Origin of the sequence: Cryobacterium lyxosi (genome assembly GCF_004403345.1) — a bacterium.
Lineage (GTDB): Bacteria > Actinomycetota > Actinomycetes > Actinomycetales > Microbacteriaceae > Cryobacterium > Cryobacterium lyxosi.
Map to the genome: position 1 here is coordinate 229,545 of NZ_SOGT01000015.1, position 56,504 is coordinate 286,048.

The 56,504-nt window shown below is 61.1% G+C and carries 57 protein-coding genes, 5 pseudogenes and 2 riboswitches (2 of these 64 cut by a window edge); of the genes and pseudogenes, 39 read left to right on the plus strand and 23 right to left on the minus strand.

The window, feature by feature from the left end; translation table 11 throughout:
* Positions 1-998, plus strand: the 3' portion of a protein-coding gene (locus tag E3T27_RS14555; protein WP_134573590.1) for a hypothetical protein. 43 nt of this gene lie to the left of the window's left edge; only the last 998 of its 1,041 coding nucleotides appear in the window; the start codon falls outside the window, past its left edge; it ends in the stop codon at positions 996-998.
* A 291-nt stretch (positions 999-1,289) separates the two neighbouring features.
* Here E3T27_RS14555 and E3T27_RS14560 read toward each other — a convergent pair whose 3' ends face one another.
* On the minus strand, positions 1,290-1,781 hold the full coding sequence (locus tag E3T27_RS14560; protein ID WP_104196292.1) for a MarR family winged helix-turn-helix transcriptional regulator: 492 nt from the start codon (positions 1,779-1,781) through the stop codon (positions 1,290-1,292).
* A 65-nt stretch (positions 1,782-1,846) separates the two neighbouring features.
* Between E3T27_RS14560 and E3T27_RS14565 the strand changes: the two genes are divergently transcribed.
* On the plus strand, positions 1,847-2,728 hold the full coding sequence (locus E3T27_RS14565) for an EamA family transporter (protein WP_104196291.1): 882 nt from the start codon (positions 1,847-1,849) through the stop codon (positions 2,726-2,728).
* Between the two features lie 572 nt (positions 2,729-3,300).
* Complete coding sequence (locus E3T27_RS14570; RefSeq protein WP_104196290.1) at positions 3,301-4,302, plus strand: alcohol dehydrogenase catalytic domain-containing protein; 1,002 nt, start codon at positions 3,301-3,303, stop codon at positions 4,300-4,302.
* Between the two features lie 791 nt (positions 4,303-5,093).
* On the opposite strand, the gene E3T27_RS14575 is transcribed toward E3T27_RS14570, so the two are convergent.
* Positions 5,094-5,507 carry a hypothetical protein gene (locus tag E3T27_RS14575; protein ID WP_166786220.1) on the minus strand — a complete coding sequence of 138 codons (414 nt, stop codon included), beginning with the start codon at positions 5,505-5,507 and terminating at the stop codon, positions 5,094-5,096.
* A gap of 128 nt (positions 5,508-5,635) precedes the next feature.
* Entirely contained in the window at positions 5,636-6,337 is a 702-nt protein-coding gene (locus tag E3T27_RS14580; protein WP_338144904.1) for an RNA polymerase sigma factor, read from the minus strand.
* Between the two features lie 314 nt (positions 6,338-6,651).
* Between E3T27_RS14580 and E3T27_RS14585 the strand changes: the two genes are divergently transcribed.
* Positions 6,652-8,076 carry a GntP family permease gene (locus E3T27_RS14585; protein ID WP_134573596.1) on the plus strand — a complete coding sequence of 475 codons (1,425 nt, stop codon included), beginning with the start codon at positions 6,652-6,654 and terminating at the stop codon, positions 8,074-8,076.
* Here the strand turns inward: E3T27_RS14585 and E3T27_RS14590 are convergent.
* The gene (locus E3T27_RS14590; protein ID WP_134573598.1) at positions 8,060-8,839 is read right to left on the minus strand and encodes an IclR family transcriptional regulator; all 780 of its coding nucleotides are present in this window, start codon (positions 8,837-8,839) and stop codon (positions 8,060-8,062) included. The genes E3T27_RS14585 and E3T27_RS14590 overlap by 17 nt on opposite strands.
* Positions 8,840-8,885: 46 nt before the next feature.
* Here E3T27_RS14590 and E3T27_RS14595 point away from each other — a divergent pair, with 46 nt between their 5' ends.
* On the plus strand, positions 8,886-9,995 hold the full coding sequence (locus E3T27_RS14595) for a tartrate dehydrogenase (protein ID WP_134573600.1): 1,110 nt from the start codon (positions 8,886-8,888) through the stop codon (positions 9,993-9,995).
* Between the two features lie 383 nt (positions 9,996-10,378).
* Here the strand turns inward: E3T27_RS14595 and E3T27_RS16645 are convergent, their stop codons facing one another.
* The 3 genes from E3T27_RS16645 to E3T27_RS16650 form a co-directional block, all read right to left on the minus strand.
* On the minus strand, positions 10,379-10,522 hold the full coding sequence (locus E3T27_RS16645) for a GPGG-motif small membrane protein (protein ID WP_166786221.1): 144 nt from the start codon (positions 10,520-10,522) through the stop codon (positions 10,379-10,381).
* Between the two features lie 264 nt (positions 10,523-10,786).
* Positions 10,787-11,263 carry a transposase gene (locus E3T27_RS14605; protein ID WP_158251766.1) on the minus strand — a complete coding sequence of 159 codons (477 nt, stop codon included), beginning with the start codon at positions 11,261-11,263 and terminating at the stop codon, positions 10,787-10,789.
* Positions 11,238-11,579: a hypothetical protein gene (locus tag E3T27_RS16650; protein ID WP_166786222.1), complete on the minus strand. Its 342-nt coding sequence runs from the start codon at positions 11,577-11,579 to the stop codon at positions 11,238-11,240. The genes E3T27_RS14605 and E3T27_RS16650 overlap by 26 nt, the downstream gene beginning before the upstream one ends.
* A 240-nt stretch (positions 11,580-11,819) precedes the next feature.
* Between E3T27_RS16650 and E3T27_RS14610 the strand changes: the two genes are divergently transcribed.
* Entirely contained in the window at positions 11,820-12,893 is a 1,074-nt protein-coding gene (locus tag E3T27_RS14610; RefSeq protein WP_277612409.1) for an FUSC family protein, read from the plus strand.
* Positions 12,894-13,780: 887 nt separating this feature from the next.
* Here the strand turns inward: E3T27_RS14610 and E3T27_RS14620 are convergent.
* Positions 13,781-14,833 carry a TerC family protein gene (locus E3T27_RS14620; RefSeq protein ID WP_104195606.1) on the minus strand — a complete coding sequence of 351 codons (1,053 nt, stop codon included), beginning with the start codon at positions 14,831-14,833 and terminating at the stop codon, positions 13,781-13,783.
* 595 nt (positions 14,834-15,428) lie between these two features.
* Between E3T27_RS14620 and E3T27_RS14625 the strand changes: the two genes are divergently transcribed.
* Positions 15,429-15,749, plus strand: coding sequence for a hypothetical protein (locus E3T27_RS14625; RefSeq protein WP_134573606.1), 321 nt, complete (start codon positions 15,429-15,431; stop codon positions 15,747-15,749).
* Between the two features lie 345 nt (positions 15,750-16,094).
* Positions 16,095-16,625, plus strand: a complete 531-nt coding sequence (locus E3T27_RS14630) for a hypothetical protein (protein WP_134573608.1) — start codon at positions 16,095-16,097, stop codon at positions 16,623-16,625.
* A gap of 639 nt (positions 16,626-17,264) precedes the next feature.
* On the opposite strand, the gene E3T27_RS16725 is transcribed toward E3T27_RS14630, so the two are convergent.
* Together E3T27_RS16725 and E3T27_RS17445 are read right to left on the minus strand one after the other, a co-directional pair.
* Positions 17,265-17,678, minus strand: a complete 414-nt coding sequence (locus E3T27_RS16725) for a YnfA family protein (RefSeq protein ID WP_174722229.1) — start codon at positions 17,676-17,678, stop codon at positions 17,265-17,267.
* A 30-nt stretch (positions 17,679-17,708) separates the two neighbouring features.
* Positions 17,709-17,885 (minus strand): hypothetical protein, encoded by a 177-nt coding sequence (locus E3T27_RS17445; RefSeq protein WP_166786223.1) that lies wholly within the window; start codon positions 17,883-17,885, stop codon positions 17,709-17,711.
* Positions 17,886-18,005: 120 nt separating this feature from the next.
* Between E3T27_RS17445 and E3T27_RS14645 the strand changes: the two genes are divergently transcribed.
* The 6 genes from E3T27_RS14645 (at position 18,006) to fmdA (E3T27_RS14670) (ending at position 23,002) form a co-directional block, all read left to right on the plus strand.
* Complete coding sequence (locus tag E3T27_RS14645; RefSeq protein ID WP_241992267.1) at positions 18,006-18,593, plus strand: carbohydrate ABC transporter permease; 588 nt, start codon at positions 18,006-18,008, stop codon at positions 18,591-18,593.
* 434 nt (positions 18,594-19,027) lie between these two features.
* On the plus strand, positions 19,028-19,660 hold the full coding sequence (locus E3T27_RS14650) for an AmiS/UreI family transporter (protein ID WP_134573612.1): 633 nt from the start codon (positions 19,028-19,030) through the stop codon (positions 19,658-19,660).
* A 66-nt stretch (positions 19,661-19,726) separates the two neighbouring features.
* The gene (locus E3T27_RS14655) at positions 19,727-19,960 is read left to right on the plus strand and encodes a zinc ribbon domain-containing protein (protein WP_241992273.1); all 234 of its coding nucleotides are present in this window, start codon (positions 19,727-19,729) and stop codon (positions 19,958-19,960) included.
* 36 nt (positions 19,961-19,996) lie between these two features.
* The gene (gene fmdA, locus E3T27_RS14660) at positions 19,997-21,253 is read left to right on the plus strand and encodes a formamidase (protein WP_134573616.1); all 1,257 of its coding nucleotides are present in this window, start codon (positions 19,997-19,999) and stop codon (positions 21,251-21,253) included.
* A gap of 166 nt (positions 21,254-21,419) precedes the next feature.
* Complete coding sequence (locus E3T27_RS17400) at positions 21,420-21,704, plus strand: FmdB family zinc ribbon protein (protein ID WP_420898071.1); 285 nt, start codon at positions 21,420-21,422, stop codon at positions 21,702-21,704.
* A gap of 47 nt (positions 21,705-21,751) precedes the next feature.
* Entirely contained in the window at positions 21,752-23,002 is a 1,251-nt protein-coding gene (gene fmdA / locus E3T27_RS14670) for a formamidase (RefSeq protein ID WP_134573618.1), read from the plus strand.
* Positions 23,003-23,082: 80 nt separating this feature from the next.
* On the opposite strand, the gene E3T27_RS14675 is transcribed toward fmdA (E3T27_RS14670), so the two are convergent.
* Positions 23,083-24,171: a substrate-binding domain-containing protein gene (locus E3T27_RS14675; protein WP_241992268.1), complete on the minus strand. Its 1,089-nt coding sequence runs from the start codon at positions 24,169-24,171 to the stop codon at positions 23,083-23,085.
* A gap of 135 nt (positions 24,172-24,306) precedes the next feature.
* Between E3T27_RS14675 and E3T27_RS16660 the strand changes: the two genes are divergently transcribed.
* From E3T27_RS16660 to E3T27_RS14690, 4 genes and pseudogenes are all read left to right on the plus strand, one after another.
* Positions 24,307-24,738 carry a MarR family winged helix-turn-helix transcriptional regulator gene (locus E3T27_RS16660; RefSeq protein WP_277612407.1) on the plus strand — a complete coding sequence of 144 codons (432 nt, stop codon included), beginning with the start codon at positions 24,307-24,309 and terminating at the stop codon, positions 24,736-24,738.
* A gap of 37 nt (positions 24,739-24,775) precedes the next feature.
* Positions 24,776-24,900, plus strand: a pseudogene (locus E3T27_RS17405) (Tn3 family transposase); the annotation flags it as partial.
* A 74-nt stretch (positions 24,901-24,974) separates the two neighbouring features.
* A riboswitch (TPP riboswitch) is annotated at positions 24,975-25,075 on the plus strand.
* 56 nt (positions 25,076-25,131) lie between these two features.
* Entirely contained in the window at positions 25,132-25,896 is a 765-nt protein-coding gene (locus tag E3T27_RS14685) for a 3-oxoacyl-ACP reductase (protein WP_134573622.1), read from the plus strand.
* A gap of 13 nt (positions 25,897-25,909) precedes the next feature.
* The gene (locus E3T27_RS14690; RefSeq protein WP_134573624.1) at positions 25,910-27,226 is read left to right on the plus strand and encodes an LLM class flavin-dependent oxidoreductase; all 1,317 of its coding nucleotides are present in this window, start codon (positions 25,910-25,912) and stop codon (positions 27,224-27,226) included.
* On the opposite strand, the gene E3T27_RS14695 is transcribed toward E3T27_RS14690, so the two are convergent.
* The 8 genes from E3T27_RS14695 to E3T27_RS14730 all read right to left on the minus strand — a co-directional run bounded on the left by E3T27_RS14695 (position 27,223) and on the right by E3T27_RS14730 (position 34,323).
* Positions 27,223-28,017 carry an ABC transporter ATP-binding protein gene (locus E3T27_RS14695; protein WP_134573626.1) on the minus strand — a complete coding sequence of 265 codons (795 nt, stop codon included), beginning with the start codon at positions 28,015-28,017 and terminating at the stop codon, positions 27,223-27,225. The genes E3T27_RS14690 and E3T27_RS14695 overlap by 4 nt on opposite strands.
* Positions 28,010-28,822: an ABC transporter permease gene (locus E3T27_RS14700; RefSeq protein ID WP_134573627.1), complete on the minus strand. Its 813-nt coding sequence runs from the start codon at positions 28,820-28,822 to the stop codon at positions 28,010-28,012. Before E3T27_RS14700 ends, E3T27_RS14695 begins: the two co-directional genes overlap by 8 nt.
* Complete coding sequence (locus E3T27_RS17080) at positions 28,812-29,873, minus strand: ABC transporter substrate-binding protein (RefSeq protein ID WP_134573629.1); 1,062 nt, start codon at positions 29,871-29,873, stop codon at positions 28,812-28,814. The genes E3T27_RS14700 and E3T27_RS17080 overlap by 11 nt, the downstream gene beginning before the upstream one ends.
* Positions 29,874-29,912: 39 nt before the next feature.
* A riboswitch (TPP riboswitch) is annotated at positions 29,913-30,022 on the minus strand.
* An 80-nt stretch (positions 30,023-30,102) separates the two neighbouring features.
* Positions 30,103-30,273, minus strand: a complete 171-nt coding sequence (locus tag E3T27_RS16785) for a hypothetical protein (protein WP_198416541.1) — start codon at positions 30,271-30,273, stop codon at positions 30,103-30,105.
* Between the two features lie 57 nt (positions 30,274-30,330).
* The gene (locus E3T27_RS14715; protein ID WP_134573631.1) at positions 30,331-31,587 is read right to left on the minus strand and encodes a Zn-dependent hydrolase; all 1,257 of its coding nucleotides are present in this window, start codon (positions 31,585-31,587) and stop codon (positions 30,331-30,333) included.
* Entirely contained in the window at positions 31,584-32,822 is a 1,239-nt protein-coding gene (locus E3T27_RS14720) for an amidohydrolase (protein WP_134573633.1), read from the minus strand. Before E3T27_RS14720 ends, E3T27_RS14715 begins: the two co-directional genes overlap by 4 nt.
* Positions 32,819-33,544 carry a hypothetical protein gene (locus tag E3T27_RS14725; protein ID WP_104195595.1) on the minus strand — a complete coding sequence of 242 codons (726 nt, stop codon included), beginning with the start codon at positions 33,542-33,544 and terminating at the stop codon, positions 32,819-32,821. The genes E3T27_RS14720 and E3T27_RS14725 overlap by 4 nt, the downstream gene beginning before the upstream one ends.
* A 23-nt stretch (positions 33,545-33,567) precedes the next feature.
* Complete coding sequence (locus E3T27_RS14730; protein WP_134573635.1) at positions 33,568-34,323, minus strand: DUF5058 family protein; 756 nt, start codon at positions 34,321-34,323, stop codon at positions 33,568-33,570.
* Positions 34,324-34,428: 105 nt separating this feature from the next.
* Between E3T27_RS14730 and E3T27_RS14735 the strand changes: the two genes are divergently transcribed.
* Entirely contained in the window at positions 34,429-35,388 is a 960-nt protein-coding gene (locus E3T27_RS14735) for an Lrp/AsnC family transcriptional regulator (RefSeq protein ID WP_104195593.1), read from the plus strand.
* 16 nt (positions 35,389-35,404) lie between these two features.
* Here E3T27_RS14735 and E3T27_RS14740 read toward each other — a convergent pair whose 3' ends face one another.
* Positions 35,405-36,832: an amidase gene (locus E3T27_RS14740; RefSeq protein WP_134573637.1), complete on the minus strand. Its 1,428-nt coding sequence runs from the start codon at positions 36,830-36,832 to the stop codon at positions 35,405-35,407.
* Between the two features lie 270 nt (positions 36,833-37,102).
* On the opposite strand from E3T27_RS14740, the gene E3T27_RS14745 reads away from it, so the two are divergent.
* The 13 genes from E3T27_RS14745 (at position 37,103) to E3T27_RS14805 (ending at position 49,926) form a co-directional block, all read left to right on the plus strand.
* Positions 37,103-37,816: a phosphatase PAP2 family protein gene (locus tag E3T27_RS14745; protein ID WP_166786225.1), complete on the plus strand. Its 714-nt coding sequence runs from the start codon at positions 37,103-37,105 to the stop codon at positions 37,814-37,816.
* Entirely contained in the window at positions 37,800-38,474 is a 675-nt protein-coding gene (locus E3T27_RS14750) for a response regulator transcription factor (protein WP_134573641.1), read from the plus strand. Before E3T27_RS14745 ends, E3T27_RS14750 begins: the two co-directional genes overlap by 17 nt.
* A complete protein-coding gene (locus E3T27_RS14755; RefSeq protein ID WP_134573642.1) occupies positions 38,471-39,478 on the plus strand; it encodes a sensor histidine kinase in 1,008 nt (335 codons plus the stop codon). The genes E3T27_RS14750 and E3T27_RS14755 overlap by 4 nt, the downstream gene beginning before the upstream one ends.
* 142 nt (positions 39,479-39,620) lie before the next feature.
* The gene (locus tag E3T27_RS14760) at positions 39,621-40,424 is read left to right on the plus strand and encodes a COG4705 family protein (RefSeq protein WP_198416542.1); all 804 of its coding nucleotides are present in this window, start codon (positions 39,621-39,623) and stop codon (positions 40,422-40,424) included.
* A 63-nt stretch (positions 40,425-40,487) separates the two neighbouring features.
* On the plus strand, positions 40,488-41,150 hold the full coding sequence (locus tag E3T27_RS14765) for a DedA family protein (protein ID WP_134573646.1): 663 nt from the start codon (positions 40,488-40,490) through the stop codon (positions 41,148-41,150).
* Between the two features lie 103 nt (positions 41,151-41,253).
* Positions 41,254-41,565, plus strand: a complete 312-nt coding sequence (locus E3T27_RS14770; protein WP_134573648.1) for a hypothetical protein — start codon at positions 41,254-41,256, stop codon at positions 41,563-41,565.
* A 351-nt stretch (positions 41,566-41,916) separates the two neighbouring features.
* The gene (locus tag E3T27_RS14775; protein ID WP_104195585.1) at positions 41,917-42,804 is read left to right on the plus strand and encodes a MurR/RpiR family transcriptional regulator; all 888 of its coding nucleotides are present in this window, start codon (positions 41,917-41,919) and stop codon (positions 42,802-42,804) included.
* A gap of 83 nt (positions 42,805-42,887) precedes the next feature.
* Positions 42,888-45,029, plus strand: a complete 2,142-nt coding sequence (locus tag E3T27_RS14780) for an outer membrane protein assembly factor BamB family protein (RefSeq protein WP_134573650.1) — start codon at positions 42,888-42,890, stop codon at positions 45,027-45,029.
* Positions 45,026-45,955 (plus strand): carbohydrate ABC transporter permease, encoded by a 930-nt coding sequence (locus tag E3T27_RS14785; RefSeq protein ID WP_233200502.1) that lies wholly within the window; start codon positions 45,026-45,028, stop codon positions 45,953-45,955. Before E3T27_RS14780 ends, E3T27_RS14785 begins: the two co-directional genes overlap by 4 nt.
* Positions 45,952-46,773 (plus strand): carbohydrate ABC transporter permease, encoded by an 822-nt coding sequence (locus tag E3T27_RS14790; RefSeq protein ID WP_166786226.1) that lies wholly within the window; start codon positions 45,952-45,954, stop codon positions 46,771-46,773. Before E3T27_RS14785 ends, E3T27_RS14790 begins: the two co-directional genes overlap by 4 nt.
* Positions 46,774-46,860: 87 nt before the next feature.
* A complete protein-coding gene (locus E3T27_RS14795) occupies positions 46,861-48,165 on the plus strand; it encodes an extracellular solute-binding protein (protein WP_134573652.1) in 1,305 nt (434 codons plus the stop codon).
* Between the two features lie 4 nt (positions 48,166-48,169).
* Positions 48,170-49,273 carry an ABC transporter ATP-binding protein gene (locus tag E3T27_RS14800; protein WP_134573654.1) on the plus strand — a complete coding sequence of 368 codons (1,104 nt, stop codon included), beginning with the start codon at positions 48,170-48,172 and terminating at the stop codon, positions 49,271-49,273.
* 20 nt (positions 49,274-49,293) lie between these two features.
* Positions 49,294-49,926 carry an HAD family hydrolase gene (locus E3T27_RS14805; protein WP_166786227.1) on the plus strand — a complete coding sequence of 211 codons (633 nt, stop codon included), beginning with the start codon at positions 49,294-49,296 and terminating at the stop codon, positions 49,924-49,926.
* Positions 49,927-49,959: 33 nt separating this feature from the next.
* Here E3T27_RS14805 and E3T27_RS14810 read toward each other — a convergent pair whose 3' ends face one another.
* From E3T27_RS14810 to E3T27_RS14820, 3 genes are all read right to left on the minus strand, one after another.
* Positions 49,960-51,036 (minus strand): hypothetical protein, encoded by a 1,077-nt coding sequence (locus tag E3T27_RS14810; RefSeq protein WP_134573658.1) that lies wholly within the window; start codon positions 51,034-51,036, stop codon positions 49,960-49,962.
* A gap of 62 nt (positions 51,037-51,098) precedes the next feature.
* Positions 51,099-51,737, minus strand: coding sequence for an MBL fold metallo-hydrolase (locus E3T27_RS14815; protein ID WP_134573660.1), 639 nt, complete (start codon positions 51,735-51,737; stop codon positions 51,099-51,101).
* 108 nt (positions 51,738-51,845) lie between these two features.
* Entirely contained in the window at positions 51,846-52,169 is a 324-nt protein-coding gene (locus E3T27_RS14820) for a putative quinol monooxygenase (protein ID WP_104195578.1), read from the minus strand.
* Between the two features lie 172 nt (positions 52,170-52,341).
* On the opposite strand from E3T27_RS14820, the gene E3T27_RS14825 reads away from it, so the two are divergent.
* The 7 genes and pseudogenes from E3T27_RS14825 to E3T27_RS14850 form a co-directional block, all read left to right on the plus strand.
* Entirely contained in the window at positions 52,342-53,049 is a 708-nt protein-coding gene (locus tag E3T27_RS14825) for an SDR family NAD(P)-dependent oxidoreductase (RefSeq protein ID WP_134573662.1), read from the plus strand.
* 13 nt (positions 53,050-53,062) lie between these two features.
* Positions 53,063-53,503 (plus strand): YybH family protein, encoded by a 441-nt coding sequence (locus E3T27_RS14830; protein WP_158251788.1) that lies wholly within the window; start codon positions 53,063-53,065, stop codon positions 53,501-53,503.
* Positions 53,504-53,616: 113 nt separating this feature from the next.
* Entirely contained in the window at positions 53,617-54,258 is a 642-nt protein-coding gene (locus tag E3T27_RS14835) for an NADPH-dependent F420 reductase (RefSeq protein ID WP_134573666.1), read from the plus strand.
* Positions 54,259-54,460: 202 nt separating this feature from the next.
* Positions 54,461-54,697: pseudogene (locus tag E3T27_RS16790) on the plus strand (hypothetical protein); the annotation flags it as partial.
* Between the two features lie 29 nt (positions 54,698-54,726).
* A pseudogene (narJ, locus tag E3T27_RS17085) lies at positions 54,727-55,026 on the plus strand (nitrate reductase molybdenum cofactor assembly chaperone); the annotation flags it as partial.
* 51 nt (positions 55,027-55,077) lie between these two features.
* A pseudogene (narI, locus tag E3T27_RS16795) lies at positions 55,078-55,671 on the plus strand (respiratory nitrate reductase subunit gamma); the annotation flags it as partial.
* Positions 55,672-55,673: 2 nt separating this feature from the next.
* A pseudogene (locus tag E3T27_RS14850) lies at positions 55,674-56,504 on the plus strand (MFS transporter) (it continues 386 nt past the right edge of the window).

The window sequence follows — 56,504 nt, forward strand, 5'->3', positions numbered from 1 at the left end:
AGGAGGACCTCATCCAGTCTGTGACGCTGCTGCTTCATCGAGACGACGGCATTACCTGGCAGCAGGGCGACGCAACGATGACCGTTCGGGCGGGGTGGTATTACTCGCCCGAGCAGGATGGGTATGGCCGGAAGACGATCGTAGACGACAACGTGCATATCGAGAGCACCTTCGGCTCGAGACCGACGCCCTTCTGGGAACACTTTGTGGAACAGCGCAAGGTCGCGAACCTGATGGTCTTCCTCTTCGGGCGACCACTGTCGTTCCGCGAGCATAAGCTGCGCGATGACCTTTTTGCCTCGCGGATGATGGACGGGCGTATCCACGCGCATCCGCTAACCGAGATCATCAGTCGGCACACCTGCCAGGAGCGGCGCACCGAAGTTCCGTCCAAGAAGGATCTAGGACATCCGATCGCGCACATGGCCCAGATCGGGGCCGAGGGACTCGCGACATGGTCGGAAAAATACGAGACTTGGGAGCGTTTCATTCTCCCTAGCGTGAGCGTGTTGGGTCGACCTGGGAGGTTCATCGAGGATGTCGTCATTTCAACTTCGATGAGCATGGAAGCGGCCGGCGGCATCCTTGGTGAATGTGCCGGCGAACGAGTGACGTGGAGCCGAGGGCGCATCTCAAGACCCACGACTGCGACGTACGTCTATAGATGCCTAGACGCGCTGGCAGTGCTGTGGCCCGAGCGCATTCGCGACCGCGTCGGGCTGTCGCGAGCTATTGCCAACAACTACAACGATGTCAAACACTTTGACCGGGGCGAATTCCCTGACCACGACGAGTCCTACGTCGTAAGCGAGGTCAACCAAATGGTCGTACGCCTACTGGCGATCTACATAACCGGCCGAAGCGAAGAGCTTCTCTCGTCATATCGTGAAGGCAACAATCTCTACACGATCAAGCAGGTGCTCGACGGGTACGGACTCCGAGTTGACGAGACCGGTCGTTGGCATCGCGACACCGATGACGTGCCTTCCGACCAATAGGCAGCTTGCTCGACCTCATCGACGCATCGATCGCTGAGAATACGAAAGGTCGGAACAGCGACCAGCCATCGATCAGCTTGGGCTCGCGGTTTCGTGCGCAACAAATTTCCACCTTCCCGCGAGCCAAACGTGCGGGATTCGGAGCCCTGAGGAAACTAATACGCTGCCTCCACCGCGTGTACGACGCCTGCCCCAGAAGACATTCGTCCAGCGGGACTGACCGTGGTTGCATCGTCTGTGAGGGGGACTCGAAGACATGGTGGTCGAAGAATGCTTATCCGGACAGGGAAATCATCCGTCAATGGCTGCGGTGCTGAGCCGTTGAAGGAGGTCCGCGAGCAGTGTCTGCTCCGCGAGGCTGAGGACGGCTGTGATGGCGCGCTCGGTCTCGAGGTGATCTGGCAATGCCGTCTCGATAAGATCTTTTCCAACATCGGTGAGCGCGACGAGTGTGCCACGGCCGTCGTCGGGGTTTGCCTGGCGCACGACAAACCCCCGACTCTCCAATTTGTTCAGTCGCTGGGCCACTGCGCTTGTTGAAATCATGGCCTCACGTGCCAGCTCCAGCGGGGCGATCCGATAGGGGGCACCGCTTCGCAGGAGGGTTGCGAGCACGTCAAAGGAAGCAGCGTCCAAACCGTGCTGGGCGAACGTTTTAGCGAGTCGCGATTCCACGACGAGGGCGGTGCGACTTAATCGACCGACGACGGCCATCGGTGATACATCAAGGTCGGGCTTTTCTGTATTCCACTGTTCAATGATTCGATCGACTTGATCCGGCATTAAGTCATAGTACCAAGTGGTAAGCACTTAGGTATAATAACTAAGTGCTTAGCAATCGAACTTTTATGTTGATGACAACAGCTTTGGCCCCGACGCTTTGGGGCACAACCTACCTGACAACCACGATGCTGCTGCCGGAGGATCGGCCGCTGCTCGCGGCTACGTTGCGCGCACTGCCGGCGGGAATCCTCCTACTCATGCTCTGCCGAACGTTGCCACATGGCGCATGGTGGTGGAAATCCTGGGTCCTTGGCATGCTCAATATCGGAGCGTTCTTTGCGTTGCTCTTCATCGCGGCCTACCGACTCCCGGGCGGTGTGGCCGCAATCATCGGCGGGCTTCAGCCACTCGTCATCGCCCTTCTTGCCAGCCGCGTGCTCCACGAACGATTGACAGGCCGGGTGGTCATCGCCGGCGCTACCGGCCTATTCGGCGTAAGCCTCATCGTGCTCCAGGCCCAAGCGCGCCTCGACACCATCGGCCTCCTGGCTGCTCTTGGCGGAACCCTTTCCATGGCATCCGGGATCGTGCTCACCAAAAAGTGGGGGCAGCCCGCGCCCCCACTCACGACCACTGCATGGCAACTCATCGCAGGAGGCCTCTCCCTCCTGCTCTTCATGCTCCTGATCGAGGGCCTTCCCGTTGCTCCCATGACACCCCTGAACGTTGTCGGCTACACCTATTTGTCGGTCATCGGCACCGCGTTCGCCTACGTCATGTGGTTTCGTGGAATCGCACAGCTTGCGGCGAGCACCGCGGCTTTCCTTGGCTTACTCAGCCCCGTCGTGGCCATCCTCCTCGGCTGGGTAATCGCCGGCGAAAACCTCACCCCAATGCAGATAGCCGGGATCGTCATCGTCCTCAGTTCAATCTCCGTCGCCATCATTTCCAAACCCGCACAGACTGCCCGTGCCTCGAAAAGACTTGCCGATGAGCCTGCCCGTTAGCGGTCCCCCTGCGGGCCGCAGGCGCAGCCGGCCTGAGGCGGCAGGATGTTTGGCCGTGATCGGTTCTGCGTCGTCTAGGCCACTCATGAGTGGCAGACTTAGGCCGTGAGCTACTCCGACATCCGTTCGGCTACCCAGGCGGGGCAGCAGGAGGACACACGGCTGACTGTGTTGTGGCGCAGGCCACCGCTGCGCGGTTGCGTCGTGTGGGACCGATCCCGACCGGCCAATTCTGCAGGAGTAGCCGTGTGCCGGCTCATCCGCCCGGTAATCCACGATGGCCTGGACGACGGTCGCCGGGGAATCTACCGCGAGGATGTCTGCGCAAGCGGAACCCTGCTTGCGCATAAGAAAATGGTGTCGGTTCGCAGACAGTGCAGTTGCCCTTGTCGAGCTTAAGCGTAAGGTGCTTTTGAGAATGCCACCTACTCCAATGGTTCATTCTGGACTACAGCCCTCCGTCCTTTGGAAGGTCTCCCGGAATACCGGCGATAGCATCCGTTTGTCAGGAAGAGCCGTCAGAGTGCGTGTAAACAGAGGCACCAACGGTAATCATGAAAGGATTTGTCATCATGAAAGTTGTACGATTTTCTGCCCCCAATACTGCCTTGGAGTTCGCCGAGTACGATCTTCCCGACGTTCTGCCCGGACACGTGCTCGTGAAGGTCGCGGCCAGTGGTGTGTGCCACAGCGATGTCATGCCCGCCGCAGGCATGGCTTCGTCCTATCCCCGTGTTCCCGGGCATGAGGTTGCCGGGACCGTCGAGACCCTTGGGGAGGGCGTCTCGCAGTGGTCAGCGGGCCAGCGTGTGGGGGTGGGATGGTTTGGCGGAGCCTGCTTTACATGCACCCCATGCAGGCGCGGGGACTTTGTTTCATGCATCGTGGGAAAGGTCACCGGACTGACCGCGGACGGCGGCTACGCTGAGTATCTGCTCGCCCCCGCCGATGCCCTTGCAGCCGTACCTGATGCTCTCGCATTCACGGATGCGGCTCCGCTGATGTGCGCCGGAGTGACCACGTTCAATGCTTTGCGTAACAGTGGTGCTCGGGCCGGGGATGTCGTCGCTGTCCTGGGACTGGGCGGTCTGGGTCACCTCGGGGTCCAGTTCGCGGCCAAGATGGGTTTCGAGACGGTTGCGATCGCACGCGGCGCCGAGAAGGAAGCATTCGCCCGCGACCTTGGCGCCCACCACTACATCGACAGCACCATCAACGATGTCGCGGCGGAATTGAAAAAGCTTGGCGGCGCGCGCGTCGTCTTGGCCACCGTTACCGATGCCCACGCGATGTCTGTAACTGTCCCTGGACTCGAACCGAGGGGACAGCTAATCGTAGTCGGCGTCCCGCAGGAGCCCCTTGCTGTGAGTGCCGTGGACTTGGTGCTCGGTAGTCGTTCCGTAGCCGGGCATGCCTCGGGAACAGCGAAGGATTCAGAGGACACTCTCCGTTTTGCCGCCCTGACCGGCGTTCGCCCGATGATCGAGACCTATCCGCTTGAAAAAGCGGCTGAAGGCTTTGACCGCATGATGTCTGGTGACGCCCGATTCCGCGTGGTCCTAACCGTAGATTAACGAACTGGTAGCCGCTTTTACCGTCGGCCTCGGTGAGGCGGCACCGGCGTTTTTTGGGCGCTACCCGGACTGACTGATCAAGGGTGGAATGGCCGTTGCTGTCAGCGATGGATGTGGGTGGCTTGTGAATTCGTCGAGTATCCGGCGCTGAGGTTGGGGCGATTTATAAAATCGTCAAATATCTGACGCTAAGAGGTTATGGGGGGCGTTCGGTAACGATCGTTCGCCAAACATTCCGGGGCAGGGTCAGCAATCCTAGAAACACGCAGCACCTGAGGTAACGCGTGGCGTTTACCCACCACGCTGCACCCGGCCATGACGTCAGTGACGTGAGACCTTGAAAAAGGAGGACTTCCAGTGCTGAGTGGAGATGTTCAACGTCTCACTTTCACAACGGAGGTCCGTAGTCACACAGTGATGTCAGATTAAACGTTCGCCGCGACCGCACTCGATGCCATCACTGACCAGCCAGGAACTCGAACGCACCCAAGCCGGCTTTGCGGCTGTGCGGGCCACAGGGTACCTTCCCGGCCGGAAACGCATCATGACTGACAGTAAGATCCCTGCAGCAATACAGCTGCTCGATGCCGATACGACACCACGCGACGTTGCGCGTGACCTGGGCGTCTCCATCCCTTCGCTGTTTGGGTGGATCCCCGCACAGGGGAGGCCGTAATTCCAGGTGCGTTTACACCGACCGAAACACTATGGGCCCTATTTTCGGTTGGCGTTAACACGCCGCCAGGAAACACGTCGTCGTGGCTAGTTTCGGTCATGGCATTTGTTTGTTTCTACTTGGCTCGTTCCGCCAGGCCGAGGCGACCGCAGACGTCGGACGCGCCGGGGATCACGGCGGCCATTCCATTGGACAAGACACAGACCGTGAGCGGTTCGGGGACAGGGTAGGAAAATGATCGGTCAACGGGATCTGAACGAACCCCACTCTCGATACTTGCGTCCAGGGCATGCTGGGCCCAGAGGTCTGAGCACGCGGCCAGGGCGTCATTGATTGACACCGGACCCCCTTCGCTGTCGCCGATGGTGCCCTCGAGGCTGGTCACGCGAGCACCCGGGAATTCCCCCCACATGTTGAGCTCCGCTCGAGCGAAGCAATTGATGTGATCGGTTCTCGTCACCTGCGCTTGGACGGCGACGACGGCACCGGCAGTCAATACGAGGGTTCCAATGACTGCGGGGACGACCATCCGAACGCGTCGAGCACGACGAAGTCTCAGATTCTCTGGCGTTCCTGGTTCGGCAATGTTCACGAGGAGGGCTCGGATCGCCGCACTGCGGTTCGCAGTGAAGTGCGGTTCTGTCGGCGTGTTGTTCATCATGTGCTTTCTCCCACAGCTGATGGGGATGGTTGGATCGGGTTGTACACGGTGACGACGAGAGCGAGGTGTTGTTTTGCGCGGAATAGCCGGGATTTGACGGTGCCCGGAGGTATTCGAAGAAGCTGGCTGACGTCCGTCATCGACAGGTCTTCCAGGACACACAGCAGGAGTATCTGTTGGTCTTGGGAGTTTAGGTGCGTAAAGGCGCGCTGAACCGTGTTCCCTGTAGAGCCGAGGTCGATCGCGTCGAGCACCGCTTCACTGTGGTCAGGCACAGAATCCGGCGGTGGAAGCCTTCGGAGAAGTCGCTGATGTCGGAGACCGGACCGAAGTTGATTCCGGGCCACGTTGTGAGTGGTTACAAGGAGCCACCCGAGGATGGACTCATCAACGAACCGAACTCGTGTTCTGCAACGCCAAGCTTCGAGGAACACCATCGCAGTAATATCCTCAGCCTCCGCCTGTGTGCGGACCAGCCGAAGGCTGTGAGCAAAAACCCGATTTCGGTGGCGGTCAAACAGGACACCAAACGCGCGTCCATTCCCGCCGCGGACGTGCAACCACAGCGCGGAGTCTGTGGCTTGGGAATCAAAGGTGTCCATACTCAACAATGTCCGGCATGGAGGCATTGGTTCCATCCAATCCGCGTGCAAACCGAACTTCAGAAAGTGGGCTATCCACGTAACTGCCGCGATCATCGCGCACACGCCTTCTGGGTGTCAACCCTGCGACGAGGCAATGGATCTCTTTGATGTGATCAGGAATATCGGACTCTGACCGTGGTAGTTACTCCGTTTCGTGAGATAGGGCCATGTAGCAGAGCCGGAAACCCTGAGCGTGTTACGTAGTCCGTTTCGTGAGCTGACCTCTTTATCGTTGATGGCGACTGCGTCGCGGTCGGTTTCACCTGGGTGGGACATTCGACGACAGGCGACTTTGACGGCATGGGAATAAAGCCATAATATGAGTTTGCAACTCACATACTGAGTTCTCAACGATGAGGAGAAACGCTATGGACGACTGGGCAGTAATCGCGGTGACCGCTGGGGTGATCGTCGCAATGGTTGTGTTGATCGTCAAAGTGCACCTGAACCCGGCCGTGGCATTGGTTATCGGTGCCGGTGTGATCGCCCTCGTCGTCAGCGGGAATGTGGCGGAATCGGCCAGTATCGTCACCGGCGGATTCGGCGAGATCATGGCCGAGATCGGCCTGCTCATCGCGTGGGGCGTGCTCATCGGTGCCATTTTGAGCGAAGCCGGGGCCATCCAGCGCCTGGTGGAAGGGCTTTTGCGAATCTTCGGGGCCCGCCGAGCGCCCTACGCGTTCGCGACGACTCTCGCTGTGGCGCTGCCCTCGATCTATATCGACGTTTTGCTCGTCATGAGCGCACCCTTAGGGCGACGGATGGCGGCACGCCTCGGTCGCACCGGCACCGCGCGGGTTGCCACCGCCATCGCCGTCGGACTCGAATGCGGCATCGTGATGATCGTGCCGGGCGTGGGCGCCCTCGCCCTTGCCGGGCTTCTCGGCGTGCCGCTTGGCATGATGGTGCTTGTCGGCGTAGTGGTCACCGTGCCGACGATCCTCCTGACACTCTTCGTGATGTATTTCGCCTATGACCGTGGTTTCTGGAATCCCGAGCGCGATGAATCCGTGACCATCATCGACACGGAGGCTGACGAAGACGCCGACGATGAGTATGCCACCCGGCCGGCGACAGGCTACACCTCAATCATCGCAACGGTCGGCGCCCCGCCCCGCGCGCGGACCCGTGTACAGCAGTCGACCCGCGAGCCCGCTCTTGCGCTGCTCTTTGGGCCCATGATCGTATCGCTGCTGTTCGTTGCCACCGGTGCGATTGTGCAGGCAACGGATGCTGACCTCGGCCCGATCAGCATCCTCTTCGAGCCGGTCTTTGCACTGCTGGTCGGGTTGCTCGGCACGAGCCTCGTTGCCCGGCTCACCATCGGCGGCGAACGAGTCGAGAAGGCTGTTTCCCGCGGCTTCCGGGAGTCGGGTCAGATCCTCATTCTCACTGGCGCGGGAGGTTCCCTGGCGGCGGCCGTTGCATCGACGGGCATCGGCGAGATTTTGGGCTCCCTGTTTACCACCACGACTGTCGCCCCGCTGCTGATTGTTTGGGTCGTCGCCGCAGTGCTTCACATGGCTATCGGATCGGTGTCGATTTCGGCCATCACTGCCGCGGGGTTGCTCGCCTCCGTTATGAGCGAGATCGACGTTGCCCCGGTGCTCGTGGCCCTCGCCGCGGCCGCCGGGTCCCTCTTCGCCGTGCACGTCACCTCGAATACGTTCTGGTTGCTTCAGATCTCGCTCAACCAGTCCACCCGCGGCACGTTCAAAACCTGCACGCTCGCGGTATCCGTCGCCTCCGTGATCGCACTCGGCCTCACGATGCTGCTCAGTTTGGTGCTGTGATCGCCGAACCAAGTGCTTGGCTCAGACGGGCGCCGGCCGCGACCACCGACGGAGTGAGGTGGGTGACGACATCCGGTGTCATGCGCGAACTCGGACCGAGCAGGCTCAGGGCCCCGAACAGCGAGCCGCCGTGTTGGAACACCGGTGCGGCGACACTGCTCACCGACGACGTGCGTTCGCCGACGGTGTACGCAAAGCCGCGCTCGCGCACGGTGACGAGGGATCGGCGCAACTCGTCGACATCGACAATCGTCTCTTGCGTCAAGGCGGGCAGCGGATGCTCGAACACCCGGGTCGCGAGCTCGTCGTTCCACGCCAGCAGCACCCGGCCGGAAGACCCGACGTTCACCGGCGTCACCTCGCCGAGGGCGATCACCCGTCGTACACTGTGCCGACTCTCGGCCATCGCGACGCACACGCGCAGCTCGCGCGTGGAGATGAACAGGCACGCGGTTTCACCGGTCTCATCTCGCAGGGCCGCGAGCACGGGCTGTGCCAACTCACCCACATCGAGACCGTGGAAAGCGGATGCCGCCCAGGTCGCCATGCGCAGACCGATGCGAAATTGGTCGCCGTGGCGGTCGAGAAACCCGCTCTGCACGAGATTGGCGACCAGGCGTTGCACCGTCGACGCCGGCAGCCCGGTCGCGGTGCGCAGATCGGCCAGCGACCGCTCCGGTGTCGAAAACGTGAACGCGTCGAGGATGGTACTGATTTTCGCCAGCACGAGCAACGGACTGTTCGACGCTACTTTGCCTGCCATTCCGCGAGTTTATCGGTATCCCCAACCACTCATCAAAGGAGAACCCATGTTCGATGCATCACGACAGGACAGCACTGTGTCCCTGGCCGACAACGGGACCGTATCGGAGGCTACGTATTCGCTTGCGCTCATTCCCGGTGACGGCATCGGCGTCGACGTCGTGGCCGCCGCCCTTGTGCCGTTGCAGGCGGTAGCTGACAAGCATGGTTTCGCAGTGCGGCAATCGACCTTCGACTGGTCGTGCGCGCGCTACCTCGAGACCGGATCGATGATGCCCGACGACGGGCTCGAGCAGCTGAGTGGGCACGATGCGGTTCTTCTCGGGGCGGTGGGGTGGCCCGCACAGGTGCCGGACTCGGTATCGCTGCATGGGCTGCTGCTGCCCATCCGTCAAGGATTCGATCTCTTCGTGAATATGCGCCCGCACCTGTTGCTTCCCGGCATTACGGGGCCGTTGCGCAAATCTGAGTTCGATATTCTGGTGATTCGAGAGAATACCGAGGGTGAATACTCCGGTGCGGGCGGACGCGTGCATCAGGGCACCAAGATCGAGGTCGCGGTTGAGACGGCGATTTTCACGAGGGCCGCAGTCGAGCGTATTCTTCGCTATGGGTTCGAGCAGGCGCGCTCGCGCTCGGGTCGACTCGCTTCGGTCACCAAATCGAACGCGCAGAAGCACACGATGGTGTTCTGGGACGACGTGACCGACGAACTCGCCGCCGAGTACCCAGACGTGACCGTCACGCGGTACCACATCGATGCCATCGCGGCTCGATTCGTGACCCACCCGGAGACCCTGGACGTTGTTGTGGCGTCCAACCTGTTTGGCGACATTCTCTCCGATATCGGAGCGGCCATTCAGGGCGGACTCGGGTTCGCCGCGTCAGCAAACATCAACCCTGACGGCGGTTTTCCGTCGATGTTCGAACCTGTGCACGGATCGGCGCCCGACATCGCTGGCCAAGGCATCGCCAACCCGATCGCCACCATTTGGAGCGTCTCGCAGATGCTGCAGCACCTGGGGGAGAGGGCGGCCGCAGCCGACCTGCTGCGCGCGCTCGGCACCGTCACGGCCACGCCCGAGCGGCTCACCCCCGACTGCGGCGGCACCGGAACCACCGACACTGTCGCCGCCCAGGTCGCCGCCGCCCTATGACCTGCGCGGCCGCCGGATCGAGCTGGTCGAAATCTCGCGGTCGTTCGTGCCTTCACTGCTGACGACCGCGGTATCGGCCTTAAGGTGCTCACCGGCGAGGGCGCCGCGATCGACACAACGACAAAGCAGGCGGGAAAGACCGCACTCGCGAGTGCAGTTCCTCCCGCCTGCTCGTCCATGTAGCTTTGTCGAACCCCGGGTTTGGTGAAGGCTCGGTTGGACCCGTCCATTCCGATCCGCGAGACGATCGAAAGTGTGAGGAAAAGCTATGGCCTCCTCGACGTCATGCAGCGCTCAGACAACGAAGAGCGTCAGTGGATCCTTCACGCCAAAACCGTTCCGGAGTTCCGCCACGCCCCGAAACGGCTACTCGATCCGCAGTCTCAAGTGAAGAGGCTCACGCCACCTGGACCAACCAACAGTCCCACGACGATGAGCACAATGCCCCAAAGAATCTGTCGTCGAAATAGCGCGAAAATGCCTGCAATAACGAGGATTACTGCAATGATCCAGAGAATTGTTGCCATGGTGCTGCTCCATTTCATTCAGCGCCGACGGGCCGTACGCCCATAGCGGTTTTCGATCTGTTGAATCGAACGTACCCCTGCTCGGTCTCTGACCACTGTGTTTTATCCAGAATGTCGTGGAGGTGAGACGCTGTCATCATGTGTTAGCGGCCATGCGAAACGACCAAGAGAACCCAAGCACGGTCACGTCCCCCCGAGGGAATGCCCCTTTTGATGTCGAGAGACTTTTTGTTCCGGATTGGGTTGTTGAGTTTTGTCGTCGAGCTATGCGCTGAAGGCGACTTCCAGATTGGTGTCAGCACGTTGTGTAATTTCGAGTCGCCGTAGGCGCTGGTAGGGTACGTCGAGTTGTTTGGCCGCCTCAGTGAGGACGATTCCGAGGGTTTGACGACGTTGTCGAAGCCGCGGTCCGATAGGTAGCGCGATGGTGGGATTCTGGGTGAGCAATGCGAATATTTCGCTGGCGACGTGGCGTTCGAGGCAGCGGACGATGTCGCGGTCGGAGAGGCCTTCGGTGGTCCGCCAGGCGATGTAGGCCGTACGGGGTTCTTTGTGGTGTGTGCGAAGCAGCACGATGCGGTGCAAGGCCGCGTTGGCCTGCCGGTCACCACCACGAGAGAGACGGAAGCGCTGCCGTGTTCCGGAGGATGCCGGTAGCGGTGCGGCGCCGCAGAGGGCTGCGAATTGACCCTTGGTGGTAATGCGATTTGGATTATCACCGGCGGTGGCGAGCAGGTGCAACGAATGGGCCGACTCCGCTTGCGGCCATGCGGGCCGGGTTCTGACGAACGCCGAGGACAGTGAGTTGCTGGTTGATATGGGCAATGTCTGCCGTCAGCGCCTGGTGGCGTTTCGCGGATGCTCGAGCTATCACCCCCGCAGTGGTCCCCGGCGCCGGACGTGTGCACGCGAGAGTGACCGCCATTTTGGCGCCGTCAAAGCGACGAAAATCCTGTTGGACTGCCTCGGGCGCGCTGACCAACAGTCCGTGGAACTGATTGATGCTCGCGATGCGTGCCTTGGTGGCTGAGGCGCGTTCCGCGAGCAAGATCCGCATCGATTCGATATCGCCGTCGCGTTGTCGGACACGGCGTCATCGAAAGTGGACATCCCCTCCGAAAATTCCGAACTCCGTACCGGCTACTGCGGGAGTGGCTTTCTCGTCGGATGTTTCCCAGCGCCTCGCCAGCATTCGCGCTTAACCTGCGGGGCGAGCGGATCCCAACTCTCCGTTGCCGCGGAAGAGACTTAGACGATGCCGAGAACGATTTTCCCGTGGAACGCATCACGGCTGGCGGTGGTCCGTCGTCTTCAACCTCCGCGATTCCTCCAGGTCACCAAGATTGCTGTTGCTGTGGCGATTGCCTGGACGCTGTCCCCTTTTCTCCCTGGGGACGCTCAGGAATTGCGGTACTACGCGCCGCTGGGCGCACTTTTGAGCATGCACCCAACGCTTATGCGTTCTCTCCGCAGCGCTTTACAAACCCTCGCTGGGCTGGCCGTCGGAATCGCCCTCGCTGGGGCCGTGCTCCTCCTGAGCGAGCCCAGCGTGTGGACGATTTCGCTGGTCATCGGCCTCGGCTCTCTTATCGGAGGAATGCGATGGCTTGGTGTCGGCGGGGAACAAGTACCCCTGACTGCTCTTTTCGTTCTCATCATCGGCGGCCCGGAAGCCGATGATTACTCGGCCGGTTATCTCGCCCAAGTCTGTCTGGGAATAGTGGTGGGACTTTTGGTCAACCTGCTAATTTTGCCGCCTCTTGCTATCGGCACGGCTGTCGAGCGGTTGACTATTTTTCGAGGCACCCTGGCCACGCACCTCAGCGATATCGCCGTGGCCTTGGTCGAGAGTTGGCCTCCGGAGCGTGAACTCTGGGCGACCAGGGGCGGCGCACTTACCAACGCGGCCCGAGATGTCAGGTCGGCTGTGCAATACGCCGACGAGAGTCGTAAGGGGAACCCTCGCGCTCGGTTCAACCGCAGAAATCTTGTTGCCGACTATGAGGACCTCGCGGCTCTGGAGAACGTCACTTTTCACGTGCGCAACCTGACTGAGGTTTTCACGGGCATGATCTGGGGTAAACCTATTCCCCTTGAGCTGCCGTCCGAGCTGCGGCCGGTTCTGAGCGATGCCCTGCACGCGGTCGCGGAAACTTTGCGTGCCACAGACGACAGCCCGAATGATAACGCACCCTTTGATGCTGCCGTAGTGGCAGTCGAGGCGATTCTGCACGGCATGCAAGAGTTGGGTGCCGGGACGACATCGCTCAGCCCCACGGCCGCGATCGTTATCGATCTGAAGCGCATTTTGGTCGCGCTACGCCCTGGCACCGAGAGAGATTCTGAAGAGCCTCCCTCGCCCGTCGTTTAGCCCGTCTCATCACTTGTTCACGCTGCCGAGGTTCCGTGCACAGATACCTTCTCGTTCGTGCCTGTGCCTGTGCCGGTGTTGGTGTTGGTGGGACTCTGTTGTCGACCGGGCATTCATCAGTACATGACTTGTCCTTGATGTCCACGCACGGCAGAACGATGACGTACGTCACAGTGCTACCCGCACGGTGTACTGCAGGATTAGCTCCTGACAGAACCTGATCAGGCGGCCATCCCAAACACCGCGGGCACTTCATCGAGAGCGTTAAGAATGGTCTTGGCAATCGGCCGGCCCAGTGACACGCACCCATGATCGTTTTGCGAGGCTGGTTAGCAGAATTTGGGTGAGAGCACGTTTGTGGGCGCTCACCCGCGGCGTACCGAAGCGCGTCGGGCAGTCCCAGGCCTCGGCCAGGCCGACTGCCTGCGCAGCTACCGGGACATCCGTCTCGAAGCATTACGGCAGAGCGGTGTAGATCGAACCTTCCAATCGGGCGAATTCGATCATCAAGCCCCGGTAAGGAATGGGAGCATGGCTTCCAAGAGAACGTAGCGGCCCACAACCTGTCCAAGGCTGCAGCAATGCATTTTTCGCGGTGAGCGCGATGCCGTGACCACCGATAAAAGAGTTCGGCCGTGGTGTGAGTGCGTCCAGTTGTGCGGGATCGTGACGCGGCGAGACTGTTCAGCTCGTTGATCACCGCTTGGCAGCGAAGGGCCCACCGGTGCACGATGGCTGCGTCGGTAGTGAACCCCATTCGCGGCCACAAAAGCGCGATACTACCCTGCCCGTTTCCGCGCAGGGTATCGGCGGAGTGTGGGTGCATCTTCCTCTTCGTGTCAGGGACGTTGTCGGCAAGAAGTAAATTCCACTGGTGACACAGGCTCTTACTTTCGTCGGTCACGATCGGCGCCGCTTTCGTTGCTGGTTCTGACGCGCGGTTTGTGCCACACGGACTCGACGCGGGCGATTTCGTCGTCAGTTGCCATCCGGAACGGTCCGGCGCTTGTCACCTCGACCGAACGCCGGGACTGACCGCGGGTAGCGACAAGGCTGGCGACGATCGACACGGTCAAGATGGAGGCTATGACGAGAAGCGATACCGTGGTGGGGATGTAAAAGACTTCGAGCAGCAGCATTTTCACCCCGACCCAGACGAGGAGTACAGCGAGACCGATCTTCAGATATACGAAGCGGTGCATTAGGTCGGCGAGGAGAAAATACATCGCCCGGAGCCCGAGGATCGCGAACGCGTTGGCGGTGAAGACGAGGAACGGTTCGGAGGTGACGGCGAATATCGCGGGAATAGAGTCGACGGCGAAGACGATGTCGGTGACCTCGACGAGCACGAGTACGGCGAGCAACGGGGTCGCCAGAAGAATCCCGCCTTTCCTAATGAGGAGGCGCTGTCCGTAAAAGGCATCGGTCATCGGTACGTGCCCGCGGAACCAGGTGTAGGTGCGTGATTTCTCGGGGTCGAAGTTTTGATTCCGATGGCGGAGCATCTGAATGCCGGTGAAGACCAGGAACGCGCCGAAGATGTAGAGCACCCAGCTGAAGTTCTCGATCAGGGCAGCGCCTGCTGCAATGAAGATCCCGCGAAAGACCAGCGCTCCGAGCACGCCGAGAAACAAGACGCGGTGCTGAAACTGTGGTGGTACGGCGAATGCGGTGAAGATGATCGCCCAGATGAATACGTTGTCGACCGCGAGTGACTTCTCGATCACGAAGCCAGCGAAGTATTGCTGCCCGAATTCGGCGCCGAATAGCCACCAAATGATTGCGCCGAAGGTGACGCCGGACGCGACCCAGAAGATCGACCATCCCGCGGCTTCCTTCACACCGATGATGTGCGCCGTGCGATGGGCGATGAGGTCGATGGCGAGCATGGCCATGATGACACCAAGAACAGTCAGCCAGGCCCATAGAGGAACAGTCATTGCGGATGCTGCCTTCCGAGGTAAATTCACTCGGAGGTCTGGTCCAGCCTGGTCGGGCCAACTCCGCCGAACCCCGATGACGGGATCGAATTGACGACGAAGCTTCTAGGGATTACTCCCCTCCTGGGGGTAGTAAACCAGACTTCAGCAGCAAAGTCGATAGGTCAATGAACTTTCTGCCACCAACCGACGACGACGCTATTGACGTCGACCGAGAACAGAGCCAGTATTGCCAACAATTTCAAGCGGTCAATGCAACTATTGCGAAACATCACGACCGTATCGCTTAGAAAGCCCAAACTTTGTCACATATTGACCAGACAGTCAAAATGGTACAAAAGATCAGCGGGCACGCCAAAACGACGTGAATTAATGATCTTCGCCGGATGCTAGAACAGTGGCCCCTTAGTGGCAACGATCAATGGCGTTATCTCAACCGCTATGTGACCGATTTCTTATTCATCAATTGTCTTGACAAGCCTCATTTAGATCACATCAGTTCTACATGCTGCCCTCGGCCCCGTCAGCGGATTCACTCACCATGTCTAGGGAGCGCCATGCCCACACGTATCATTCAATCGTTCTAGCCCACACAGTGACCGTCGCCGAGACGGAGCCTCGTTCCCTGGAAAACAGTATCGGCGCTCATCTGCTAAACGAACGAGTGGCCGCGGGTGATGCACTCGCCTTCGGCACCTTGTATGACGCCTTCGTCGCCGACACCTATGCAATCTGTTTGTCTAAGTGTACGAATCCGTTGTCGGCCGACAAAGCCATGGCAAAAACATGGATCTTCATTTGGAGCCACGCCGCTACACTCAGCGAACAGGCGGGTTCAACGAAATTCATTGTGCTGTCCGCTGCCTGGACTGTCACCTCGCGCGCGGCAGATACGTCCCCACCTGATTACCCGTGAGGCCCGTTAGGCCGCTCGTCTTTCAGGCTGGAGCGCCGCGGTGGCAGTACTTTGATGGACAAGGTTCATAGTTGGTTCAGAAGCCAGAATCGCGAGGGTTGAACGCTGAAATTGGTCAGAAGGCAGCACAGACCTCGGAGTTGATTCGAGGCTGGGTTACGACGAATCGGGCGCCGATCAGCGGCGAGTTTTGGGAGCACCCGTCGGGAACCGTCCCGGTGTTCTGCGTACGTATGCTGAACGGGCACATCCTTCGCGCTGGCGACAGTGCGCGCTCTGTGACAGTGCTTCGACGCTCAGCGAAGCCCACGTGCACACCACGGTGTCGCCGCGAAAGCCTTCGGGGTGTTTTTTCTAAATTTTCATGACATTTGTGGACGAGGAAACGTCTTATTGGTGACTGCGTTACACACCGACGATTCTGAGGGGCACATGCCGCAACGTGATACCCCCGTTCGAAGCCTGCATGACATCGGATTGGCCGCTTGGTTCGATGGTTCGCTCATGGGTGCGGTCGAGCTGAACGGTGCGGCTGCAACGGTGAAGGGTCCGAAGGAACGTATTTCTGTGGCTGCGACGGGTTGGAAGCGTTGGGCTCCCGTGCAGATGGCACCATTTGTCGCAGTCGATATCGGCGGTGCGGTGCTGATTTTGGGTAACACGGCCCGTCGTGCTGATTCTGGCAGCCAAGCAGAGGGGGCAGCAGCGTCCGGTTGCAGGCCGGATGGAGCTCATCACGAAAAGCTGACCGCTTCGCTCCGTTCCGGCCGCGCTCCGCGCGCAGTCCCCACCTTCCAAATGAAAAAGAGCCGTGATGACAAGTACTACTCGCAACATCGAGAAATTGGGCGAGGTGTGGCCGGTCCGCATCGCTAACAATGAAGGGGTTTCTGTGTCGTATCCCCAACAGACACCGTGCGCAGCTGACGATCTTGAAGTCCGCAATCTGTCCGATCACGAGTGGCGTGTGGGCGATCGGCGATGCCACGAGAGGTCGCCAGCGCAGGTTCTTGGTTATATTGAGAAATGTGCTTCGATTTTTGAAGTCCTGAAACTTAAAGAGCCACAAGAGGTTTTCATATTCGATCGTTTCGAAGCTGCGGTCGCCTCGTTTGCATCCGCCGTTTCGGCATAGTTCGGGGTCTTTGTCGCGATGCTTACCGTTGTCATCACCTTCGTTGTTATCATCGTCGTCAGGGCAACTGCCATCCGCAAGCTGATTATGAGTACCGTCGGTGAATTTCCTTACGGCACACTCCTCACCAGCCTCGTGAGCGACTTCATCACCCTCATTAGCGTCAATGCTGCTGGATTACGTGAACGCCGTCGTCTCCGGTACCAACTCGATCCAGGCTTCCATCGCCGGAATTCTCGTGGTGGGGACCAGCGGAGACCGCATCAAACCCGTGCAAACCCGCGGGGAGTTTTACCTCAACACAGCAGAGGAAAAAGCTCCAAAATCGCCGAGCACGCTTAGAACGCGTCGCCCCTCGCTCGTAGGCAAAACTGTGAGTGTTATTCAGTCGGTGCTGACCCTGCGGGTGCGGCCATGATGATGGCCGCACCGATCAGGCAGATGGTTGAGCCGATGAAGTCCCACACGGTGGGTTTGAACCCGTCGATGAACACTTCCCAAGCAAGGGAACCGGCCACAAAGATGCCGCCGTACGCCGCGAGAACACGGCCGAAGTTCGCGTCGGGTTGAAAGGCCGCGACGAATCCGTATCCGGCCAGCGCGAGTACTCCGAGCCCAGCGAACCACCAGGGTTTGGATTCGCGAATGGTCTGTGCGAGATTGGTGGCCTGGGGAAAGTACTGGTAGGCCAGTCCGTTAAAGTTCTCATTCGCGCCGCGCTGCCAGGGGCTGGAGCGTTCTGCGAAGTAGATCGGAACTCCTGTCGCTTCGGTGAACTCCTTATGCCAGGCCATCTCCACGCCCTGGCCCCAGGTGAGGGTGAGTTAGAGGTGGGCGGCGAAGGCGGCGATGATGGCCGCGTTGACGCTGGCCGCAATGTGATCTAGGGGCAGGTCCACAAGCGAGGCGAACACACCACCGCGCAGATCGCTGAACTCTTCAGCGTCGCCAGATCCACGGTCTACCTGGAAATCCAACGCGCTGGTGACACCGCCGTCCAAATGTTCGCTTCGTTTTGTCTTGAACGGGCGCATAGCCGATCAGCGCATCGCTCTGCTTCTGGGGTATTTCATAACTATCGGTGAGTACCTGAATTCGAGCGTCAGGTTATGAGACGTAGATTGCCAACCTTCCTCACCGTGGTGGTCAATTTGCTCGCCGGCTATGCATTCGCACGATTGAGATTCCGCGGGCGAAACGTACTCTTCCTCTTAACCCTTGCCACGATGATGATCCCCGTCCAGGCGATCATGGTTGCTCAATTCCGACTGGTTTCCGACTTAGGTATTTATGGCAGCTACTGGGGTGTGATCCTGCCAGGGGCCGCAGCGGCATTCGGGATATTCCTCGCCAGACAATTCTTCATCGGAATTCCGGACGAGATCATCGAGGCTACGAAAATAGATGGCAGCGGGCAAATCCGCATTTTCCTGCAGGTGGTGCTGCCATTGAGTAAGCCGCTGATCGCGGTTCTCATCCTGCTCACCCTGATGGGAAGCTGGAACGACTTCGCGTGGCCCCTGATCGCATTGAATGACAATCAGCTATTCACTCTCCCGATTGGACTTCTGTACCTCCAAAACCAGACGGCGCCCAATTACAATGCCACAATGGCTCTGGCGCCGATCTCAGTCCTTCCAATGGTCGCGCTTTTCCTGTCCTTTCAGCGGTACTTCGTGCAGGGCTTCGCCCGCAGCGGTATTCGTTGATGCTGACCTATCTCTGCACCCTGCCCCGTTGGCTGCACCATGAGGGCTGTGCCTGCCGCGCAAAGACGCATCGTGACGGTTGCATCGCTTGCGCTGTGCGCGTGCCAACCGGTATTCGGTAGTTCGCTGCCGTTCGTCGTGTTGGCTGCGGTCGTTGCGCTGTTACCGGGTCTGTGGCTCCGCCATCCGCTGCGTCTGAGGCGAAAGACGCTGTAGTTCTGATGTCCTCTCTTTATGCCGTCGGGCTCATCCACTTTGTGGGGCCGAGGTCCTACTGTCCGGGTTTCTTAAGCGCTCTAAGAACACGGTTGGTCGCCTGCATTTAGCGCGCCGCTGCAGCAGGGTGCGTCACCAAGATCGTTGACACCATCCTGTCCGTTCCGCTACATTCGGGCCATGCAGCCGTTGATGACTGAGGTTGGAGGGCTCCAATTATGAGTAACGTTGGTCTGCTATACGTGGGGGTCATTCTTTTTATCAACGGGCTCATGCTCATCGGCGTGATTCCCGGCAAGTCGGCTGCCATTCTCAACTTTTTTGTCGGTGGCATGCAGGTCGTGCTGCCAACGATCATTCTGATCCAAGCGAATAATGATCCGGCGATCGTCCTCGGGGCTGCGGGGCTCTATCTTTTTGGGTTCACGTATCTCTACGTCGGCATTCTGCAGGTGACCGGCGTGAGCGGAGAAGGGCTCGGTTGGTTCTCCTTGTTCGTGTCGACGTGCGCGCTGGTGATCGGCATCATTCAGTTCACGCTCGGCGACACGGTTTTCGGCGTGATCTGGTGGATCTGGGCCGTGTTGTGGTTCTTCTTTTTCCTGCTGCTCGGTCTGGGAAAAGAGTCCTTGGCCCGTACGACTGGGTGGTTCGCGATTTTGATCAGCCACCTCACGGCCACCATTCCGGCCTTTTTTCTGCTGCTGGGCCGTTACGAGTCGAACACTGCCCTGGCCCTCGGCATGGCAGCCCTTGGCGGGATCGCGCTCGTGATGGCGATGGTCATCGGACGGCGGGCGAGAGTCGCGGCGGCGCCTGCGGCATCTGCTCCCGCATTGATCGTGACCTGAAAGGGAACCATGCCCATCTACGAGTACCGGTGCCCCGACTGCGCGGACTTCGACCTCGTCTTTGAGATGCGTTCTGTGCCCGATTTGGTGAGCTGCCCGACGTGCGCCTGCACCGCCCGGCGCCGCATGAGCGCGCCCGGGATCTCGACGGCCAGTTCGGCTGCATTTCGACTCATAGACGACACCAAGCGCAGCGCGCACGAGCCCGCGGTCGTGAACTCTCCCGCCCCCGGACGGCGTTCTGGTCCCGCGCAGAAATACACGTTAAACCCGCTACATAAAAAGCTTCCCCGACCGTAATTACACGTTCGCACGCACCCGAAGAAGGAGAACAAGATGCCCGAGCTGCTGTTTCCGCTAGATTCTTCGAAAAAATTTGAGGACCAGGAGAAGGTGGGGCACAACCGCTGGCATCCCGAAATCCCGCCGGTCGCCACAGTGAAGCCTGGCACGTCGTTTCGGGTGGATTGCCGCGAATGGTTCGACGGCGCCATCGTGAACGATGACTCGGCCGACGACATTCTCAACGCACCGCTGCTGACCGTGCACAAGCTCAGCGGCCCGTTCGCCGTGGAAGGCGCCCAACCGGGAGACCTGCTGGTAGTGGACATTCTCGATGTGGGACCCATCCCCATGGAAGACACCGGACCGCTCGCAGGGCAGGGCTGGGGATACACCGGAATTTTCGCGCGGAACAACGGCGGCGGTTTTCTCACCGATCAGTTTCCCGACGCGTACAAGGCCATTTGGGATTTCACCGGTCAGACCGCAACCTCACGACACATCCCGAATGTGTCGTTCACCGGACTCATCCATCCCGGGCTGATGGGTACGGCACCGTCAGCGAAGCTGCTGGCCACCTGGAACAAGCGCGAAGGTGACCTGATCGCCACCAACCCGCACCGCGTGCCGCCCCTTGCGCTTCCGCCGGAGGCCGAGCACGCCGTTCTGGGGTCCCTCGCTCCCTCGGAGTTCGCACGGGTAGCCGGAGAGGCCGCCCGCACCGCACCACCACGCGAAAACGGGGGCAACCAGGACATCAAGAACCTGTCCAAGGGCAGCCGGATTTTCTACCCGGTGTTCGTGGACGGCGCCAACCTTTCACTCGGTGACCTGCACTTCTCTCAAGGCGACGGTGAGATCACATTCTGCGGGGCTATCGAGATGGGCGGTTTCATCGAGCTGCGCGTGGACATCATCAAGGGCGGCATGGAGACCTACGGGGTGAGCGAGAACGCCATCTTCATGCCGGGCAATGTGGAACCGCAGTTCAGCCAGTGGCTGGCCTTTTCCGGAACCTCGGTGACGCTCGACGGCGAACAGCGCTATCTGGACTCGCACCTGTCGTACCAGCGGGCCTGCCTGCACGCCATCGACTACCTCACCAAGTTCGGGTACTCGCCAGAACAGGTCTACCTGCTGCTCGGCGCCGCACCCATTGAAGGCCGGTTGTCGGGCGTGGTCGACATTCCGAACTCCTGCTCGACGGTATACATCCCCACATCGATCTTCGATTTCGACGTGCAGCCGTCAGCCGTCGGGCCGTTCCAGGTCAATCCTGGAATCGGTGCACCGCGAGCGGCCAACCGGTGAGGTGCGCCGGGTGATCCGGCGAGCAGCAGCAGGAGGCTGACGCCGCTCTTCAGCTGTATCGGCTCGACTCCCGGTCGACCACAGACCCGGCTCCATCCGATCGAGCATCACAATGGACATTTACTTCCAAATGAATATAAACTAAATAAAAAGAAAGGAGATAATCATCCCCCTTTACTCGTTTCGCTGTCCCGATTGCGGAGAGTTCGATGCCGATCTCTCCCTCACCGGAAATACCTCCGATACGTCCTGCCCGAAGTGTAGACAGAATGCGGCTCGGGTATTCACCGCTCCTAATTTTGGGTCTCGCTCACGAGCACTGGACTCTGCCTTCATTCAGGCCGGGCGAAGCAGTGAAGTACCCGAGGTCGTCCGCTCGGTACCGTCCGCGAGACGGGCGTCGCGCGGGCCGGTTCGCGACCCGCGCTATCCGCGACTCCCCACGAACTGACGGCACGTCACCTGCACATTCACTCGATACTCAGCAAAGGACCACTCATGCCAGAAGTCATTTTCAGCGTCGATCAGAACCTTCCCATGGCACAGCAAGCCGTTCCCGGTCACAACCGTTGGCATCCCGACATTCCCGCGGCTGCGACCGTCAAACCCGGTGCCGAGTTCCGCATCGAGTGTAAGGAGTGGACGGACGGCCAGATCGGCAACAACGACTCAGCGGACGATGTTCGCCATGTCGACCTCGACCCCTGCCATATGCTCTCCGGACCAATCAGAATCGAAGGGGCCGAGCCGGGCGATCTACTCGTTGTCGACATCCTCGACATCGGTCCGGTTCCGCAGACCGTCGGCGAAAACTGCGGTGAAGGGTGGGGTTACTCGGGTATCTTCGCGAAGGTCAACGGTGGCGGGTTCTTGACCGACTATTACCCCGAGGCCTACAAGGCCATCTGGGATTTCAGTGGCCAAAACTGCACATCGCGTCACGTTCCCGGGGTGAAGTACACCGGCATCGCGCACCCCGGACTCTTCGGCACGGCCCCCTCACACGATCTGCTAGCGAGCTGGAACCGTCGCGAGCAGGCGCTGATCGACACCGACCCGCACCGTGTTCCCGCACTCGCACTGCCACCCACGGTCCGTGGAACGCTCGCAGGCACGGCAAGCGGAGACGTGGCCGACCGCATCGCCAGAGTGGGTGCGCGCACCGTTCCCCCCCGAGAGCACGGCGGCAACATGGACATCAAGAACCTCTCGCGGGGCAGCAGGATCTTCTACCCGGTCTTCGTCGACGGTGCGCTGCTCTCGGGTGGTGACCTGCACTTCAGCCAGGGCGACGGCGAGATCAATTTTTGTGGTGCCATCGAAATGGGTGGCTACATCGATATGCGCGTCGACCTCATCAAGGGAGGAATGGAGAAGTACGGCATCCACAGGAACCCAGTCTTCATGCCGGGGCGCGTCGCGCCGCTGTACTCTGAGTGGCTGACATTCGTGGGGATCTCGGTCGATCACCGTGACAACACAAACCTGTACATGGACGCCACCGAGGCCTACCGCAACGCCTGTCTGAACGCGATCGAATACCTGACCAAGTGGGGTTACACCGGAGAGCAGGCGTACCTGATCCTCGGCACGTCCCCCATCGAGGGTCGCATCGGCGGCGTTGTCGACATCCCGAATGCGGCTTGTTCGGTGTTCCTTCCGACCGAGATCTTCGATTTCGATGTGCGTCCGAACGGTGACGGACCGATCTACACTGACCGAGGACAAGTGGCCGTCGCCTCCTCCTGAGCGAATCGACGCGAGGCCGATCCAGCACAACACCGGATGGATCGGCGCCGTACCATCCGCTCGATGTGATCGCGGCCCTCTCAGAGGGTCGTGATCACGTCGAAATCTGCCACGGTGGCCCGCGCCAAGTGCACCTTCTGCTGAAGATGGCCGCTCCTCAACTCGACGGCTCCCCGTGGACCGTCGTAACCGACCCCCTCCGATACCGCGGTCAGGCAGTACACGTCGAGGCACTGCGCGGCACGAATCAGGCTCGCCAAAACGGTGATGCCCTCGTAGCAGGACTCAGCTTGGTTGTTTAGCGGAGGCGCATCCGCTCCAAAGTTGTCGGTGTACTCGCCGACGAGATCGAGCGAGCCTGCCGTTGACAGCGAGCGAAAATAGCCAGCGGAGACGTACATCTCGTCGATCGCACCGGGGCCGGACGCGATCAGCATGTTCTCCTCCATGAGCGGTGAAAAGCGGATGACGCGGTGCTGCATGTGTTCGCGTGCGAAGGCGCGATTGAAAGCAACGGCATCTTGCCCGACCAGGAACATGAGCACACCGTCTGCTCCGGAACGGATGAGCCGCCTGACCAGGGGTGCGAAGTCCTCCGTGCCCAATTGAACGAACTGCGAGCCGACCACCTGCAAGCCCAGCGCCCTCGCGTAGCTCATCGCCGCGGTCGCCGAACGACGCGGCCACACATAGTCATCACCCACGATGAACCAGCTGCGCACTCCGAGCTGATCGCGCAGCCAGGACAGGGCGGGCGCGATCTGCATCGGGGGAGTCTCTCCCGAGCAGAAGACTCCGGGATGACGCTCCCCGCCCTCGTACAAGGAGGTGTAGACGTACGGGATACGGCCCGCCATAACCGGAACGAGATGACTTCTCACGGATGAGATGTGCCAGCCCGTCAGCGCTTGGATACGCCCACGATCGATCAGCTTCGCCACGGTCTGGGCGATCTCGGGGGGCGGCGCCCCCGCATCGATGGTCTCGATCTCCACTCGACGGCCGAGCAGCCCCGTCTTGTTCAGCTTGGAAACGCACAATTCGGCTATGGCCTCGCACGACGGCCCGAATATTCCAGCCGGCCCTTGCAGAGGAACGGCCAACCCGATTCGTATCGTGTCATCGAGGACCGGAGCGCTGTGTCGGTGTCGGCGCTTATACTTTGCCAAGAGAACACCCTTGTTCGCGTGCAAATGAATAACTTCGACTAGGTCTTGAGTAAAAAGTATCCTATTGAACGGTGTTCGTTCCGGTTGGAAAGGAAGAAAGTGCAAGCGTCACCCTCCGACGGCGCGACTCTACCCGTGGACGGACCGAACATCCAGCTTGTTTCTCAAGCAAACCAGCTGTTTACGGGGCACATTGAACGTCGACTTCGAGGACACGGGATTAGCCTCGACCAGTGGCGCGTGCTGTCATATCTCTTCGACCACACGGCTTCGCCGATGGCCGAATTGGCGGCGGCGACGAATATCACGGGGCCAACGCTGACGCGAGTGGTCGATCAACTTATCGAGATGGCGCTCTGCTATCGCAACGTCGACTCCGCGGATCGCCGCCGAGTACTGGCTTATCTCTCCAAGCGGGGACGCTCCGTCGTACGAGAGCTGCTTCCTCTGATCCATGAGGCGGAGGCCGAGGTGACCTCCCATCTGTCACCGAAGGAGAACCGAGAGCTCATCCGCCTGCTGGCGCACCTCGTCGGGGGCACCGCCCAGAACCGCCCAACTATTTAGGGATGCCCTCTCACTAGCTTCCGCCATCCCAAACTTTCGCCGCAAAATCACAGCGGGACTGAACAAGGGCGAGGCCCGAAAGACGTAGCCCAGGCTATGTTCTTCGACCGCTTCGGAGAGATCCGCGACCGGTCCTTCGAGGAAAAGCACTGTCGACAAAGTCGACCAGCGCGGCAGTTGATGAGTTCAGGCTTGGGACGCGAATTTGCCGGTACCGGCGGTTGCGTATACTCGGTCCCAGCGACACGGGGTGCCGACTGGATGACGGTCGGCTGAGATGACACCCGTTGAACCTGATCTAGTTCGAACTAGCGAAGGGATGTCACGGAGAATTTCGTGTACCAGAGTGGTGCCGAATCTCGTCCTTTCGCCTTACCTAAGGTGAAGAAAATCATGCAAATAGCAGAACAGATTGTCCTGGTCACCGGCGGTGCACGCGGCTTGGGTACAAGCATCGTGCACGCTTTCGCGGCTCAGGGCGCCCGGGTGGTCATTAACTATCGCAACAGCGCCGCAGCGGCGGAGACCCTGGCTGCCAGCTACGGCCCTGAACACGCTTTTGCTGTGCGGGCCGACGTCACCGACCGAGCCCAGGTCGCGGCAATATTCACGCAGGCTCAGGCACATTTCGGGGCCCCCGTGACGACGGTGGTCAATAACGCGTTGGCCGATTTCCAATTCAACGGCGATGCCCGCTCCGGCGCTGCCGACATCAGTTGGGACGAGTTTGAGGCGCAGTTCTCTGGCAGTGTCCGCGGTGCCCTGAACACGACCCAGCAGGCGCTGGCCGGCATGCGCGAGGCCGGGTTTGGCCGCATTATCAACATCGGCACGAACCTATTCCAAAACCCGGTGGTGCCGTACCACGACTACACGGCCTCCAAGGCCGCACTGCTCTCGTTGACCCGCACCCTTGCCTCAGACCTTGGCCCGCACAACATCGCGGTGAACATGGTCTCCGGGGGGCTGTTGCGCACCACGGATGCCAGCGCAGCCACCCCCGAGGACGTGTTCGACTTCATTGCCGCGTCCACCCCGCTGCGCAGGGTGACAACCCCCGACGAATTTGCCGATGCGGTACTTTTTTTTGCTTCCCCCTGGGCGCGGTCGGTCACCGGGCAGAACCTGGTGGTCGACGGCGGCCTGGTGATGAACTAGGGGCGCGCCGCTCATGTCAGCTCCGCGCCAGCTTCACTTCAATGCATTCCTCATGGGTTGTGGCCACCACGGTGCCGCTTGGCGGCGGCCGCAGTCGCCCGCCGACCAGTTGGGAGACATCAGTTTCTATGAACGGCTCGCCCAAAGCGCTGAACGTGGGTTCTTTGACGCCGTGTTCTTCGCCGACGGGCATGCCGTCGGTGATGTGAGTACCGGCCCGCGGTGGTTTCTTGAGCCGTTGACCGCGATGGCCGCGATGGCGCGGGCGACGAGCCGCATCGGGCTGGTCAGCACCGTCTCGGCATCCTTTTACACGCCCTTCCACGCGGCGCGCATGCTTGCATCGTTGGATCACATCAGTAAGGGGCGCATCGGCTGGAACGTGGTAACCTCCATGTTTGACGCCGAAGCCCGCAACCATGGGATGGACGTGCTGCCCTCCCATGATCAGCGCTACAGCCGGGCAGCGGAGTTCATCGAGGTGGCACTGAAATTGTGGGATTCGTGGGAGGACGATGCTTTGGTCCTGGACCGCGGAGGTGTTTATGCTGACCCGACCCGGGTGCGAGCGATCGGCCACTCCGGCGAACACTTCCGGGTGGACGGTCCGCTGACGGTGCCGCGCCCGCCGCAAGGTCGACCGGTATTGTTCCAGGCTGGCGCTTCCGACCCTGGCCGGGCGCTGGCCGCCCGTTATGCCGAAGGAATCTATGCGGTGGCCTATGACCTCGCCAGCGCGCAGGAGTATTACCAAGATGTGAAGAGGCGCATTACCGAAGCCGGCCGCGATCCGGATGCGGTGTTGATCATGCCCGGACTCGTCACTTATGTCGGGTCCACACAAGCGCAGGCGCAGGCGAAGCAGGCGGAGGTCGACGCCCTCCTACCGACCGAGCAGTCGCTCGCGCAGCTGAGAACGTTCGTGCAACAGGATTGCAGTAACTGGGACTTGGATGCGCCGGTGCCGCCGCTGCCGCCGCTGGCAGGCTTCACCGGGCCTCAGGGCCGGTATGCGACCATCCTACGAATTATCCAGGCTGAGCAGCCCACGGTCAGGCAGTTACTGGGCCGGCTTGCCGCCGGCGGTGGGCATTGCACCATGGTCGGAACGCCGGAGCAGATCGCCGACCAAATCGAGTTGTGGTTTCATTCCGGTGCCGCAGACGGCTTCAATGTCATGCCGCCGCTGCTGCCGGAATCCTTGGACGAGTTCGTGGACCGGGTGATCCCTGTGTTGCAACGGCGCGGTCTGTTCCGCACCCGCTACACCGCCGATACCTTGCGTGGGCATCTGGGGCTACAACGCCCCACGGTCGGCGCTGACGCTTAGGGTGCACTGGACGAGCGGGTTTCCTCGTGCAGGGTCGCCAGGAGTGTGCGTTCGTATCCGGCGAACTCTGCTGAGGTGGTCATCGACAGCGCGCGCGGCCGTGGCAGGTCGATGGTCAGGTTCAGCCGCACGGATGCCGGCCGCGCACTGAGAACGACCACCCGGTCGGCGAGGTAGATGGCCTCACGGATGTCGTGGGTGATCAGCACCGCAGTCCAGGCGTTTTGGGACCACACCCCCTGCAACCAGGACTGCATGTCCGTGCGGGTGAGGGAGTCCAGAGCCCCGAAGGGTTCGTCCAGCAGCAGGACATCTCTGCCCTGCACCACGGTGCGCAGCAAGGCCGCGCGCTGGCGCATGCCCCCGGAGAGTTCGAAAGGATGTGCATCTTCAAAACCAGACAGGCCGAAGGCTGGAAAGAGACTGGCCGCCCGTGCTCGGGCGATCTTCTTTGTTTCCCCCGCAACCTCGAGGCCGAGGGATGTGTTCTCCAGAATGCTGCGCCAGGGGAACAACAAATCTTTCTGCGGCATATAGGCGAAGTGTTCATGTTGACCGGTGACGACATCCCCGTCGACGAGGATCTCGCCGGAACTGGCCGTCTCCAGGCCGGCCATGATGTTGAACATGGTGCTCTTGCCGCATCCGCTCGGACCGATCACGGCAACGAATTCACCCGGCTGCGCCGAGAAGGCGACGTCGTCGAGGACCGACCGTACCTGCCCGTGGCCGAGCGGAAACGACTTGCATATTCCGCGCAATTCGATCTTCGGGGGCGTTGCCTCAACCATGCCGGCTCCTGCGTTCCTTCGAGTGCCAAGGGATGATCGCCCGTTCGGCGACATAGGTCAACAGAAACAGGCACACGCTCACGAACGCGGTCACCGCAACGGCCGCCAACACAAGATCGGTGCGAAACGAGTTCTTCATCATCGCCATATAAATGCCCAGGCCTCGCTCGGCGCCGACATACTCGGCAAAAATGGCACCGGTGACGGCGTAGGCGATTCCGATTCGGAGGGCTGTGAAGAACGAGGGAAGCGCCGACGGAAGACGCACGTACACGAACTGCTTCCACCGGTTGGCCCCCATGCTGCGCAGCAGATTGATCGCGTCTCGATCGGTGCGGTTGAAACCGTCAATCAGTCCGACCGTGACCGGAAAGAATGTCACCAGGGCGATGACGATGACTTTGGGCAGCATTCCGAACCCGAACCAGATAACCATCAGCGGCGCGATCGCGATGATGGGTATGGCTTGGGATGCCACCAGCAGTGGTACCAGCGCTCGCCGTAGCCCGGGCGAAAAATCGATCAGGATCGCCAGCGTCCAAGCGACGGTCAGGGAGACGGCGAAGCCGAGAAACGTTTCTTGCAGGGTAGGGAGCGTATTCTCCCAGATCGCGGTGCGGGCCTCCCAGCCCTGCTGAAGAATGCGCTGCGGGGAGGGCAAAATCGCCGGTTGCACTCCACCGACCGTTACCGCCACCTGCCAGGTGATCACGAGCGCGGCGAGGATCGCGGCAGGAGGCGCGAGCGCCGAGAGTACCCTCGTGCGGGGCGCTGGAGCCGGCTTCACGGTGATGCTATTTTTCACTAAGGTAGCGCTCGGTGAACAATGTCGACGTGTCCAGCGATGCCGTGAGCGGTTTGCCGTCTTCGTCGGCCAAGAGGCCGGCACCGTAGAGGAAATCGGCCAGCTCCTGCCAAGTGTCTGCCGACTGAGTGCCCACCTTACCGTTGGCATCTTTGAGGTAGGAAGCGCTCAGTTTTTTCTGGCTTTGGTAAACGAGTTCCGTGTTTTCGAAGGCGCCGGGATTGGCATCGATCAAAATCTTCGCCGCGGCATCTGGATTATCGGCCGCGAACTGGTAGCCCTGTTGCAGGGCCTGAACGAACTGAGCAGTGGCGGTGGGGTGCTTGGCTGTCCAGGCCCGGTTTGCCTCGACGATCACCGAGTATTGGTCCGGTACGCCATAATCCTGCAGAGCAAAGAACTTCATCGGGGTGCCACGAAGAGCGGCATCGATACCCTCCCAGGTGGTGAATGCCGAGGTGAAGTCAACTTTGCCGGCATAGAGGGCCTCATAGGCGGAGGTGCCCAGCGTGATTTTCTTGAACTCGCCCGTTCCACCATCGTTCTTGATCACGTCCGAAGCCTCGGTGGGAAAAGTTGTGCTGGGATCTGCCATGCCGAGGGTCTTGCCGTCGAGGTCCTTGGGGCTGCGAATGTCGTCGCGGCTGGCCAGGACCCCGATCGCCGTAGCGTCGTGCTGCAGCACCGACATCACCGAGATGTTACGCACGCCCGCTGCCGCCGCGAAGGTGGCCGCGTGCTGGAAGCTGATACCGAAGTCAGCTGACCCGGCGTTGATGAGTGCGTCGGGGGATGACTGGCTGTAGGGAAGCACCCTCACCTCAAGCCCCGCCTGCGTGAAGTAGCCCTTCTCAAGAGCGACATACAGCCCGGTGTGATTGGTATTCGGTGTCCAGTCCAAGGCGAAGGCCACCGGAGTCAACGCGATAGACGAGTCGGTGCCTGTCGCCGAGTCTGAGGCGCAGCCGCTCAGAACTGTCGCCGCGGCAAGAGCCAGCGCGACCACCGTCACCCACCGCGACGGCGCACTTTTGGATAGAGATAGTTGCATTGTCGTGCCCTCCTTGATTGCAGAAATATCAGGGCACGGGATGTGAGAAAATTGCCTCCCTGCGCTGGCATGATCCAGATCAGGTTCGACGGTCGAAGATTGATAATCTTCCTCTCAGCCCGGCTCACCGGACTCCCGTGTTCAAGATGAGTGTAACCAAAAAAAGATCAAGCCTGGACGAACAACGTTTTGGTTCACACTCAATGCCTGCATACCAAGTCTTCGAACATCACCATGACGACTCCGACGAGGTCACCACCAGAACCTCGATCAGGCGCAGTGATGTCCGCTCCTGTGCCGATCCTGCTGCTGTGGCCGCCGGTACCTCGATCAGGCACCCGGATGCGACGTCGTAGATATAGCCCGGACCGGGATGTTTCTCGGTACGCGCGGATGGCATCGTCAGGCGCGCGCTGTCACGTGGGTTCCACTATCCGATACGAGCAAAGCGGGACCGTCAATCGCGGGCGAGGCATAGCAGGGTATCGAGCAGCACGTTCGCACCGTTCTCCACGTCGATCCAGGCAGTGTTCTCCTCGGGGCAGTGGCTGCGGCCATCGATGCTCGGCACGAAGATCATGCCCGTCGGCGCCAGCTGAGCCATGTTTTGCGAGTCATGGCCGGCCCCGGACGGCAGCGAGCTGTACAATAGCCCGCGCGCGGCGGCCGCGGTGGCGATGGTTGCCTGGATGGTGGCGTCGAGCTGGACCGGCGGGATCGTGACCTCAAAATCGCACTCCACTGCGACCTCGTAGCGCAGGGCGATCTCCCGGGCCACATCCACGATGGTTGTCTGCAACGTGTCCACCAGATCCGCCTCCGCTTCCCGGAAATCCACCGTGACCCGGGCCAGCCCGGGGATCACGTTGGCGCTCCCCGGCTCGACCATCACGATGCCCGAGGTGACGACGGCGCGCTCGCTCACGCGTGAAGCCACTTCGGGCAACGCCACGAGCAGCGCGCCGGCGGCAGTGAGGGCGTCGCGGCGCCGGTCCATCGGGGTGGTCCCGGCATGGTCGGCCCGGCCCCGGAACGACACCACGCCGCCGCCGAGCGCCACGATGCCGGTGACCACGCCGATGTCGTGCCCGAGCTGCTCGAGCGTCGGTCCCTGCTCGATGTGCAGCTCCACCGTGGCGTGCAGCGCGGCGGGGTCTAACTTGGTCGCCGTGGCCGCATCGAGGTTGCCGCCGGCGGCTGCGAATGTGTCGGCGAACCGGTCGCCGTCCCGACCGGTGAGCGACTCCAGCTCGGTGCGGGAAAATCCTCGCGCGAGTGCGCTCGACCCGAACAGGTGAGCATAGTTGCCCTCCTCGTCGGTGAACATGACCGCCCGCACCGGTCGGTCCAGAGCTGGGCGTTCCTCTTGGATGCGGCGCAGGCATTCCAGCGCGGCGAGCACGCCGAGCGCCCCGTCGAAGGCGCCTCCGTTGGGCACGGTGTCGATGTGCGACCCGGACCACACGGCGGGCCGGCCGGCGGTGTGGTCGTCATAGTCGGGCGATACGACGATGTTGCCGATGCCGTCCACTTCCGCGCTGAGACCGGCATCGGCGCAGCGCCCGAGCAACCATGCGCGGGCCTCGCCATCCGCAGCCGAGAAGGACGTGCGATCCAGGCCACCGCCCGGCCCGCGGCCGATGCTGCCGAGGGCCTTGAGGTCAGCGACCAGTCGGGGCCCGTTGACCGAGAGTCGGGCTGTTGCGGCATTCATGCGGTGCCGCCCGGCGTGCCGACCCGCGACAGGACTGCGGTGAGGGCGGCGGTGAGCCCGGCTGCCAAGGCCGGCTCGGAGTCCGGGGCGAAGTGAGGGGAGTGGTTGCCGGCGACGGAATCGGTTGCGTCGATGGTCTGCTGGGAATAGCCGCCGAACATCCAATACACCGAGGGCACGCCGATGGCCTCGGCGAGCAGTCCGAAGTCCTCACTGCCCATCACCGGCGGCACCTCGATGACGCAGTTCGTTCCGAGGGCGCCGCCGAGCTCAGTGATCAGCTGTTGGGTCGCCGCCGGGTCGTTGTAGCAGCGGGGAAATGTGGAGAGCACCTCGATCACAGGTTCGGGGGCTCCGGATGCCTGTGCTTCGGCCGCGATGATGCGGCGCAGCGAGTCCAGTACGCGGGTGCGCACCTCGACGTCAAAGGTGCGCACGTTGACGGTGAACTCGGCAGTGGCGGGGATGATGTTTTCCTTGAGTCCGCCGTGGAAGGTGCCGACCGTGACCACGGCGGCCTTCATCGGGTGCACCTCGCGCGACACGATGGTCTGCAGACGCACGATCATGTGAGCACCGAGCACGATCGGGTCGATCGACTGATCGGGCTGGGAGCCGTGGGCCTGGCGGCCGTGCACGGTCACCTTCCAGGAATCGGCCATGGCCATCGCCACGCCGCTGCTGATGTCGACGGTGCCGGCAAGGCCGGGCCATACGTGCTGGCCGTAAACGATCTCGGGGCGGGGGGCGCGATCCCACAGTCCGTCAGCGAGCATGGCTACCGCTCCCGCCCCGGTCTCTTCCCCGGGCTGGAAGATGAACACGACGGTGCCTGCCCAAGCGGACGGGTGGGTAACGAGGTGCTCGGCCAGTGTCAGCGCGACTGTCATGTGAGTGTCGTGGCCACACCCGTGCATCGCGGGCACGTCGGTGCCGTCGGCCAGGGTGCCGCGGGCGGTGCTCGCGTAGTCGAGTCCGGTTTCTTCCTGGATCGGCAGGCCGTCGGTGTCGGCGCGGTAGGCGACCGTGGGACCGGCGCCGTTGCGCAGGATACCGACGACGCCGGTCCCGCCGCAGCGGAAGGTCTCGAGTCCGAGGTCGTCAAGGCGCCGGGTGAGGAACGCACAGGTCTCGGTCTCCTGCATGGACAGTTCCGGATGCGCGTGCAGGTGCCGGTACAGCTCCTGCATTGTGCGGGTCGTGGTGTCATCAGTCGGGAGGAGGGTCACGGTCATGAGATCTCTTTCGTGGAGTCGGAACGGGGTTTGCTGCGCAGGAACCAGGCCAGCACGGCGGTGGTGACGACGGTGATTCCGGTGGCGAGGTTTGCGATGGTGGGGATGGCGGGCACGAGCACGAAGAAGACGAACCCGGCTGTGCCGATGGCGATAAGCGTGACGCGAGGTTGTTTCAAGGACACTACGAGCTGCACGATGACCCCGCCGATGATGCTGGGGAAGATGTACAGGCGCGCAACGTCGGTGACGTCGGCTGGCACGATATTGACAAGCCAGGAACCCAGTAGGCCGACGAATACCAGCATGAAGAACACGTGCACCATTGCCGCGCCGCAGATGGCCATCAGGGCTGAGAATTCGCCGCGCTTGGTGCCAGCCTTAGCGCCGATGGCCGCCTGGGCGACCAGAGCAGAGGGAAGCAGCTTGTTGGCGATGTTACCGATCATGAACGCCTGGTACATCGCCGCCGGGCCAAGGATCGGGTAGTAGGTGATCGGTTCGACCACCCACAGCACCGAGAACACCGCGGCAACGGCCAGAAAAGCGATCCAGACCTGTGTCTGCGTGATGCCAAGGTCGGCGAACAGCACCAGGTAGAGCGGCGCGGCGAGCGACATGACCAATGCGGCGATCATGGTGAGCCGACCCCAGCGGCTGGTCGTGCGGTCGAAGGTCGCCAAAACGGCGGACGGCGTGGAGATCACTGTTGTGGAGGACATGCTGACCTTTCTTGAGGTTGGAGTCAGGCGCCCGGCGTGAGGCCGGTGGTGTGCAGGGAGTATGCGACGAAGAGCCCGATCACGATGGAAAAACCAAGACCCCATTCGCGCAGCCAAGCCACGTTGAAACGGTGTGCCAGGAACAGGCACATCCCCATCACCGCGGCCGAGGTGAGAACGGTCAGGATGTGCACGGGAGTTTTGCCGAGCTCTCCGATACCGAGGCTCGCGAACGCTCCGAGGAGAGCCGCAGCGGGAATGATGGCCATCAGGGCGGGGTTCACGCTGCGCAGCCGAGAGTCGCCGCGTCTGAGCAGCGGGGTCAGCACCAGTGTGGCGATCATCCACATGGCGCCGGAGAGACTCATCGCCATAAATGCGACGGCGAACACGCTCTGGGTGTAACTCGCGTCGCCAAGGGCTGCTCCCATGGTGGTGGCGGCAATACTGGCCGAGGCAGTCTCGGTGGCAGCCGACCCGACCAGACCGACGCGCACCAGCACAGCCGGGGTTCCGAACAGGCTGAGCAGGGCCACGCTGACGAGCACTACCGCCAGGGAGGGGCCAATGGCGGCCACGGCGCCGGCGCGGAAAGAGGTTTTCAGCTCGGCCGAGCTGATGCCGGCCGCCGGCGCGGCGATCCGGGCCGCACGTACGTACACGACCGTTTGCAGGATGATGGCGGCGAACACGCCGACAGCTAAAATCCACAGGATTGGCAGGTTGGCGATGGCGAGGATGTCGGTTGAGCCAGGGTCACCGGGCAGAGATGTGATCATAAGTGCTCCAGAGCTGAAATGCGGGTGGGGCGGTGCGTGATGATAGGTTCGGCGCTAAGGAACTCCTTGTATTGTCAAGGAACGGCGTACGAGCAGAGGTGGATTGTGCGGCTACTGGATCCCCTGGAGCGGCGGATCGCGGCCGCGCTGCAGTTCGACGGGCGCAGATCTTGGAGCCAAATCGCCGAAGTGCTCGGCGAACCGGAACGCACTGTCGCCCGCCGAGGCTGTGAACTGATCGAAGCCCGGCTGGTGCAGGTTGCCGGACTCCGCCCACAATCCACATCGGTGATCATCCGCGTGCAGACCGCGCCGGGCACCACTCGCGCGACCGCAAACGCACTGGCGCAGCGTCGGGATTCGACCTTCTCTTACACAATGACCGGCGGCGTGGATTGTGTCGCCGAAGTGCTGACCGAGGCCGATCTGATGCCGGCGCTGCTCACGGACGAGATCCCCGGTACGGTCGGCTTGGTGCGCGCAGTCAGCTACCCCGTGATGCACTACTTTCGCACCATCCGCGGCTGGCAGCCTGACTTGCTGACGGAGGTCGAAGCGGATGCCCTGCGGGCCGGTGTAACGACCGACACGTGGAGTCTGCAGGAGCCGCAGCGGCTGAGCCGGGTCGACAACGAGATCGTGGAGGCGCTTTGCCAAGACGGTCGGGTGTCCTGCGAACGGTTGGCCCGCCTGACTGGTGTGTCCAACGCCACGGCCCGCCGCCGCACGGAATGGCTGCTGCAGAACAACCATGTTTACATTCGGGCGGTCGTTGAACCGGCGAGTGTCGGGCTTCCGGTCGAAGCGTTTTTGTGGATCCGCAGCGACCCGAAGAACGTCGAGGCGGTCGGCCGAGACCTCGCGGCCTCGCCGCTGGTGAGGTACGCAGCCGCGGTCGCCGGTGACTACCAGATCGTCGCGAATGTCACCGCGAAGGACCAAGCCGCCCTCTATGCCTGCGTGACGTCCGCACCCTGGGTTGCTCACACCAAATCGATTGATGTCAGTCTGCTGCTCGAGGCTTTCAAACGTGGCGGACGAGTGCTGCAGCCCGCGCGAATCTGAACACCTCCGACGCATCTCAGCTACCGGTGTGGCACAGATCGGGAGCCTGCCACGCATACCGCGTGGCCTGTTCGAAGCAGTAGCCCACCCGCAGAAGTTCGACGTCCTGCCCGTGGTCCATGACCAGCTGCAATCCGACCGGCAGGCCGGACTCGCTGAAGCCCGCTGGTACGCAAAGCGCGGGAAGCCCGGTCGCAGAAACGACGCAGGCGGAGCGCATCCACTCGAGGTAGTTGTCAAAGGGCACGCCGTCGATCTCGGTCGGATACCGCAGGGCGGCATCGAAGGGAAGCAGCTGGGCAGCCGGACTCGCGAAGACGTCGTAGCGGGCGAAGAAGACGCGGGTCTTCTGCGCCAACCGGGTGCGGGCCAGCGCGGCCGAGACGACGTCGGCTCCGTTCAGAGCAAGGCCGCGCTCGACATTCCAGCGCACCTCGGGTTTGATTTTGTCGCTATGCCAAGCCACGAGATCGCCATAGGACAGGGCAAAGTCGAACGCGCGCACTGTGCTGAACACCTCGTCGGCGTCACGCAGGTCAGGGGCGGCCTGCTCCACCGTCGCGCCGAGGTCTTCGAACACCTGCAGCTTCTGGTGCAGCACGCGCAAAACCTCTTTCTCAACCGGAATGCCCAGACCGAAATCGTCGGACCAGCCGATGACGAGCCCGGTGAGATCGCGCTGCAGCGGCTCCAGAAACCGGCGTGCCGGCACCGGGTTGGGGTACGGTGTGTCGGCGTCTGGCCCGGCAAGCACTGACATAGCCAGGGCAATGTCGGTAACCTCCCGGGCCAGCGGACCGCTGCGAGAGAGCCAGCTCCAGGCGTTGAGGCTCGGCTGCAGGGGGATCACCCCGAGCGACGGCCGAAATCCCACCACATTGCAGAAGGAGGCGGGAATGCGTAGCGAGCCGCCCATGTCGCTGCCGTCGCTTATGGACTGGATGCGCGCGGCCAGAGCGGCGGCGGCCCCTCCGCTACTGCCGCCCGCGCTGAGCGACGGGTCGTACGGGTTGGTGGTCGTTCCGAAAACCTCGTTGAAGGTGTGTGACCCGGCAGCGAACTCCGGCACGTTGGATTTACCGGTGGTGACGACGCCAGCGGCCTTGAACCGTTCGATAATCAGATCGTCGTGGTCGGGAACGTGGTCGGCGAACAGCGGTGACCCGAAGGTCGTGCGCAGGCCCGCGGTGGAATGAGTGTCCTTATGCGTCATCGGAACGCCGTGCAGTGGAGGCAGATCATCACTGCTCAGGGTGCGGGCGTCGGCGGCCACCGCGAGGTGACGGGCCGCCTCACGGTCCTGGGTGACGATGGCGTTGATGCGAGGGTTGACCCGGTCGATCTGGGCGAGGTGCGCGTCAAGGGCTTCGTTGGCCGAGATCTCGCGTCGGCGAATGGCCAGAGCAAGCGCGGATGCTGACAGCTCGGTAATCTGGTCGCTCACGGTTTATCCCCTGCCTGGCCGGTAGACCGGATATCCCGGGTGCGTAGAAGTCTCGTAGTCGGCAGCCGAAATAGTGAACGGAAGTCCGTGAATACGACCGATTAGGCGGAGATAGCCACGTTTTTGACCGATTTCGTCATCACGGGGTGGGCCGGGTCAGGTGTGGAACACCCGCTGCTATATCTCGTCTAGGCGCTCAGACGAAAAAAGTCCGGCAGGAACGATTCTTAGAAGGTCCTGTGACGCCAGGGGTGACTCTAGAGGATGAGCATGAATCTCCGACCACACCGCCGGTTCGCCCGGACCGCTATTCCCGCAGCCGCAGTCATCCTCGCTGTCATCATCAGCGGGCTGGTGCTGGGTGTGTCGGCGGGGTGGACGGCCGTGGAGATGGATGTACTCCGGCACGTGAATGCGGTCCACACCGCGCCACTCGACGCGGTGGCCCTCGGTCTTGACTGGCTGTTCAGCCCGGCCGTGGGAGCGGCTCTTGTTCTGCTGGCAGCCCTGTCGGTGCTGGTCGCAACCCGGCGACCCGGGGCGGCGATCCACTTCCTGCTGGTGGTGCTGATTCCGACCGTGGGCGCCGACGTGATCAAGTTGCTCGTGCACCGGGCCAGGCCCGATATCCCGTCACTCCCGCACATCTTGCTGCTCGAACCGGGCGGACTCAGCTATCCGAGCGGTCACACCAGCTTGGCCGCCTGCTTCCTCGTTGGCATCGTCATCGTCACGGCCGGTCACCGGCGGCATCCGTTTGTGATGGGAGCGGCTGCAATCGTGGTGCTCGCCGCGGCAGCGTCCCGAGTGTATGTGGGGGTGCACTATCCGTCTGATGTGGCGGCGTCGATCGTGTACTCGGTCGCTGCCGTGGCGCTGGTGAACGCGGTCTGGCGGCTTTCACTGTCACACTGGTCCGAACGTCGATCCGACCTCCACGCCGGATCCGTTTACGGAGGAATCACGGATGGCCGCAGAGAGTGAGACGCGCACCCGCCTGCTCCTGATCGATGACGATCCCCAACTCGGTCCGATGATCAAGAAAGTGCTCACGGAAATCTACGACGTCACCCTCGTCGCCGACGGTGCGCACGGCCTGGCCGCCGGCCTTGCCGGGGAGTACGAGGTGATGGTCATCGACCGGCGTCTTCCGGGGCTGGACGGGCTGAAAATCGTTGAAGCCCTCCGCCGCAAGCTGATTACCACCCCCATCCTGCTTCTGACGGCGCTGGGGACCACCTTCGACAAAGTGGCCGGGCTCGACATCGGCGCCAACGACTACCTGGTCAAGCCGTTCGAATTCGATGAGCTTTTCGCCCGGTTGCGAGCCATTCGTCGGGTATTCACCGGCGAAGGCCGCACGTTGCTGGTCGGTGAGTGGGAGTATTTCCCGGACAGTCGCACGATCTATTCCCCGTACGACGGGCGCATTCTGTTGACGGTCAAAGAGAACGAGCTGCTCAAACTTTTAGCGGATGCCCCGCAGCGCACGTTCTCCCGGCAGCAAATCCTGCAGGCCGCCTTCAGCGCTTCGGACACCGCCGGAATGGTGGACACGTACGTGCATTACCTCCGGCGCAAGACAGACCCTGAAATTGTCCTCACGGTGCGCGGCGAGGGCTACCGCCTGGGAGAACCATGAATCGCAGTAAGCGTTTCGTCGTGGACAGCGATGCCCTCGCCATCCGTCGGGCCTCCCGGGTCGTCGGTACTCGAATCGCCATCGCGTGCGCTGTCGTCGTGGTGGTGGTCATCGTTGCCGTGTTCGTCTACATCCTGTCCGAAATCTCACCCGGTGAGCTGTTTGAACCGGTGACCGACACCGACAACTTGCAGGTCAGCGCCGTCAAACTGCTACGCGCGGCTGCAGTGTTGGGTGTGGCCTTGATCGTTCTGGCCGGTGTGTTGAGTTGGCAGGTCACTCATCGGGCTGTGCAACCCCTGGGCGAGGTGCTGCGTATCCAGCGGGCGTTTGTCGCCGACGCGAGCCACGAACTCCGCACCCCGCTCGCGGTGCTCGATGCCCGCCTGCAGATTCTGCAACGCACCCTGCCCGCCAACGACCCGTCTTCCTCGGTCGTCGCGGAGCTGCGCAGTGATGCGAAGGACCTCATTCACATCGTGAACGACCTGCTCGAATCGGCCGAAATCGGCGGTGCCGCGGTGCAGCACGCCGTCGTCGTCGATCTGGTCGCGGCCGTGGCTGCCGCAGCGCAGTCGATGGCGCTCATTGCCGTTGACAAACGCGTCACCATTGAACTGAATGCTCCGCAGCCCGCGCCCGTGCGGGTGCCAGCATCCAGCATCACCCGGTGCGTGGTGGCCCTGCTGGATAACGCTGTGCGGTTCGCTCCTCGCGACTCGGCCATCACGGTTAGCGTGGCCGTGACCAAGAAGACGGTGGCGGTCACCGTGCGCGATCAAGGTCCTGGTATCCACGGCATCGACCCTGCCCGAATTTTCGATCGGTTTGCCCACTCCGCCCCGCCGGAAGCTGGCGGCGACGAGTCCCGCACCGGGTTTGGAATTGGCCTGTCCCTCGTGCGCGAAATTGTCGTGCGCTACGGCGGATCAGTACACGTCGTCGATAGCACTGCCGCGGGCACAGCAATCTGCCTGACCGTTCCGCGAGCGAAGTCGGCCTGATCATCGCCGTGGCCGATACCAGTCGTTGGTCGAGCGAAAGACTATGAATTTGTAGATCTCCGGCAACGATTGTTGATTTCTGTGAGAAGTCTTAGACGCCGCCGTGTTCGCTGGTGTTACCGCTCTATCCAAGGAGGAACACTTGTCCACGACCTCAACGCTCTCCTCGACCGTTTCGCCCGTACGGCATCTCCTGACCAAGGTGCCCGAGGTGACGCTCATTTTTTGGGTGATCAAAGTGCTCGCGACCACTGTGGGGGAGACCGCCGCAGACTTTCTCAACGTGGACCTCGGGTTGGGCCTGTCGATCACTTCGGTGATCATGGCGGTTCTGTTGGTTGCCGCGCTGGTCGTGCAGTTCAGATTGCACACCTACACTCCGGCTGTCTATTGGCTGGCGGTGGTGCTCATCAGCGTCGTCGGTACTCTGATCACCGATAACCTCACCGACAGCCTCGGCGTGCCCCTGTGGGTGACGACGGTCGTCTTCTCCATCGGGCTGGCCGTAACCTTCACCGTCTGGATCATTTCAGAGAAGACCCTTTCCATTCATTCCATCTTCACGACGCGGCGAGAGACGTTCTACTGGTTGGCCGTACTGTTCACGTTTGCCTTGGGCACCGCGGCGGGCGATCTCGTCGCCGAGGGACTCAATCTGGGCTTCCTCGTGGCGCTGATCGTCTTCGCCGCCGCCATCGCCGTGGTTGCCGTGGCGTACTTCGTCTTCCACCTCAACGCCGTGCTCGCCTTCTGGATCGCCTACATCCTGACCCGCCCGCTGGGCGCATCCACCGGCGATCTCCTCTCCCAGCCCGTCGCCGACGGAGGGCTGGGGTTGGGGACCACGGGAACCAGCGTGCTCTTTCTGGCCGTGATCCTCGTCCTGGTGATCGTGCTCACCCGCCGTGCCCGCGCCACGGATCCACGTCTGACGGCCACGATCTAATCAACGCGTGCGGCAGCGGATGCTCGGCCTGTCTTCAGATGATTCAAAGAAAGTCCTTGCAGCATGAACTCTATGACCGTTACCGCGCTGCCCACCTCCGGATTGCTGGATCCGCAGTCGGTGATCGCCAGCGCCGGCGTCTGGGGCCTCGTCGTGGTCTGCGCGATCGTGTTCGTGGAGACCGGCTTACTCGTCGGGTTCTTCCTGCCCGGCGACACCCTGCTGTTCTTCACCGGCGTGCTCACCTTCAGCGGGGTGATCAGCCAGCCGCTCTGGGTCGTCATCCCGGCGATTGCGCTGTCGGCCGCGATGGGCGACCAGCTCGGTTACACCATCGGCCGCACGACGGGCCGGCGCATCTTCGACCGCCGCGATTCCGGCCTGTTCAGCCGCAAAAGTGTGACGCGAACGCAGGAATTCTTTGAGCGGTTCGGGCCGGCGGCCGTCACGATCGCCCGCTTCGTGCCCGTCGTTCGTACTTTTGCTCCCGTCGCCGCCGGCGTGGGCAAGATGCCCAGGCGGGTGTTCACGATGTTCAATATCGTCGGCGCTGCGCTGTGGACGACCGGGGTTGTGCTCCTGGGGTTTGGGCTGGCTCATATTCCGGGCGTCGCCGATTTTGCCGCACGCTACATCGATCTCGTGCTGATCGGAATCGTCGTGCTCTCCGTGGTGCCCGTTGTCATCAGGGCCGTCGTCACACATCGTCAGAATTCTCGAGTGTGACCGCCGAGGTGCGCGGGGCACTGCGCGGTCGGAGCGCGCGATGACAGAATTGGGCGAAGAGGCGCTACGGATTTCGGTGGCCCTGTATAGAGAAGGAAAAACCATGGCGACAATTGAGCTGCTCCACATTGCCGGTTGCCCGAACTCGGAGCTGACCCTCGTTCGGCTGCAGCGCGCCGTCGACAACGCGATGCCCTCGAACACACTGATCACATCCACCGTGGTCGATTCTGCCGAAACGGCCGCACAGGTCCCGTTCGCTGGATCACCGACGATCCTCGTCGACGGTGTTGATCTCTTCCCAACGGATGGCCGCACCACCGACCTCGCCTGCCGCATCTACCACACACCGAACGGCCCGGCCGGATCTCCAACCCAGCAACAAATCGAAGCTGCGCTCGCGGCCCATGGATGACGCTTCAGGGCTCTCCTGTCCCTGCGGCGGTCGCATCTATCCGCGCTGCCGGCTGCACGCGTGAGTGACACGCTCGGTACGGCGGAGATCAATGACGTGCAGACGGTTGACCGTGCGGTCACCTATCCTGCACGGCGCCCTCGGCACGTGGTCGCCGTTCGAAATCTGGAAGAGCGGCGGGGCCTGACGCTCTAGGAAACGCAAGGCCCTCCGAAGAGCATTTACCGTAAGCCGAACGCCGGTCAGCGCTCACCGAAATCAACTTTCATTCGTCTGCAGTATTAGAAATTAACGTTCAGAGTTCACCTTGGGGGCGAGGCGCGTTCACACCGCCTCCCTAACGTCGCAGTTATGACCGAAACAACAATTCCCGCGCTGGCAACATCGTTCAATCCGGGGTCCATCCACACGCCGGAACGTATCCGCGCCAGACTGATCGATTTCAGCCCAGCCGAGCGGCGCGTGGCTGATGCGGTCCTGCGGGACCCTTTTGGCGTCATCCACCTATCGGTAAGTGAGCTGGCCGCGAGCGCCGACACCAGCCCCGCGACGGTCATACGATTCTGCGCGACTCTGGGGCTGCGCGGCTTTCAGGAACTCAAAATCACGCTCGCCAGCGAGTCGATACCGAGCGAACGTCGCGTTCTCGGCGAAATCCAGCCGGGTGATGGGGTCGCCGAAATCACGCTCAAGGTCATGGACACAACTGCCAGAGCAGTTGGCCAGGCCGCGCAGACTCTCGATCTGAGCGTGCTCGAAGCGATCGCCGAGCAGATAGTTGGCGCCCGCCGTGTTCTCTTCGGAGCGGTTGGTACGTCTGCGCCGCTGGCAGTGGACACTGCCTATCGCCTCACCCAGATCGGCATTGACGCTACATTTGCCCTCGACGTGCACACTCAGCATGTCAGCGCACGGATGCTTCGGATCGGTGACGTTTTCTTTGCCATCAGCCACACAGGCTCGACCTTCGAAACACTCGCCACCACCCGCGCAGCGAAACTTTCAGGCGCGACTACCGTCGCCCTGACCAGCTTCTCGCATTCCCCTTTGACTGAGGTGGCAGACCTCAGCCTTGTTGCGGGGAGTGCCGAAACTGCTTACCGCGTTGAGTCGATGTCGAGTCGTATCGTGCACTTCGCCGTGCTGGACGCTCTCTTTGTCACCCTGGCACTTCGCAGCAGTACCAGCTCAGCACACTTGGCCATGACCGAGGATGTGCTGATCGAGCACCGTATATAGCTCCGTCGAATCTTGGAGAGCCTTACCTGCCAACTCGGCCCGAAGCCGGAACAGCCCAAATCACAATATGTAAAGGATCTACCGTGCACGGAATTGTCGTCTACAGCTCGGGCCAACCGGCCGAGGGCATTGCCGTTACCAATGGCCATCACGTTACCCAGACCGACGCCTCCGGCCTGTTCGCCCTGCCCGATGAAGGCTCCTTCGTCGTCATCACCCGGCCAACGGGCCATACCGCGACACCGTGGTGGCACCCGGTTCCGGCAAACCACGAAACCCAGATTCGTTTCGAACTCCTGTCGATGCCGCAGTCTCTTCCGTACGAGTTTGTGCACCTCACGGACACTCATATGACGGTTCCGCAGGACGCGACGGAAGTGGATGACACTCACTCAGGCCTCTACCGCGAAGGAAGCCTTCCCGGCCAAGTCCGTGATTTCCTCACCCGGCTACCGGAGTACGCCCCGAACGCGCAGAGTATCTTCGTTACGGGTGACCTCGTCGACCACGGCGTTACTGAGGAATACGAAGCGTACGTTGACGTGCTGACGTCGAGCCCGGTGCCCGTGCACCTCATTCCCGGAAACCACGACCATATGAACGGGCGCCACGGCGCCATCATCAGCCGCAACAACTATCTCACCAATGATGGAACGCCCGAGCTGTATGAACGCTACTTCGGGCCACGTTGGTATAGCTTCGATGTCGCGGGGCTGCATGTGGTCACACTCGATTGGCACACCCATGAGCTCGGTATTGACCACGAGGCGCAGAACGACTGGGTGCGGGCAGACCTTCAGCTTCGGCCAGAGGGCAGCCCATGGATTTTACTGTTCCATGACCAGCCGAATTTCTCCATCATCGAGCAGCTGCCGTGGTTGCCCAAGGCAACCTTTTCGGGCCACTGGCACACGTCGAGAGTCGTCGAGGTTGACGGTACGCTGCACGTAAACAGCCCCACCACGTTCTTCGCAAGCCTCGACTACAGTCCGCCGGCCTACCGTCTTGTCACCTGGGACGGCGAGAACATCACGTTAAAGACGCAGACGCTGCTGACCGTTCCCGTCCCCGACGTCCTCGGCGATGTTGCTACGTCTACTTTTGCGGCAACGAGCACACGGTCTGACAATTCGGCCGTGCTATGGCGGGCCGAACTCGGTGGCGCTGGCCATCGGCAGCGTGCATCCGTTGACGGCGACCTCGTTCTCGCTGGCGGCCAGATCGAGGATCGTGCGGCGGGGACAGTGGAGGCCTTCGATCTAGCCACCGGAGCGCTGGTCTGGCAAGCACACACTGCTTCGGCAGTGAAGACGACGCCTGCCGCCACTCTGAACGTCGTCGTGGCTGCTGAAGTGAGCGGCGACCTGACCGGATTTGATCGCACCACCGGAGAGGTCATCTGGACCTTGAAATCAGGCGATCCGCTTCGCCGGTTCGCCTGGGGCAGCCCAACGGTTGCCAACGGAGTGGTCTACCTCGGCGACCAGTCCGACTTGCGAGCCGTGGACATCCGCACCGGAGAAATAATCTGGCGTCGCACCGACCTTTCGCCGCATCACAACCTCGTGAACCACTCAGCCCCGCTGCTGATCGATGATCTGTTGGTCATGGGATTCTGGCCCACGCCCGAGCATCCAATTGGTCTGAACGCTCAAACGGGCGAGTCAGTGTGGAACCGGGCCGGCTGGGACGGCACAGATCCCTTCCTTGCGCTGAAGCGGATGCTCATCATGGGCACGGCCAGCTACGATCCACACACTGACGCGGTACTCATGCCGGCGTTTGGCAGCACCGCGCGCGTGAATCGGGCCACAGGCGCAACGATGTGGACGCAGCCGCACCAGGGCGGATTCAGTCCAACTACGCCGGTCATCACGGATGCGGGATACATCATTACGGTCACGGGGCATGGGCTGCGGCTGCTCGAGCGCGAAACTGGCGACACGTTATGGGACCTGCCGATTGCAGGTTCCGCCCCTTTCCCGATGGCGTCCTATACAAAAATCCCGCACCCCGTTATCGCAGCACCAATCCTGCTCGAGCAGCACCTGGTACTGCCCGGACTTGACGGCATAGTGCGGCGGATCGACCTTGAAGGCAAGCTGATCGGGCAGACCCAACTCGCGTCACCGATCGCCGCAGGTCTCGTGGACGCGGGTGACCGGCTCATTGCCGTTGGCGTCGATGGCAACGTGCTTGCTTTGTCAAAGGACATTGCGTCATGACGACTCTCATGCACGACGAGAAACTTGTCATCGCTGTTCGCCTCCCTGCACAGCCGTTGCGGCGTTCACGTACGAATCTTGTTCCCGCACTATTTCTTCTGCCAGCCGGAATCGGTATCGGTACCTTTGTGATCGTTCCGGCCGTGTTGTCGCTCGCGGCGAGTTTTTTCTCTGTGCCGCTGACCGGCGGCGCGTGGACCTGGGTGGGCCTGGCCAACTACGAACATGTTCTAACCGATGCTGCCGTACTGCAGGCCATCGGAAACACCATCGTGTATTCCGTGATCACGATCGTGCCCAGCCTTGGGATTGGTCTGTGCCTGGCACTGCTTGCGAATTCTGTGGTGCGAGGGCGCGCGTTCGTGCGAACCGCATTGTTTTTGCCGATGACGGCCAACCTCGTGGCCATGGCGGTCGTGTTTCGTTGGCTCTTTGCATTCCAGGGCGGGTTCATCAACCAAGTGCTGGGGTTCGCCGGATTTGGGGCGGTCAACTGGCTCGGCGACACGAGTACATCGCTGCTGACCTTGGCCATGGTTGGCGTGTGGCGGAGCGCATCGTTTAGCATGATGATCTTCTTCGCTGGGCTGGCCACCGTCCCTGGCACCATCCACGAGGCCACCAGGGCCGAGGGCATCCGTGGCTGGACAAAACTCACCCGCATCACGCTGCCCATAATGAAACCGACCGTAGTCTTCGCCACGGTCGTTGCCGTACTTGGCTCGATACAGGTTTTCGACACCGTCAATGTCATGACGCAGGGTGGTCCGCAGGGGGCCAGCGAAACGATTCTCACCATGACCTGGAAACTTGGTTTTGGCTACTTCGATCTCGGGGCAGCGTCCGCGCTGTCCTTCCTGCTACTTGTCGTGCTCGTAGGCATCGGCCTCATCCAACGTCGCGTACTCGCAGGAGGTCACAAATGATTCACGTGTTGCGAGCCGGACGATGGCTGGTGATTACCCTGGCCGTTCTGGTGTCGCTCTTTCCCTTTTACTGGATGCTGCGGACCGCCGTTTCTCCCGCCGACGGGGTGTTCTTTAACGGCATCTCGCTCATCCCTGCGAGCTTTGATTGGTCGAATTTCGCCCGAGCCTGGACAGAAGCCAATCTTGGCCAAGCGATTCTCATCGGTTCTGTCATGACACTGTCAATCCTGGCGCTCCAGCTCATCACCTGCATTCCCGCCGCTTATGTGCTCGCCAAAGTTCGCATGCGCGGAAAAGGCGTCGCCCTGGCGATCGTTATCGGCTGTTTACTCGTCCCTGGGCAGGTCAGTTTGATTCCCATCTTCATCGGAATCAACAGCATCGGCCTGGCAGACTCTCTCCCCGGACTCGTTTTGCCCTATATGACCAGCGCGTTCGGGATCTTTCTCCTCCGACAGCAGATGATGGCCATTCCCGATTCCCTCATGGACGCGGCACGCACCGACGGACTAGGGCACTTCCGAACTCTCCGAAACGTGGTCGTTCCCATGGCTGCACCCGGTATCGCCGCCTTCAGCGTCTTCTCCGTCTTCACGCACTGGAACGACTACATGTGGCCGCTCCTCATTGCCCGCAGCCCCGACCTTGCCACCCCGCCCCTCGCCCTTGCACTCTTTCAACAAGCTGATGCGGGGTTCGACTACTCCGCACTCGCAGCAGGTGCCGCAATCGTGACCGCACCTGTGATCGTTCTCTTTCTCATCGCGCAGAAGCGGTTCGTTCAAGGCATGAGCGGAGCGGAGATTCCAGGATAACCACGCGCTAGATCAGGGTCTGCATTATTCTTCCCGCGATTTTCCCGAAGTTCCGAACTGCAGTTCATACATATAGGAGTTCTTGTTATGGTGACCAAACGACTTTCTCTCTCACTCGGTGCTCTTGCCGCCGGCTCTATCCTGTTGTCAGGATGTGCGGCATCCGGGGTCTCGGTTCCCGCAGCCTCCATCGCTGCGGCAGCCAACATCGCCGATTGCAACCCCGCAGAAAATACCATCACTGTCACTTATGGGCAGATGGCTAATGAGGCCATGGCTATTGCCGTCGCGAATCTGCAGAAGACTTATCCTGACCTCACCATCAACGCTACGCCGCCGTCGACGTCTAACTACAACGAACTCACTCAAACAATTGTGGCTGACATCGCGGTGGGTAATCGTCCCGATCTCATCATGACAGGACTGGGCCAGCTGCAATTCTGGGTTGATACCTACTCTCCGTCACCAATCGACACGTCGGTGTTGCGACCGACCTACAAGACCCAGTTTCTTGGCGCTGGCACGGTCGATGGCACGGTCTATTTGGCGACAAACCAGATCTCCGCTACGGTCTTGCTTGTCAATCAGGACGCGCTGGACTCTGCCGATGCGGGCGAAGCGAAAGACATTAAAACTCTCGACGATCTCGTCGCCGCCGCCGAAAAAGTAACCGCCGATACGGGGCAGCCGTCGGTGAGCATTCCAACCGATGGCCTTCCGGAATGGTTTAGCCAAGCCTTGATCCAGGGTTCGGGAGAAACGTACGTCAACTCCGATGGTACCGCGGGCTTTGGCTCCGAGAAGGCTATCGAGGCGCTCTCCATTTGGCCCACACTTAAGAACAAGGATCTTGAACTTGGCGTAGTGAACAATCAGGACGCCATCGCCCAGTTCATCGGAGGCAATGCGGCATTCCTGATCTATACGACCTCAACTATTGCCACAATTCAGGAGGGCATCGGCGACGCATTCGACTGGATGCCTGTCGATTTGCCCAGCGTTGGTGGGGAAGAAGGCGCCCTGCCCGCCGGTGGCAACGGCTGGATCGTCCTCAGCGAAGACGCCTGCCGTGCAGCGTATTCGAATGCCTTGATCGCCGAGCTTCTCTCTCCGGAGGCCGTCTCCGCCGCCAGCGGCACGTCGTACAGCTATATTCCAGTCGACACGGAAGCGGGAGACGCGCTCCTTGCCAGCGACGCCGCGACGAAGCAGTTGACCTACGCGTGGAGCTACGATAAGCCGCTTACACCGTGGGGTGGGTTCGCCGGAAAGGACACCATGGAGATTTTTGACATTGTGCGACTGATGACGCAGAAGCTCCAGTCGGGTGCCGACGCCACGGAAACGGTGAACGAGACTGTCACGAACATCAACCAGATTGTGAGCGAGTAACAACATGACCGCGGTCAAGATTCTTGGAATTCACAAATCCTTTGCCGAGGTGAAAGCCCTCGACGGGATCGACCTGACCATCGAGGATGGCGAGAACTTCGCCATCCTCGGGCCGTCAGGGTCGGGCAAATCCACGTTATTGCACATCATCGCCGGGCTGGAGGACCCTGACGAAGGAACAGTCGAGTTCAATGGCGTTGCTCAGAATGGAATTCCTCCGCATAAACGAGACGCCGCTATCGTGTTCCAGCATTTCGCTCTCTATCCGCACCTCTCATCTCTGGAGAACATCACGCTCGGCCTGCGTCATGGCCTGGGACTCAACAAACAGGTTGCTCATGCTCGGGCCAACGATGTGGCTGACAGGATGCAGGTCAAACATCTCCTGGACAGGAAACCAAAAGAAATGTCCGGTGGTCAGCGCCAGCGCATCGCTCTCGCTAGAGCGCTGGCGAGACAAAGCGGAATCGTGCTGCTCGACGAGCCACTTTCCGGCCTGGACGCGCAGCTCCATGCCGTACTTCGTCTGGAAATTGCGAGCATTCTGCGTTCCGTTGGTGCCACCGGCATCAACGTCACTCATGATCAGCTCGATGCCATGGCGATGGCCGATCGGATCGCGGTCATCAACCTCGGACAGATCGAACAGCTGGGCACACCCGATGAGCTCTATGCTGTGCCGCAGACACTCTTCGTGGCCTCATTCATCGGATCGCCGCCGATGAACCTTCTGAAAATCGACGAGGTGACGGGCGCGTCTGCTTTTGGACTGCATTCTGCTGCCCAGGCTTCGGGCGCACTCACTCTCGGCGTCCGTGCAGAACACCTCACACTGACGACCCCCTCGGATAGTTCCAGCACGTGGGCGATCACCGGAGTTGTCGGTCTGGTCGAACCGACAGGGAAAGATCGAATCGTACGGTTGGTTAGCGACTCCGGTCATGCCGTTACTTTTCGCTGCGAGGTCGAAGACACTCCCAACCCGGGCGCACGGGTCACGGTGCACTGCGCTCCGAGCCTCGTGCACGCTTACTCTCAAGAGACCGGACGTCGCGTTGGATCGGCAGAGTCGGTCGGGGTCACCCTGCGTCAATCGGTCCTCGTGTAATGGACGCAACCGTAAACACAATGGAGTTAACCGACACCATGGTCATGTTTGACTGGAATGGCACGGTCGTGCTTGACGCCGATCGTGCCCGCGCGTCGTTGAATTCAGTACTCGAGGCGCGAGACCTGGGAGCGCTCGACACAGATGAGTTCTCTAGAAAATTTCGGCTGCCCATGAAGAATATGTTCCGCGATCTCGGCGTGCATTCACTCGACCTCGCCGTCGCTGAAGCCGAGTGGAACCACCACATGACCCAGACGACCACGCGTCTTCGCGCGGGTACTAATGCTGCTCTCCTGGCGCTGTCAGAGGCGGGGGCTTGGTTGGGCGTCGTATCCGCCGCTTCCGCTACGGCAGTGCAGTTTGACCAGAGATCGTTGTCTGTGCTGCCAGTCTTAGACGTCGTCGATGCCGAGGTCGCAGACAAGGTGGCGCAACTGGTCCTCCATCGAGCTCGTCGCACGCACGCATTTTATATCGGCGACACGGAGTATGACATGGTCGCTGCTTCCGCGGCAGAGTACATACCTATTGGCGTTTCGGGCGGTTATTCCTCTGAACAAGTGCTGCGTAAAGCCGGTGCTGCACATATCGTCGGGTCGCTGGGCGAAATCATGGCCCTCGTTGCGCACACCGACTGCGGACGCGAGTAACTTCGGCATAAGTGCGTGGCGGGCCCTATCCCGCTACCGTGCCTGCCTCAGCGCGCGGCCCCGTCGTCGTGCTTCAGAGAGGGACTCCCATCCGTTGGAGTCTTTGAAGTGCTCGGCCGTCTGTACGAGCCAGAATACCGCGAAGGCTGCGAGAGCGACTACTTCGACGATGAACACCGAGTTGCCTATTTGCCAATCTTCAGGCCGAATAAATTTTGTCAGAATCAGAGTCCCAGCGATGATATCGAGGAACATGATCACACCGAGGGCAAGGTAGATGCCCGAGTACATTCTCCGGTGGAAAAAAGCTGGTGGAGGTGGCTCCGACTGATCGTCGCGGTCCGCCCACTGGCGCCACGCTTCGATAACGGTCACAGTTGCGATGAGGATGAAAAAGACACCCGCCGCGGCGACATGTCCGTATTGCCGAAACAGATCCTGACCCGGCACATTCCAGAGCGCGAAGTACAAGATCCAGACAGCGAAACCGAGTGCGAGGATCACCCGAAAGGCCTCCGGTACGCGGCGAGACTTGTTGATGTGATGCCATACGTTCCATCCCAGTGCAACTATTATCACGGCAATCGAAATTATCAGCCAAATGTGAAATCCCGTTGCTACATACGGAAGCTGGTCGGCGGGAATGCAGTCAATTGTGCTGGGGCAGTTCGCAAGCTGTGCAGCTGGACCAACCTCACTGGGCAAGACAGGTGTCGGGATGATCGCGATCAGCGGCGCGAGAAGGGCCGCGAGGTTGAGCAGGTAGCTTTGCACGCCTTTCCCCGCGATGGCGAGAAGCGCAAGCGAGGCCGCGCACAGTGCTCCGGTGAACACGATGCGTGCGGGCGTGTAGTAGTAGTGGCTGATCGAGGGAAGTGTCTGCCCATCGTGCACGAGGTAGTCGTCAGGGGTGAAAAAGAAAACCGCGAGGAGTATCGCGACAACCGTTCCGACAATGCCGAACCGGAGAAAGAGGTATGTCTTTTTCAGGACATCGCGGTATTCCAGTGCAATCTTGAGTTGCGCCTGGCTCAGAGGTGCGTTTGTCTCGTTCAGTCTCGACGCCTCTGTCATTTTCCGTGAGTCATCCGAGGTCCACGATTTTTTCATGACCTGAGAGTATCCCGATGGTCGGCCGTGTACTCCGGGGATGCATCAGGCGGCTACCGCTGTCACCAGCCGCGTTGTTTCCACTCGGAGAGTTTGCTCCGCTCAGCTCCGAGCGTTGTGCCTGCTCCATGGCCCGGGTGCACCAGTGTGTCGTCCGGGAGGTAGTCGAAGATTCGGGTGACGACGTCGTTGTACAACGACGAGAAACGCTGGGCATCACCGTTGGTGTTCCCCAGTCCGCCGGGGAAGAGCGAATCGCCCGTGAACAGATGTGCGGGACCATGCGGGTCGCGGTAGAGCAGGGCAATCGACCCGGGGGTGTGTCCGCGCAGGTGAATTACTTCGAGGTCAATGCCATTGGTGGACTGGACGTCCCCATGGTGCAAGGGTATGTCTGTGGGCACAGTAATGTCCGCGATGTCGTCGAGACCCGCTGCAGCCGGCGCTTTCGTCAGCTCCCTGACCTCGCCCAGCGCCCGCACATGGTCCCAGTGCGAGTGTGTGGTGATTATGAGGGCCAGCCGGGCGATGGCACCCGTGTCTTTTTGTGCATCTTCGAGAAGGGTGCAGATGGCGGGTGCATCGTCCGCAGCGTCGATCAAGACCTGCGCGCCGGTGGATTTCGAGGTGAGTACGTAAACGTTGTTGCTCATCTCGGATACTGAGATGCTGCGAACCGTGAGGGCGGTGAGATCGTGCATAGTCCTGTTCCTATAACCGGTTGCGGGTCTCGTACGGCTGCGTCGCGGGGTTAGCGGTAGATCGTGGGGGAGTCACGTCGACCAACTCCGCGATAACCCGTCCGTTAGCTACTCGGGTACCGTCATTTCTCCCATTTGGCCCCAACCTTCAGCATCGATACGCTCGCTGATGATCTCTGGAGTCTTCACGAGCGCTTGAGGCATAGCCTTCATGGCCGCCGAAAAGTGAGTGCTGTTGACGTGAGATCCTGCGGCATCATCTTGGAATGCCTCGACGAGCACGAACTGGTGAGGATCGTCGACACTGCGAGACCAATCGAACCACAGGTTGCCTGGTTCCTGGCGTGTGGCCTCGGTGAAGTCGCGTGTCAGGTCCATCCAACGATCACTCCACTCTGGTTTCACAGTGAACTTGGCAACGATGAAAATCATGAAATGGTCCCTTTCCTCGGTCACGTCCCGTCGAGTGGCGGCGCTTCCTGAAAACCCGATGGTGAGTTGTTCCAGTGTAGGCGGCGGTCGGTTCCGAGCGGATCACCGAAGCACCTGTCGACTAAAATCGAATCGGACGATCTAGACCGATTACCGCTGAGAAATTGTGACCATGAAAACTCGTAAAGTAGCCATCATCACGGGGGGCTCCCAAGGCATCGGAGCGGGTCTGGTGTCCACATTCCGCGAGCTCGGCTATGCCGTCGTCGCTAATTCGCGCTCCATCACGGCGTCCGAACACTCGGACGTCATTACGGTACCCGGAGATATTTCGGACCCCGCTGTGGCCGGGAGGGTCATCAGCACTGCGATGGAGCAGTTCGGCCGGATCGACACGCTCGTAAACAACGCTGGAATTTTTATCGGTAAGCCATTCACCGAGTACACCCAGGAGGACTACAACAACATTCTTCAGGTGAACCTCGGGGGATTTTTCCACATTACGCAGAAGACCATCGCGCAGATGGTCGAACAGGGAGCGGGCCACGTGGTGAACGTGACAACGACGCTTGTTGAATTCGCGAACTCAAGCGCTCCGTCGGCTCTCGCCTCGTTGACCAAGGGCGGACTGTCTTCCGTCACGAAGTCCCTGGCGATCGAGTACGCCGGCCGCGGTATCCGCGTGAACGCCGTTTCTCTGGGAGTCATCCACACCCCCATGCACCCGGAAGAAACGCACGGAACTCTCGCAGGCTGGCACCCGGTCGGACGCATCGGCACGATCGATGATGTCACCCATGGCGTCCTCTACCTGGAACAAGCCCCGTTCGTCACGGGCGAGATCCTACATATCGACGGCGGACAAAGCGCCGGAAGCTGAGTCAGCATTCGACGTGCAGACTGCGCTGGCCGTCTCGTCTTCGACTAATGAAAAACGAACAGGAGAGAAACCGATGATCGCGCTTGATAGCATCGCCCGAGTTCGCATCGTGACGGAAGTCTTGGATGCGTGGGCGAACGGAATCCGTGAACATGACCCGGAACGTGTCGCGTCCCACTTCACCGAAAATGCTCTATTCCAGGGCGTCGCGCCGACGCATTCGATTGGCAGGCTCGGTGTGATCGCCTATTACGATAGGCAGCCTGTGGGCCTCAGTCCCTCGTTTCGAATCCTGGAACACCGCCAACTCTCCGACTCAACGCTGATCTCCTATATCGACGTCGACTTCACCCGTCCCGACGGCGTCGTCATTCCCGTTCACCTGACGGCTGTGCTGGAATACGTCGATGCCTCCTGGCTCATCAGCCATTACCACGTTTCACAGGTCGAATAGCAGCGACTCGTCGTAGCGGATGCCATCAAGAAGCATGGCGATGCTCGTGTCGCGGATTTGCCGGCGTTGGAAGCGTCGGGAACATTTTCGGCCCCGCCCTCGTTGTCGCCATCATGACAACTATTGGAATCATCGGTGCAGGAAACATTGGCAGCCAGGTCGCTCGCAAGGCGATCGAAAATGGTTACGACGTCGTGATCAGCAATTCCCGAGGTCCGGAGACCCTCGCCGAGCTCGTTGCCGAGCTGGGCCCGAAAGCGAGTGCCGGAACCGCGGCGCAGGCCGCTGAGGCCGCCAACGTCGCGATTGTGACGGTGCCGCTCAAGGCTTACGCGGATGTGCCCGTTCAGCAGCTCGCCGGCAAGATCGTGATTGACACCAATAACTATTACTTCGAACGCGACGGACATATCGCAGCCCTCGATAACGGCGAAACGACCGTGACCGGCATGCTGCAAAAGCACTTACCCACTTCGCGCGTAGCGAAAGGGTTCAATCACATTACGGCCGCGGACATCACCGCCGACTCGCACCCGACCGGCGACCCAGCCCGGCGCGCGCTGGCCACGTCCTCCGACTTCATCGACGCCTCCGACTTCGTCGCCAAGCTCTACGATGAATTCGGCTTCGACACAGTGAACATCGGCCCTCTCGTCGAGAGCTGGCGTGTCGAGCGCGACCGTCCGGCCTATGGCATCCGTCAGACAGTTGCAGAGCTCGAGGCGAACCTGACGAAGGCACCGCGCACGGTATGACGTTCGCCGACGGTCACCCTCAGCAGGTGACCGTCGGCGGTTTGCCCCCGAGTGTCGAAGAAGTTCGAACGTGACCCGTCTGGTGCGGTCAATTTTGCGAACAACCAAAGTAGTGCTAGCGCTTGGCGAAACACCGATTTAGGCTGTCGTCATGGCAGCTGGACCTTTGCCTGCCGGGTTGGACGGAAAAGCGTCGGATGCAATGCTGTCGCTTGGCCGTTTCTTCACTCGGTGGGAACAGACAGATGACGGCCGGGCGGTATTTCGCGAAGGCGGCCGTAAGGGCGACGTGTTCTACCGTGACCGGTGGAGCCACGACAAGGTGGTTCGGTCCACCCATGGGGTGAATTGCACGGGGTCCTGCTCGTGGAAAGTCTACGTACGCGACGGCATCATCACCTGGGAAGCCCAGCAGACGGACTACCCCTCGGTCGTCCCGATGCCCAGCTGCTGGAGCGGGTGCCGCTCATGCGCGCCGCGCTCGCCGAGCAGGGCCGTAAGGCGGCGAAATTCGAGGGCTTCCTCGGTTACCTGTCAAAAACCGACCTCGGCACTCTGCAGCGGCGCTACGTAGAGACCTTTGACCTCAGCAAACACCATCCGCTTTATCTGTCCTACTGGACCGACGGTGACACCCGCCGCCGCGGAGACGCGCTCGCCGCATTCAAAAAGGTGTACCGACAGACCGATTTTCTGACGAACACCCACGGCGAACTTCCCGACTTTCTGCCGCTCGTGCTCGAGTTTGCGGCGATCGCCGACCCCGTCGCCGGTCGGGCGCTGCTTCGGCAGTACCGACCGAGCCTCGAGCTGCTGAGGCTCGCCCTGCTCGCGGTGATTGCCGGGCATTTCTTCGGTCTGGTGATCCCGATGACCTGGACGCTCTCGGTGGGCATGAGCCAGGATTTCTACCATCTCAACGCCCTCCTTGTCGGCGGGGTCGCCGGGGTCGGCACGCTCGGTGGCATTTTGATCTTGATCTATCGCCGGCGCAAGACCGGCCCGGTATTTATGGCGACAACCCGCAACGACAAGGTCATGTATGTCGTACTGGCCGCCGCGATCGTACTCGGCCTCTGGACCACCTTGGCGAGCGTGTTCGAGGGCGCCCACGGACATAATTATCGGGAGACCGTTGCGCCCTGGTTCCGCTCGCTTTTCATCCTTCAGCCTGACATCGCAGCGATGGCCGCAGCCCCGTTCTCATTCCACATCCATACGCTCGTCGGCATGCTTCTGTTCACCATTTGGCCGTTCACTCGTCTGGTGCACGCCTTCACCGCGCCCCTGCACTATCTGTTTCGGCCGTATATCGTCTACCGCACCCGCGACCAGGTACCCGGCGCGATCAGACCAATCCGACGCGGCTGGGCAGCGATTGGAACCGAAGACCGAGCACGCGACAAAAAATAGCCATGCCTGAAAGTGTGCGGGAGCGTGCCCGGGCCAGCAAGGGGTTCAATCTTGTTCTCGCGACGTTGTCGTCCGTGGTGTGTTTCTGGGCCTGGACGAGTGTGGCCCCCCTCGGGGTGCGCTACAGCGTCGATTTGAATTTGACGTCGACGCAGGCATCCGTTTTAGTGGCCATGCCCGTCTTTGTCGGCTCGATCGGCCGTATTCCGGTGGGTGTGCTCACGGATCGCTTCGGTGGGCCGATCATGTTCACCACGGTGCTCCTGGCCACTGTCCCCGCACTTCTGCTCGTTGCGCTGGCCGGAACCCTGGGGGTCTACTGGGCTCTCGTCCTGTGCGCGCTCCTGTTGGGCGTCGCCGGAACGGTCTTCGCCGTCGGGATACCGTTCGTGAGCAACTGGTATGAAGTGTCCCGGCGCGGCTTCGCAACGGGAATCTTCGGTGCGGGAATGGGCGGGACAGCACTGTCCGCATTCTTCACACCCAGGTTCGTGGACTGGTTCGGCTACATTGCCACGCACCTGATCCTGGCCTGCCTGCTCGTCGCGACCGCGGTCCTCGTGCGAACCTGCATGGGGAATGCTCCGAGTTGGGTATCGAATTCCCAGCCGTTCGTTCCCAAGCTCTTGGACGCCGCAAAACTCGGTGTGACCTGGCAGATGTGCTTTCTCTACGGTGTGGTGTGCGGCGGGTTCGTAGCCTTCTCGACCTGCCTGCCGACCTACCTGCGCGATATTTACAATTTCGACCTGACCGCGGCGGGAACCCGCACGGCCGGATTCGCCGTCGCCGCGGTTCTGCTGCGCCCGGTCGGCGGAATCCTCGCCGACCAC

Excerpts from the sequence above, each read along its gene's own strand:
- E3T27_RS14815 (WP_134573660.1), bottom strand. The coding sequence starts at position 51,737 with ATGCACGATCTCACCGCCCTCACGGTTCGCAGCATCTCAGTATCCGAG.
- E3T27_RS14790 (WP_166786226.1), top strand. The coding sequence starts at position 45,952 with ATGATTCACGTGTTGCGAGCCGGACGATGGCTGGTGATTACCCTGGCC.
- E3T27_RS16785 (WP_198416541.1), bottom strand. The coding sequence starts at position 30,273 with ATGCCATCCGCGCGTACCGAGAAACATCCCGGTCCGGGCTATATCTAC.
- E3T27_RS14655 (WP_241992273.1), top strand. The coding sequence starts at position 19,727 with ATGCGTTCTGTGCCCGATTTGGTGAGCTGCCCGACGTGCGCCTGCACC.
- E3T27_RS14690 (WP_134573624.1), top strand. The coding sequence starts at position 25,910 with ATGTCAGCTCCGCGCCAGCTTCACTTCAATGCATTCCTCATGGGTTGT.
- E3T27_RS14730 (WP_134573635.1), bottom strand. The coding sequence starts at position 34,323 with ATGATCACATCTCTGCCCGGTGACCCTGGCTCAACCGACATCCTCGCC.
- fmdA (WP_134573616.1), top strand. The coding sequence starts at position 19,997 with ATGCCCGAGCTGCTGTTTCCGCTAGATTCTTCGAAAAAATTTGAGGAC.
- E3T27_RS14725 (WP_104195595.1), bottom strand. The coding sequence starts at position 33,544 with ATGTCCTCCACAACAGTGATCTCCACGCCGTCCGCCGTTTTGGCGACC.
- E3T27_RS14750 (WP_134573641.1), top strand. The coding sequence starts at position 37,800 with ATGGCCGCAGAGAGTGAGACGCGCACCCGCCTGCTCCTGATCGATGAC.
- E3T27_RS14620 (WP_104195606.1), bottom strand. The coding sequence starts at position 14,833 with ATGACTGTTCCTCTATGGGCCTGGCTGACTGTTCTTGGTGTCATCATG.
- E3T27_RS14810 (WP_134573658.1), bottom strand. The coding sequence starts at position 51,036 with ATGAAAAAATCGTGGACCTCGGATGACTCACGGAAAATGACAGAGGCG.
- E3T27_RS14560 (WP_104196292.1), bottom strand. The coding sequence starts at position 1,781 with ATGCCGGATCAAGTCGATCGAATCATTGAACAGTGGAATACAGAAAAG.
- E3T27_RS14720 (WP_134573633.1), bottom strand. The coding sequence starts at position 32,822 with ATGACCGTGACCCTCCTCCCGACTGATGACACCACGACCCGCACAATG.
- E3T27_RS14835 (WP_134573666.1), top strand. The coding sequence starts at position 53,617 with ATGACAACTATTGGAATCATCGGTGCAGGAAACATTGGCAGCCAGGTC.
- E3T27_RS14695 (WP_134573626.1), bottom strand. The coding sequence starts at position 28,017 with ATGGTTGAGGCAACGCCCCCGAAGATCGAATTGCGCGGAATATGCAAG.
- E3T27_RS14770 (WP_134573648.1), top strand. The coding sequence starts at position 41,254 with ATGGCGACAATTGAGCTGCTCCACATTGCCGGTTGCCCGAACTCGGAG.
- E3T27_RS14565 (WP_104196291.1), top strand. The coding sequence starts at position 1,847 with ATGTTGATGACAACAGCTTTGGCCCCGACGCTTTGGGGCACAACCTAC.
- E3T27_RS14590 (WP_134573598.1), bottom strand. The coding sequence starts at position 8,839 with ATGGCAGGCAAAGTAGCGTCGAACAGTCCGTTGCTCGTGCTGGCGAAA.
- E3T27_RS14765 (WP_134573646.1), top strand. The coding sequence starts at position 40,488 with ATGAACTCTATGACCGTTACCGCGCTGCCCACCTCCGGATTGCTGGAT.
- E3T27_RS14820 (WP_104195578.1), bottom strand. The coding sequence starts at position 52,169 with ATGATTTTCATCGTTGCCAAGTTCACTGTGAAACCAGAGTGGAGTGAT.
- E3T27_RS14785 (WP_233200502.1), top strand. The coding sequence starts at position 45,026 with ATGACGACTCTCATGCACGACGAGAAACTTGTCATCGCTGTTCGCCTC.
- E3T27_RS14585 (WP_134573596.1), top strand. The coding sequence starts at position 6,652 with ATGGACGACTGGGCAGTAATCGCGGTGACCGCTGGGGTGATCGTCGCA.
- E3T27_RS14805 (WP_166786227.1), top strand. The coding sequence starts at position 49,294 with ATGGAGTTAACCGACACCATGGTCATGTTTGACTGGAATGGCACGGTC.
- E3T27_RS14755 (WP_134573642.1), top strand. The coding sequence starts at position 38,471 with ATGAATCGCAGTAAGCGTTTCGTCGTGGACAGCGATGCCCTCGCCATC.
- E3T27_RS14580 (WP_338144904.1), bottom strand. The coding sequence starts at position 6,337 with ATGATCGCGGCAGTTACGTGGATAGCCCACTTTCTGAAGTTCGGTTTG.
- fmdA (WP_134573618.1), top strand. The coding sequence starts at position 21,752 with ATGCCAGAAGTCATTTTCAGCGTCGATCAGAACCTTCCCATGGCACAG.
- E3T27_RS14685 (WP_134573622.1), top strand. The coding sequence starts at position 25,132 with ATGCAAATAGCAGAACAGATTGTCCTGGTCACCGGCGGTGCACGCGGC.
- E3T27_RS14745 (WP_166786225.1), top strand. The coding sequence starts at position 37,103 with ATGAATCTCCGACCACACCGCCGGTTCGCCCGGACCGCTATTCCCGCA.
- E3T27_RS14795 (WP_134573652.1), top strand. The coding sequence starts at position 46,861 with ATGGTGACCAAACGACTTTCTCTCTCACTCGGTGCTCTTGCCGCCGGC.
- E3T27_RS14775 (WP_104195585.1), top strand. The coding sequence starts at position 41,917 with ATGACCGAAACAACAATTCCCGCGCTGGCAACATCGTTCAATCCGGGG.
- E3T27_RS14715 (WP_134573631.1), bottom strand. The coding sequence starts at position 31,587 with ATGAATGCCGCAACAGCCCGACTCTCGGTCAACGGGCCCCGACTGGTC.
- E3T27_RS16650 (WP_166786222.1), bottom strand. The coding sequence starts at position 11,579 with ATGCGGATCTTGCTCGCGGAACGCGCCTCAGCCACCAAGGCACGCATC.
- E3T27_RS14825 (WP_134573662.1), top strand. The coding sequence starts at position 52,342 with ATGAAAACTCGTAAAGTAGCCATCATCACGGGGGGCTCCCAAGGCATC.
- E3T27_RS14800 (WP_134573654.1), top strand. The coding sequence starts at position 48,170 with ATGACCGCGGTCAAGATTCTTGGAATTCACAAATCCTTTGCCGAGGTG.
- E3T27_RS14595 (WP_134573600.1), top strand. The coding sequence starts at position 8,886 with ATGTTCGATGCATCACGACAGGACAGCACTGTGTCCCTGGCCGACAAC.
- E3T27_RS14650 (WP_134573612.1), top strand. The coding sequence starts at position 19,028 with ATGAGTAACGTTGGTCTGCTATACGTGGGGGTCATTCTTTTTATCAAC.
- E3T27_RS14575 (WP_166786220.1), bottom strand. The coding sequence starts at position 5,507 with ATGGTCGTCCCCGCAGTCATTGGAACCCTCGTATTGACTGCCGGTGCC.
- E3T27_RS17080 (WP_134573629.1), bottom strand. The coding sequence starts at position 29,873 with ATGCAACTATCTCTATCCAAAAGTGCGCCGTCGCGGTGGGTGACGGTG.
- E3T27_RS14570 (WP_104196290.1), top strand. The coding sequence starts at position 3,301 with ATGAAAGTTGTACGATTTTCTGCCCCCAATACTGCCTTGGAGTTCGCC.
- E3T27_RS16645 (WP_166786221.1), bottom strand. The coding sequence starts at position 10,522 with ATGGCAACAATTCTCTGGATCATTGCAGTAATCCTCGTTATTGCAGGC.
- E3T27_RS16725 (WP_174722229.1), bottom strand. The coding sequence starts at position 17,678 with ATGGCCTGGCATAAGGAGTTCACCGAAGCGACAGGAGTTCCGATCTAC.